Source organism: Rhodococcus sp. ACS1 (assembly GCF_002300155.1).
Lineage (GTDB): Bacteria > Actinomycetota > Actinomycetes > Mycobacteriales > Mycobacteriaceae > Rhodococcus_F > Rhodococcus_F koreensis.
The window spans coordinates 286,242-343,912 of record NZ_NSDZ01000004.1 but is presented as its reverse complement, the minus strand read 5'-3'; the positions used below and the strand labels follow the sequence as shown (position 1 = coordinate 343,912).

52 protein-coding genes (2 of these 52 cut by a window edge) are annotated in these 57,671 nt (G+C 64.4%); 22 read left to right on the top strand and 30 right to left on the bottom strand.

The window, feature by feature from the left end; genetic code table 11:
• The 3 genes in view from CJ179_RS13905 to CJ179_RS13895 are tightly spaced (each overlapping or abutting the next) and all read right to left on the bottom strand, a layout consistent with a single transcriptional unit that may run on beyond the window.
• A protein-coding gene (locus tag CJ179_RS13905; RefSeq protein WP_095861935.1) for an AMP-binding protein crosses the window boundary here: on the bottom strand, positions 1-1,436 show its 5' portion. The gene continues 181 nt to the left of window position 1, outside the view; the window shows 1,436 of its 1,617 coding nt (coding positions 1-1,436); the start codon lies at positions 1,434-1,436; its stop codon lies off the left edge, out of view.
• Positions 1,433-2,158, bottom strand: coding sequence for a tyrosine-protein phosphatase (locus CJ179_RS13900; RefSeq protein WP_095861934.1), 726 nt, complete (start codon positions 2,156-2,158; stop codon positions 1,433-1,435). Before CJ179_RS13900 ends, CJ179_RS13905 begins: the two co-directional genes overlap by 4 nt.
• Positions 2,155-2,676 (bottom strand): DoxX family protein, encoded by a 522-nt coding sequence (locus tag CJ179_RS13895; protein WP_095861933.1) that lies wholly within the window; start codon positions 2,674-2,676, stop codon positions 2,155-2,157. Before CJ179_RS13895 ends, CJ179_RS13900 begins: the two co-directional genes overlap by 4 nt.
• Positions 2,677-2,824: 148 nt before the next feature.
• Here CJ179_RS13895 and CJ179_RS13890 point away from each other — a divergent pair, with 148 nt between their 5' ends.
• Positions 2,825-3,589, top strand: coding sequence for an SDR family NAD(P)-dependent oxidoreductase (locus CJ179_RS13890; RefSeq protein ID WP_095861932.1), 765 nt, complete (start codon positions 2,825-2,827; stop codon positions 3,587-3,589).
• A gap of 119 nt (positions 3,590-3,708) precedes the next feature.
• Here CJ179_RS13890 and CJ179_RS13885 read toward each other — a convergent pair whose 3' ends face one another.
• Positions 3,709-4,515, bottom strand: coding sequence for an enoyl-CoA hydratase/isomerase family protein (locus CJ179_RS13885; RefSeq protein WP_095862669.1), 807 nt, complete (start codon positions 4,513-4,515; stop codon positions 3,709-3,711).
• 108 nt (positions 4,516-4,623) lie between these two features.
• Between CJ179_RS13885 and CJ179_RS13880 the strand changes: the two genes are divergently transcribed.
• Positions 4,624-5,679 (top strand): acyl-CoA dehydrogenase family protein, encoded by a 1,056-nt coding sequence (locus tag CJ179_RS13880; RefSeq protein WP_095861931.1) that lies wholly within the window; start codon positions 4,624-4,626, stop codon positions 5,677-5,679.
• Positions 5,680-5,855: 176 nt separating this feature from the next.
• Here CJ179_RS13880 and CJ179_RS13875 read toward each other — a convergent pair whose 3' ends face one another.
• From CJ179_RS13875 to CJ179_RS13840, 8 genes are all read right to left on the bottom strand, one after another.
• Positions 5,856-6,656, bottom strand: coding sequence for a crotonase/enoyl-CoA hydratase family protein (locus tag CJ179_RS13875; protein ID WP_095861930.1), 801 nt, complete (start codon positions 6,654-6,656; stop codon positions 5,856-5,858).
• 23 nt (positions 6,657-6,679) lie between these two features.
• Positions 6,680-7,834, bottom strand: coding sequence for a thiolase family protein (locus CJ179_RS13870; protein ID WP_095861929.1), 1,155 nt, complete (start codon positions 7,832-7,834; stop codon positions 6,680-6,682).
• Positions 7,835-7,920: 86 nt separating this feature from the next.
• Positions 7,921-9,435, bottom strand: coding sequence for a class I adenylate-forming enzyme family protein (locus tag CJ179_RS13865; protein WP_179377586.1), 1,515 nt, complete (start codon positions 9,433-9,435; stop codon positions 7,921-7,923).
• Positions 9,436-9,650: 215 nt separating this feature from the next.
• A complete protein-coding gene (locus CJ179_RS13860; RefSeq protein ID WP_095861928.1) occupies positions 9,651-10,841 on the bottom strand; it encodes an acyl-CoA dehydrogenase family protein in 1,191 nt (396 codons plus the stop codon).
• A gap of 54 nt (positions 10,842-10,895) precedes the next feature.
• The gene (locus CJ179_RS13855) at positions 10,896-11,678 is read right to left on the bottom strand and encodes an enoyl-CoA hydratase/isomerase family protein (protein WP_095861927.1); all 783 of its coding nucleotides are present in this window, start codon (positions 11,676-11,678) and stop codon (positions 10,896-10,898) included.
• Positions 11,679-11,855: 177 nt separating this feature from the next.
• Positions 11,856-13,130 (bottom strand): MaoC family dehydratase N-terminal domain-containing protein, encoded by a 1,275-nt coding sequence (locus tag CJ179_RS13850; RefSeq protein WP_095861926.1) that lies wholly within the window; start codon positions 13,128-13,130, stop codon positions 11,856-11,858.
• Positions 13,131-13,261: 131 nt separating this feature from the next.
• Positions 13,262-14,767 carry a class I adenylate-forming enzyme family protein gene (locus CJ179_RS13845; RefSeq protein WP_095861925.1) on the bottom strand — a complete coding sequence of 502 codons (1,506 nt, stop codon included), beginning with the start codon at positions 14,765-14,767 and terminating at the stop codon, positions 13,262-13,264.
• 34 nt (positions 14,768-14,801) lie between these two features.
• Complete coding sequence (locus CJ179_RS13840; RefSeq protein WP_373560142.1) at positions 14,802-15,110, bottom strand: hypothetical protein; 309 nt, start codon at positions 15,108-15,110, stop codon at positions 14,802-14,804.
• Positions 15,111-15,283: 173 nt separating this feature from the next.
• On the opposite strand from CJ179_RS13840, the gene CJ179_RS13835 reads away from it, so the two are divergent.
• Positions 15,284-16,042 (top strand): SDR family NAD(P)-dependent oxidoreductase, encoded by a 759-nt coding sequence (locus tag CJ179_RS13835; RefSeq protein ID WP_095861924.1) that lies wholly within the window; start codon positions 15,284-15,286, stop codon positions 16,040-16,042.
• Positions 16,043-16,220: 178 nt separating this feature from the next.
• Positions 16,221-17,063: an acyl-CoA thioesterase II gene (locus CJ179_RS13830; RefSeq protein ID WP_179377585.1), complete on the top strand. Its 843-nt coding sequence runs from the start codon at positions 16,221-16,223 to the stop codon at positions 17,061-17,063.
• 89 nt (positions 17,064-17,152) lie between these two features.
• Here the strand turns inward: CJ179_RS13830 and CJ179_RS13825 are convergent, their stop codons facing one another.
• Genes CJ179_RS13825 through CJ179_RS13815 form a run of 3 tightly spaced genes read right to left on the bottom strand, consistent with a single transcriptional unit; the run spans position 17,153 to position 21,299 of the window.
• Entirely contained in the window at positions 17,153-19,447 is a 2,295-nt protein-coding gene (locus CJ179_RS13825) for an acyl-CoA dehydrogenase family protein (protein ID WP_179377584.1), read from the bottom strand.
• 60 nt (positions 19,448-19,507) lie between these two features.
• The gene (locus CJ179_RS13820) at positions 19,508-20,293 is read right to left on the bottom strand and encodes an enoyl-CoA hydratase-related protein (RefSeq protein ID WP_095861922.1); all 786 of its coding nucleotides are present in this window, start codon (positions 20,291-20,293) and stop codon (positions 19,508-19,510) included.
• Between the two features lie 10 nt (positions 20,294-20,303).
• Positions 20,304-21,299, bottom strand: coding sequence for a nitronate monooxygenase family protein (locus CJ179_RS13815; protein WP_095861921.1), 996 nt, complete (start codon positions 21,297-21,299; stop codon positions 20,304-20,306).
• 283 nt (positions 21,300-21,582) lie between these two features.
• Here CJ179_RS13815 and CJ179_RS13810 point away from each other — a divergent pair, with 283 nt between their 5' ends.
• Entirely contained in the window at positions 21,583-22,383 is an 801-nt protein-coding gene (locus CJ179_RS13810) for a FadR/GntR family transcriptional regulator (RefSeq protein WP_095861920.1), read from the top strand.
• An 80-nt stretch (positions 22,384-22,463) separates the two neighbouring features.
• Here CJ179_RS13810 and CJ179_RS13805 read toward each other — a convergent pair whose 3' ends face one another.
• Entirely contained in the window at positions 22,464-23,009 is a 546-nt protein-coding gene (locus tag CJ179_RS13805; RefSeq protein WP_218834817.1) for a hypothetical protein, read from the bottom strand.
• A gap of 238 nt (positions 23,010-23,247) precedes the next feature.
• On the opposite strand from CJ179_RS13805, the gene CJ179_RS13800 reads away from it, so the two are divergent.
• Positions 23,248-23,823, top strand: a complete 576-nt coding sequence (locus CJ179_RS13800; protein WP_257015497.1) for a VOC family protein — start codon at positions 23,248-23,250, stop codon at positions 23,821-23,823.
• Between the two features lie 48 nt (positions 23,824-23,871).
• On the top strand, positions 23,872-25,461 hold the full coding sequence (locus tag CJ179_RS13795; RefSeq protein ID WP_257015496.1) for an FAD-dependent oxidoreductase: 1,590 nt from the start codon (positions 23,872-23,874) through the stop codon (positions 25,459-25,461).
• Positions 25,462-25,550: 89 nt separating this feature from the next.
• On the opposite strand, the gene CJ179_RS13790 is transcribed toward CJ179_RS13795, so the two are convergent.
• Together CJ179_RS13790 and CJ179_RS13785 are read right to left on the bottom strand one after the other, a co-directional pair.
• Positions 25,551-26,534 (bottom strand): NAD(P)/FAD-dependent oxidoreductase, encoded by a 984-nt coding sequence (locus CJ179_RS13790; RefSeq protein WP_095861918.1) that lies wholly within the window; start codon positions 26,532-26,534, stop codon positions 25,551-25,553.
• Positions 26,535-26,609: 75 nt separating this feature from the next.
• Positions 26,610-28,139 (bottom strand): MFS transporter, encoded by a 1,530-nt coding sequence (locus tag CJ179_RS13785; protein ID WP_095861917.1) that lies wholly within the window; start codon positions 28,137-28,139, stop codon positions 26,610-26,612.
• 422 nt (positions 28,140-28,561) lie between these two features.
• Between CJ179_RS13785 and CJ179_RS13780 the strand changes: the two genes are divergently transcribed.
• The 7 genes from CJ179_RS13780 (at position 28,562) to CJ179_RS13750 (ending at position 34,796) form a co-directional block, all read left to right on the top strand.
• Entirely contained in the window at positions 28,562-28,840 is a 279-nt protein-coding gene (locus tag CJ179_RS13780) for a ferredoxin (protein ID WP_095861916.1), read from the top strand.
• Between the two features lie 58 nt (positions 28,841-28,898).
• On the top strand, positions 28,899-30,332 hold the full coding sequence (locus CJ179_RS13775) for an aromatic ring-hydroxylating dioxygenase subunit alpha (RefSeq protein ID WP_257015495.1): 1,434 nt from the start codon (positions 28,899-28,901) through the stop codon (positions 30,330-30,332).
• 67 nt (positions 30,333-30,399) lie between these two features.
• Entirely contained in the window at positions 30,400-31,254 is an 855-nt protein-coding gene (locus CJ179_RS13770; protein ID WP_095861914.1) for a VOC family protein, read from the top strand.
• Positions 31,255-31,418: 164 nt separating this feature from the next.
• Complete coding sequence (locus tag CJ179_RS13765; RefSeq protein ID WP_095861913.1) at positions 31,419-32,840, top strand: FadR/GntR family transcriptional regulator; 1,422 nt, start codon at positions 31,419-31,421, stop codon at positions 32,838-32,840.
• Positions 32,841-32,974: 134 nt separating this feature from the next.
• A complete protein-coding gene (locus CJ179_RS13760; protein WP_218834816.1) occupies positions 32,975-33,460 on the top strand; it encodes a cupin domain-containing protein in 486 nt (161 codons plus the stop codon).
• On the top strand, positions 33,457-34,332 hold the full coding sequence (locus tag CJ179_RS13755) for an alpha/beta fold hydrolase (RefSeq protein WP_257015493.1): 876 nt from the start codon (positions 33,457-33,459) through the stop codon (positions 34,330-34,332). Before CJ179_RS13760 ends, CJ179_RS13755 begins: the two co-directional genes overlap by 4 nt.
• A gap of 170 nt (positions 34,333-34,502) precedes the next feature.
• The gene (locus CJ179_RS13750; RefSeq protein WP_095861912.1) at positions 34,503-34,796 is read left to right on the top strand and encodes a hypothetical protein; all 294 of its coding nucleotides are present in this window, start codon (positions 34,503-34,505) and stop codon (positions 34,794-34,796) included.
• A 33-nt stretch (positions 34,797-34,829) separates the two neighbouring features.
• Here the strand turns inward: CJ179_RS13750 and CJ179_RS13745 are convergent, their stop codons facing one another.
• The 4 genes from CJ179_RS13745 to CJ179_RS13730 form a co-directional block, all read right to left on the bottom strand.
• A complete protein-coding gene (locus tag CJ179_RS13745) occupies positions 34,830-35,549 on the bottom strand; it encodes a GntR family transcriptional regulator (RefSeq protein WP_095861911.1) in 720 nt (239 codons plus the stop codon).
• A 158-nt stretch (positions 35,550-35,707) separates the two neighbouring features.
• A complete protein-coding gene (locus CJ179_RS13740; protein ID WP_095861910.1) occupies positions 35,708-36,451 on the bottom strand; it encodes a GntR family transcriptional regulator in 744 nt (247 codons plus the stop codon).
• Between the two features lie 101 nt (positions 36,452-36,552).
• Positions 36,553-37,899, bottom strand: a complete 1,347-nt coding sequence (locus tag CJ179_RS13735) for an LLM class flavin-dependent oxidoreductase (protein ID WP_218834815.1) — start codon at positions 37,897-37,899, stop codon at positions 36,553-36,555.
• The gene (locus CJ179_RS13730; protein WP_257015492.1) at positions 37,896-38,819 is read right to left on the bottom strand and encodes a CoA ester lyase; all 924 of its coding nucleotides are present in this window, start codon (positions 38,817-38,819) and stop codon (positions 37,896-37,898) included. Before CJ179_RS13730 ends, CJ179_RS13735 begins: the two co-directional genes overlap by 4 nt.
• Positions 38,820-39,123: 304 nt before the next feature.
• Here CJ179_RS13730 and CJ179_RS13725 point away from each other — a divergent pair, with 304 nt between their 5' ends.
• From CJ179_RS13725 to CJ179_RS13710, 4 genes are all read left to right on the top strand, one after another.
• Positions 39,124-40,017, top strand: coding sequence for a CoA ester lyase (locus CJ179_RS13725; protein ID WP_095861908.1), 894 nt, complete (start codon positions 39,124-39,126; stop codon positions 40,015-40,017).
• Positions 40,018-40,080: 63 nt separating this feature from the next.
• Complete coding sequence (locus CJ179_RS13720; RefSeq protein WP_257015491.1) at positions 40,081-41,103, top strand: MaoC family dehydratase; 1,023 nt, start codon at positions 40,081-40,083, stop codon at positions 41,101-41,103.
• Positions 41,100-42,323: a CoA transferase gene (locus CJ179_RS13715; RefSeq protein WP_095861906.1), complete on the top strand. Its 1,224-nt coding sequence runs from the start codon at positions 41,100-41,102 to the stop codon at positions 42,321-42,323. The genes CJ179_RS13720 and CJ179_RS13715 overlap by 4 nt, the downstream gene beginning before the upstream one ends.
• A gap of 153 nt (positions 42,324-42,476) precedes the next feature.
• Positions 42,477-43,688: a CaiB/BaiF CoA-transferase family protein gene (locus tag CJ179_RS13710; protein ID WP_095861905.1), complete on the top strand. Its 1,212-nt coding sequence runs from the start codon at positions 42,477-42,479 to the stop codon at positions 43,686-43,688.
• 190 nt (positions 43,689-43,878) lie between these two features.
• Here CJ179_RS13710 and CJ179_RS13705 read toward each other — a convergent pair whose 3' ends face one another.
• A complete protein-coding gene (locus CJ179_RS13705) occupies positions 43,879-44,403 on the bottom strand; it encodes a flavin reductase family protein (protein ID WP_095861904.1) in 525 nt (174 codons plus the stop codon).
• 407 nt (positions 44,404-44,810) lie between these two features.
• On the opposite strand from CJ179_RS13705, the gene CJ179_RS13700 reads away from it, so the two are divergent.
• Entirely contained in the window at positions 44,811-46,256 is a 1,446-nt protein-coding gene (locus tag CJ179_RS13700; RefSeq protein ID WP_095861903.1) for an MFS transporter, read from the top strand.
• A gap of 106 nt (positions 46,257-46,362) precedes the next feature.
• On the opposite strand, the gene proC is transcribed toward CJ179_RS13700, so the two are convergent.
• The 3 genes from proC to CJ179_RS13685 form a co-directional block, all read right to left on the bottom strand.
• The gene (gene proC, locus CJ179_RS13695) at positions 46,363-47,229 is read right to left on the bottom strand and encodes a pyrroline-5-carboxylate reductase (protein WP_095861902.1); all 867 of its coding nucleotides are present in this window, start codon (positions 47,227-47,229) and stop codon (positions 46,363-46,365) included.
• A gap of 47 nt (positions 47,230-47,276) precedes the next feature.
• Positions 47,277-48,881 carry a class I adenylate-forming enzyme family protein gene (locus CJ179_RS13690; protein ID WP_095861901.1) on the bottom strand — a complete coding sequence of 535 codons (1,605 nt, stop codon included), beginning with the start codon at positions 48,879-48,881 and terminating at the stop codon, positions 47,277-47,279.
• A 108-nt stretch (positions 48,882-48,989) separates the two neighbouring features.
• Positions 48,990-49,790 (bottom strand): class II aldolase/adducin family protein, encoded by an 801-nt coding sequence (locus CJ179_RS13685; protein ID WP_095861900.1) that lies wholly within the window; start codon positions 49,788-49,790, stop codon positions 48,990-48,992.
• Positions 49,791-50,075: 285 nt separating this feature from the next.
• On the opposite strand from CJ179_RS13685, the gene CJ179_RS13680 reads away from it, so the two are divergent.
• Entirely contained in the window at positions 50,076-50,687 is a 612-nt protein-coding gene (locus CJ179_RS13680) for a TetR/AcrR family transcriptional regulator (RefSeq protein WP_095861899.1), read from the top strand.
• A gap of 368 nt (positions 50,688-51,055) precedes the next feature.
• Complete coding sequence (locus CJ179_RS13675; protein ID WP_257015490.1) at positions 51,056-51,904, top strand: SDR family NAD(P)-dependent oxidoreductase; 849 nt, start codon at positions 51,056-51,058, stop codon at positions 51,902-51,904.
• Positions 51,905-52,065: 161 nt separating this feature from the next.
• On the opposite strand, the gene speB is transcribed toward CJ179_RS13675, so the two are convergent.
• Positions 52,066-53,082: an agmatinase gene (speB, locus tag CJ179_RS13670; RefSeq protein WP_095861898.1), complete on the bottom strand. Its 1,017-nt coding sequence runs from the start codon at positions 53,080-53,082 to the stop codon at positions 52,066-52,068.
• Between the two features lie 37 nt (positions 53,083-53,119).
• Positions 53,120-54,502 carry an MFS transporter gene (locus CJ179_RS13665; RefSeq protein ID WP_095861897.1) on the bottom strand — a complete coding sequence of 461 codons (1,383 nt, stop codon included), beginning with the start codon at positions 54,500-54,502 and terminating at the stop codon, positions 53,120-53,122.
• Positions 54,503-54,665: 163 nt separating this feature from the next.
• Between CJ179_RS13665 and CJ179_RS13660 the strand changes: the two genes are divergently transcribed.
• Positions 54,666-56,240, top strand: coding sequence for a PucR family transcriptional regulator (locus CJ179_RS13660; protein ID WP_095861896.1), 1,575 nt, complete (start codon positions 54,666-54,668; stop codon positions 56,238-56,240).
• Here the strand turns inward: CJ179_RS13660 and CJ179_RS13655 are convergent.
• A complete protein-coding gene (locus CJ179_RS13655) occupies positions 56,203-57,042 on the bottom strand; it encodes a CoA ester lyase (RefSeq protein WP_095861895.1) in 840 nt (279 codons plus the stop codon). The genes CJ179_RS13660 and CJ179_RS13655 overlap by 38 nt on opposite strands.
• A 43-nt stretch (positions 57,043-57,085) precedes the next feature.
• Positions 57,086-57,671, bottom strand: partial view of an aspartate ammonia-lyase gene (locus CJ179_RS13650; RefSeq protein ID WP_095861894.1) — the end only. It continues 863 nt past the right edge of the window; the window shows 586 of its 1,449 coding nt (coding positions 864-1,449); the start codon falls outside the window, past its right edge; the stop codon is at positions 57,086-57,088.

Sequence of the window (57,671 nt, the reverse complement as noted above, 5' to 3'; positions counted from 1 at the left end):
ACCGCTGCGACCACCTCGCCGTAGCGCGGGTCCGGGGCTGCGACTACAGCCCCTTCGACAACTGCGGGATGGGTGACCAGCACATCCTCGACCTGACCGGAGGAGATCGTCTCACCCGCCCTGATCACCACGTCCTTGATCCGGTCGGTGATCGTCAGCCGACCGGCCGGGTCGAGATGTCCCAGGTCGCCGGTGCGCATCCAGCCGTCATCGGTGAACGCCTGCACGTCGAGCGCGCCGTCCCGGTAGCCGACGAACTGATCGGGCCCCTGAAGGACGACCTCACCGTCGACCCCGACCGGGACGTCGGCACCGCGGTCGTCGAGAATACGGACCCGAACACCCGCCATCGGAGCACCGTCGGTCCCCAGCCGCTCGGCCTCCGCCTCCCCGGCTCGACCGGACGTGGCGGTGGGATGTTCGGTCGAGCCGTAGCAGCGGAACGTCGATATTCCCGCGTGCGCTGCTCGCCGGACCAGACCTTCGGGAACCGTCGCCGCCCCGATCAGGAAGTCCGCCAGGGTGGCGAGCTTGGCCGCGACGTCGTCCACGTCCAAGAGGCCGGTGAGATGGAAAGGCGTGCCCGAGGTCGCGGTGACCCGATACTGCGAGATCAATTCTGCGGCGAGGGCGGGATCCCAACTCTCCATGTACACGGCACTGCGGCCGTGCACAAGGGGGCGCAACACACTGCTGACGCCCGCGATGTGTCCGGGCGGGAACGACACGAGCTGCACGGAATCAGCGCGGCCGCCGGATGCACCGGGGGCCGACCGCACTTCGGCGAGCAGCGAATTGTGGCTGTGCTGGACACCCTTCGGAGCAGCGGTGGTTCCCGACGTGTAGATGAGCAGAGCAATGTCGTCCGCATGCACAGCCGGCCGTACGTACTCCTCCGACATCGGCAGGCCGTCCCAGGAGAGCGTGCCTGCGGGAGCGTCGCCGACAATCACCACGTGCCGGAGCGACGGCAGCCCCGAATAGCTGTCGATCCGATCGCGGTAGTCGGTCCTCCGCCGGCGATCCGGCTGGATCAGCACCGTGGCTTCCGACTGCTCGAGGATGAACCGAACCTCGTTCGGCCCGTAGACGTGCACGATCGGGACGAGGATCGCGCCCGCCAGCAGCACGGCCGCGTAGGCCACCGACGCCTCGATACGATTGGGTAGCTGCACCGCCACGGCGTCCCCGGGGCCCACACCGAGCGCGAGCAGCGCCGCCGCCACCCGTTTCGCGGCCTGTCGAATCTCACCGATCGATGTCACCGTTCGGGCCCCGTCTGCCGCCGCGTACACGATCGGCGCGTCAGAGCCGACGGAGTCCTCGGACAGGACATCCACCCAGGTGCGGCGGCTGTAGTAACCCTCGCGATACCACCGCTCGACGAGTTCGCACGCCACAGCAGACCTGCCAGATCGAGTCGGTGGGCGAGTCATTTCTCCCCGCCTCCTCGCAGCCGGGCACGCCAGTTGTCGAGGTCGGCCGGATCCGCTCCGTTGTCGAGCATCCATTGGGCCGGCCCCCCGGGAGTTGCACTCAGTTGCTCGATGACCGGCTCGATCGCCTCAACCGGCGCATGCATGTACTTCTCCGGCAGCGGCGGCGAATCGCGCTTCCTCACACCGGCATCGATCCACCTCCGATGCAGGCTGTCCAATGCGTCCTCGCTACGAACGAAGTCCGCGACGACCGCCGTCGGTTCGACCCCCGCAGCGAGCAGCAGAACCGCGACAGCAACACCGGTTCGGTCCTTGCCTGCCGTGCAATGCACGAGCGTCGCGCCGCGCGAGCGGGAAACGGCCCGAAGTAGGTCACCCGCCCAGATCTCGCCGCAGTTCAGCATGCGTACGAACACCGCTGCCAGGTCGGTGGGCGCTGCGTCGGGCGCTGCAGCGTCGAACATCGGCACGTGGTGCACGACGGAATCCGGAGCCCACTGGTAGGCGAAGCGGGCGCGTTCTCGCACACCCCGAAGATCGACAATGCTTGCAGGCGGCCATGATTCGAGGTCTGGCACCGCGGAGTCACCCGGATACGGGGCATCCCCTCGATACAGGACGCCGGTCGCGGTCACCCCACCGCCGACGAGGGTCAATCCACCGATGTCACGCAGATTGACCAACCCCGGAGCATTGAATTCCGCCGCGTGCGCGCTCACGCAACGTCCGCCGGAAGATTTTCAAGCGCAGGCCGGTACGCAAGAGCGAGGAGCGCACCCGCGGCAGCCAGCCCGCCGACGACCGCGATCAGACCACCCACCCAGCCGGCGAAAAGATCGTGCCCGAACAGCAGATGATCGAGACTCGCAGCGCCGGGTCCGGCGATCGCGACGACCACCGCACCCACCGCTAGGACGAGGTTGTACTCCCACCCGTCCGAGACGATGAAGAAGCCCTTCCCGCGATGCACCGTCCACGCGGCAACGAACATCAGGGAGACGAACGCAGCGGCGGCGAAGGGAGTGAACAGGCCCAGCGCGAGCGCAATTCCTGCGGCGACCTCCGTGACTGCGGCGAGCCACGCATTGACCGGGCCGGGGCGCATTCCGATGCTCTCGAACCATCCAGCGGTTCCCGGAATCCGCCCTCCACGAAACAGTTTCCCGTATCCGTGTGCGGCCATCGTCAGCCCAAGACAGACCCGCAGGATCAACAAACCCGAGTCCACTGCATCCATTTCCACTCCGTCCGTCACGCGGGGTGAAGTCCGAGCGTCACCCACAGTAGACAAATATAACCTCTATAACTACGTTAGCAAACGGACTCTCGGGACGCTGGTTCGTTCGACCAGGTCCTCGCTCACACATCAGCGAAAGGCACAATCCATGGACCTCACCCACGCGTCGGCCGCGGTCACCGGCGGCGCCTCCGGCCTCGGCAGGGCGACCGCAGAGGCCTTCATCGCCCGCGGCGTACCGACGGTCATCGTCGACCTCCCGTCTTCGAACGGCGCGGCTGTCGCCAACGAGCTCGGCGACCTCGCAACGTTCATGCCCGCCGATGTCCGCGATCCCGAGGCCGTCGGGGCGGCACTCGCGGCGGCCGAACAGTCGGCGCCGTTGCGGGCCGTCGTTCACTGCGCCGGTCGCGGCGGCAAGGTGCGCCTGGTCAACAAGGACGGCACACCCGGCGACCTGGACCTGTACAAGCAGGTCATCGACACCAACCTCGTCGGCACCTTTACCGTGGCCAGCGTGGCCGCCGCCCGGATGGTCAGGAACGAACCGGTCGACGGCGAGCGCGGTGTCATCATCATGACCTCGTCCGTCGCCGCCTTCGAAGGCCAGATCGGCCAGGCCGCATACTCCTCCGCGAAGGCCGGCGTCGCGGGAATGACGATCGTCGCGGCACGCGACCTCGCACGCAAGCTCGTTCGCGTCGTCACGATCGCCCCCGGGACGTTCGAAACGCCCATCCTCGGCGGTCTGTCCGAGAAGGTGCGCGATTCACTCGCGTCCCAGGTTCCCCATCCCACCCGACTGGGCGATCCGGCCGAGTACGCGAAACTTGCGCTCGCCATCGTGGACAACGCGATGATCAACGGCGAGACGATCCGAATCGACGGCGCGATCCGGATGGCGCCGGTGTAAACACACGCCACGCCCCCGGCGTGCGCACGAATATGGGGACGGTGGGAGCGACTACGCTCCCACCGTCCCCATATTCCGTCTCCTTGTTCGTGCCCCACCTCGCGCGGGTCGCACGAGCGTCAGCCGGTAGCGCCCGACAGCGCCGCGCGCGCACCGAACACCGGGGTGCGCTTCTCGAGGAAGGCCGCCTTGGCCTCGGCGGCATCCTCGCCACCGATATTGTTGACCTGGGCCTGCGACTCGAGCCGCAGCGCCTGCTCCATGCTTCCGCCCTCGACAGCTGCGTTCAGCATTTGCTTCGTCAGCGACAACGCCCGAGCCGGGCCCGCGGCGAGGCGCTCGGCCATCGAATCGACCGTGATGTCGATCTCGGACGGTGCAACGATCCGCGTCACCAGGCCGAGATCCGCCGCCTCCTGCGCGGAGTACATGTCGCCGAAGTAGGCGATCTCCTTCGCCTTCTGTAGACCGACCAGCCGGGGGAGCAGCCAGGAGCCGCCCATGTCGACCGAAAGCGCACGACGAACGAAGATCTGCGAGAAGCGGGCCCGATCGGTTGCCACCACCAGGTCACACCCCAGGGCCAGGTTCCATCCCGCTCCGACGGCAACGCCGTCCACCTTCGCGATGGTGGGGATCGTCATGGCATGCAGCGTGCGAGCCGCTTCACTGGCGTCGGACATGAAGTCGAGCGTGTCCCCACCCGTCAGGCTCGCGAGATCGGCTCCGGAGCAGAAGTCGCCGCCGTCGCCGGTGAGCACCATGACACGGTCCGCGTGTGCCCGCTCGATAGACGTGAAGATCTCGGCCAGTTCGTGCCACATGGCCAGGTTCACGGCGTTCTTCTTCTCCGGGCGGGACATGACAACAGTCACGACACCGCCGCTACGCTCGACACGCAGAAACTCCACCGACGTTGCTCCCATCTTCCACACATCCACGATCGGCGCCGCCGACTCCGACACAGCGCACTAGCCGAAAAGCTAGTGCACATGGTTAACTACGTCAACAAGCACGATTCCTTGAGGAGTGTCATGGACTTCGCTCTGAGCGACGAGCAGGTTGCCCTTGCCGAGACCGAGCGCGCCTGGCTCGCCAAGAACGATCCCCTACTCGTCCGCCGACCGACGATCGACGACGGTCCCGCGCGGATCCCCCAGGGCGCGCTTCGCCACATCGCCGAATCCGGCACCATCGGCCTGCTCACGTCCGACCTGGGCGGCACCCACGTCGATCTACTCGTGCTGTGTGAAGAACACGGCCGCTCCGGAAGCTCGGTTCCTTTGGCGGAGTTGGCGATCGCCTGTCGCCTGCTCGAAGAGATCGGGCACCCCGCCCTCGAAGATGCCGCGTCGGGTGAATCCCTGACCGTACCCGCGGCCGGCTCGCTCGAGGCGCCGGCACTGCACGCCGACATCGAGGGAACCTCCCTCCGGCTGCACGGTACGACAGCCCCTGTCACCGGACTCGTCGACGCCCAGCGGGTTCTCGTCCTCGCATCGACCGCGGACGGCACGGAAGTGGCCGCTGTCGTCTCCGTCGACGCCGTCACCATCCGCACCCTCGAAACCCTCGACCTCACCCGATCGTGGGCGGTCGCCGATCTCGATCTCACGCTCGACACGGGCGAGTGGTCGGTCGTACCGGCAGGCACGCTGGCATTCACCCGGGACGAGCTCGCCACGTACCGCTCGACGGACGCCGTTGGAGCCGCGTCCCGGCTTCTCGACCTCACAGTGGAGTACGCCGGTCAGCGGACGCAGTTCGACCGGCCGATCGGCAGTTTTCAGGCAGTCAAGCATCACTGCGCCGACATGGCGCTCTCCGTCGAGGCATCCCGCGCGGCGTTGTGGGCCGCCGCTGTGGCGTTGGACGGCAACGACCTCGAGGTCCGCACGCGAGCGGTATCGGCGGCGGCGGCCTACGCGGGCGAGGGCACCAGCACGACCGCACAGACCGCGCTTCAGGTTCACGGCGGTATCGGGTTCACCTGGGAACACGACGTTCACCTCCTGATCCGCCGGATCAAGGTGGACGAACTCCTCGACGGATCGGTGAGGTACCACCGGCGCCGTGTGATCAGCGCCTGAGCGCAACGCATCCGCACGCAGAGAGGCGGGGTCCGGCAGAAGCCGGACCCCGCCTCTCTGCGTATTGCCCGACCCTGGAGTGCGAATTGTCGCCACCAGCGGAAACACGGCAGCGGCCCGGTCGGCAGTGGTCACACTGCCAACCGGGCCGACACCTCTGGCCTGTGGGCCTCGAATCAGCGGGCTTTCCAGACCGGCTCGCGCTTCTCCGCGAACGCGCGCGGGCCCTCCTTCGCGTCCTCACTGGTTGCGAGCTGGTTCCACTCGGCGTCCGACAGCGCCCACCGCGCGGTCTCCTCGACCTGCACGCCATCGATCACGCTGTAGGCGATGCGCTTGCTGGCCTGGACGGACAGCGGCGCGTTGACGGCAATCCGCTGCGCGAGATCGACCGCGGCCTCCACGACCTTGCCGGCCGACACGACCTGGTTGATCAGGCCGACCTCGAGGGCCCGCGCAGCGGTGATCGGATCGCCCGTGAAGATCATCTCCATCGCCAGACGCTGCGGAATCTGCACCGGAAGCCGGAAGACTCCACCCGCGCCCGCGAGGAGACCACGCTTGACCTCGGGAAGACCGAATGTCGCGTTCTCCGATGCGACGACGAGGTCCGCAGCCAAGGCCAACTCGGTACCACCACCGAGCGCGGTGCCGTTGACCGCGGCGATCGTCGGCTTGTCGGTGTACTTCTTCGCGAAGCCGGCAAAGCCCCACTCACGATGGCCCGGCGCATACACCGATTCGCCACGCGACAGAGCCTTGAGATCGGCACCCGCACAGAAGGACTTGTCGCCCGCGCCGGTGACAACGATTGCACGAACCTCGGCATTCGCGGCAGCCTCGTCCAAGGCGCCACCGACTCCGGCACTGACGGCCGAGTTCACGGCATTGCGCGCATCCGGCCGGTTGATCGTGATCACCATGACGTTGTCCACGCGCTCGACGAGCACCACGGATTCGTTGGATTCAGTCACCATATCTCCTTGTTCGATAGCAGATTTCAGTTGGCGTCGAGCAGTTCCAGGATGGTGGCGTTCGCCTGCCCGCCGCCCTCACACATCGTCTGGAGGCCGTAGCGCAGGTTGTTGACGCGCATGTGGTGAATCATGTCGGTGAGGATTCGACCACCTGATCCGCCGAGCGGATGCCCGAGAGCGATCGCTCCACCGTTCGGGTTGACCTTCGCCGGGTCCGCACCGATGTCCTTCAGCCACGCGAGCGGGACGCTCGCGAACGCCTCGTTGACCTCGAACACACCGATATCGTCGAGCGCAAGACCGGACTTGGCGAGAACCTTCTCGGTCGCCGGGATGGGAGCGGTCAGCATGATGACCGGGTCGTCACCGACGACGGCAACGGTGTGAATCCTCGCGATCGGAGTCAACCCGTACCGCGCTGCTGCCTCCTCGCTCATGATCAGCAACGCCGACGCGCCGTCAGAGATCTGAGAAGCGTTACCCGCGTGTATGACACCGTCTTCCTTGAACACGGCCTTGAGCTTGGCGAGCGACTCCTCGGTCGTACCGCGACGAATGCCTTCGTCCCGGGAGATCACAGTGCCGTCCGGAGTGGTGACGGGAATGATCTGGGCGTCGAACAACCCCGCGTCCTGCGCGGCGGCGGCGCGCCCGTGCGACTGGACCGCGAACTTGTCGAGGTCCGAACGGGTCAGTCCCCACTTCTCCGCAATCGCCTCGGCACCGACACCCTGGTTGGGCTTGATTCCGTTGTACCGCTCCATGAATGCGGGACTGTACGGCGATCCGTCGAAGGTACCGGCCGAACCCATCGGAACGCGGGACATGGACTCGACGCCGCCGGCGACGACGACATCGTAGTGTCCGGCCGCCACACTCGCGACGGCGAAATTGAGTGCCTGCTGCGACGAACCACACTGCCGGTCGACAGTCACACCTGGAACTGTCTCCGGCCAACCCGCCGCGAGCACCGCGTTGCGGGCGATGTCGTTGGCCTGGTCGCCGACCTGCTGCACACACCCCCAGATGACATCCTCCACAACGGAGGGATCGATCCCGACGCGCTCGACCAGTGCGTTGAGAACGACGGCGGACAGGTCGGCCGGGTGAACGGTGGACAAGCCGCCGTTGCGCTTGCCGACGGGGGTACGAACTGCTTCCACGATGACTGCGGTCATGCTGTGCTCCTTGATGTCCCTGGCATCGGCTCGGGACGAGTGAGTGTTTTCGGTGGTGCGGCGTAGCTGATCGCCCGCCGGGATGGTCAGACCCGTGCGGCTTCGATCTCCGCGACCATGTCGAGCAGGCGGCGGCGGTCGATCTTGAGCGACACCCCGCGTGGAAGTTCGTCGACCGCGTGGATGGCGACCGGGACCTCGTAGCCGGTCAACTTGCCACGGGCGAAGGTCTTGAGATCGTCCTCGGACACTTCCTGCGCCCCTTCGGCGAACTCGACCACGGCAATCGGAACCTGTCCGAGACGGTCGTCGGCCCGGCCGAACACACACGCGTCGAGAACGGACGAGTGCGCTCGCAACACATCCGAGACAACCTCCGGGTGAACCTTGAAGCCGCCCCGAATGATCGCGTCGTCCGCCCGGCCGTCGATGTAGAGGAATCCGTCCTCGTCCAGGTGCGCGAGGTCGCTCGTTCGCATCCAGCCATCGGCACCGGCACCGGTCTGGCCGGCCCGCACCTCCAATCGACCCGTCTGGCCGACCGGCAGAACTTCGCCGTTGTCGTCGACGGTCTGCAGGTCGACTCCCGGGAACGGGCGTCCGACGCTTCCGCGCTTCCGCGTCCACCATTCGATGTGCAGCGGCTTGGTCCAGCCGGCAACGGCGCCGGAGAACTCGGTGGCGCCGTACACGATCAGCACGGGAATCCCGTACTTTCCGATGAACTCGTCCGCCAGGTCCGGGCTGACGAACGCGGTGCCCGCGGTGACGGCACGCAAACTCGCCAGCTCCTCGGCCGGGGGGTCCGCACTGAGTAACGAGCGCATCGCCGCCGGGGGCAGACTGGCGATCCTCGGCTTGTGCTCGGACACGGCACCCACCCAGCCCTCCACCGTGAAGCGTGGCAGCAGCACGAAGGGGCGTGCCTCCGTGAGCGCCTGCAGCACGGCCCAGAGGCCGCCGATGTGCACGATCGCCAGGGTCACCAGGGACACCCGCCCGGTGAGCGGTTCCCGATCCGGACCAGCCGCTCCGGTGTGACTGTGCACCGCGGACATCGCTGCGTCGAGTTGGCGCCACGTCAGTGGCACCCGCTTCGGTGGGCCGGTCGTGCCGGAGGTGAACATTTCCACGGCGACCGGGTTCTGCTCCTTCCGAGGAGCCTCGATGGTCACGTCCGGGCCCCCGCAACGCTGCTCGACCACCGATCCGTCGACCGCGAAGCCGACGATTCCCGATTTACCTGCTGCCGAAAAGAATTCCGATTCCGACCACAGTGCCGCGGGCGCCAGAACCACCTGCGGCATCGAGTTGACCAAATCCGTCGTCACCCGAGAGGTGGGCTGCATCGGGTTGAGCGTGACAATCGTGCGCCCCTTCCCGAGGATTGCGACCAGCGCCGCGATCGACTCCACGCGGTTGCCGAGCACCACCCCGATACGCGACCCCTCACCGCAACCGACGCTGCTCAACGCTTCGTCGATGCGCTCGACGAGGACTCGCACCTCACCCCAGGTGAACCATCGACCCTCGTGTTGGATCATGTTCGCGGTATCCGGCGCCGACCACAGGGCACCCAATCCGTCTCTGATTCCCGCCACTGATCGCCTCCAGTTCCGCCGACGAGGAAGACCTGAGCTCCCCCGGCCCGCCCTTCATGGCGCCGCCCCGGCAATTCCGATCGCGCCGAATGGACGCGTACACCTCAAGATAGATCACATAGTTAACTAGGTCAATCTATAGCTTGTCTGACGAACGCAGAAATGGGGGACCCGTGTTCACGGGTCCCCCATGGCGATCGGGTGCAGCGAATACCTCAGCGTGGCATGCGAAGTCCGCGTTCGGCGATGATGTTCCGCATGATCTCGGAACTGCCCCCGGCGATGGTGTAGGCGCGGGCGTACAGGAACTCGTCCTGCCAACGCCCGTGATCGACGGCTCCGGCGTCGCTCTCCACGAGAATGCCTGCCTCACCGCAGAGTTCGATCCCCAGACGCGCGATTTCGACTCCCAGCTCACTGAAGAGCAGCTTCGCCATCGGACCGTCGGATACCCGCTCCGACTTTCGGGACCAGCGACTGATGTTTGCGTACACCAAAGCGGAAAGCGCCTCAACCGAGGCGGACAGGCCGCCGAGCCGTTCCTGGATTGCGCCGTCCTCGATTGCCGGCCGCCCGTTGATCGTCACCTTCGCGGCGAGGTCGACGAGGGCAGCGACGTTCTGACGTAGACGGACCGCATTGGTCGCAACCCCACTCCGCTCGTGCCCGAGGCTGGAGTTCGCGATCGACCAGCCTTGATTCAGCTCGCCGATCAGGGCATCCGAAGGGAGTTCGACGTTGTCCAGAAAGACCTCGTTGAAGTCCGACGTCCCCGTCATCTCCCGCAGCGGACGCACGTCCACACCGGGCAATCGCATATCGACGATGAAGGCGCTGATGCCGCGATGCTTGGGTGCGTCCGGATCCGTCCGTGCAAGCAGATAGCCGAAGTCGGACCATTGCCCGTTCGTGGTCCAGACCTTTTGTCCGCTGACGCGGAATCCGCCGTCCGGGGTCCGTGTCGCCTTCGTTCGCAGCGACGCCAGGTCGCTGCCCGAACTCGGCTCGCTGAAGAGCTGACAGAAGATCAACTCTCCTGAGCGGATGCCCGGCAGATACCTCGCCTGCTGCTCCTCGGTTCCGAAGTCGATCAGCGCATTCGCAACGAGGTTGGCCGCGCCCTGCACGGCGGCGGGCGTTCGTGCGCGCGCGAGTTCCTCGCCGACGACGACGTCCCGCTCAGCGGAGTGTGCGCCGCCCCGGCCGCCGAACCGCTCCGGCCAGGACCCGCCCACGTATCCGGCGGCGAAGAGTTTGCCTGTCCACTCCTTCAGGAGCGCGAGCTCCTCGGGGTTCTCGGCACTCCGCACTCCCGCCTTGGGCGGGATATCGGGAGCATTCGCGGCCACGAACGCCCTGACCTCACTGCGAAACTCTTCGAGTTCGGCGGTCATCCCGTAGTCCATCTCAGGTCTCCTTACCCCTCGCACCGCGGCGGATCGACGAGGTAGCGCACGTGGTCATCGGACCTCGTACTTCCGGGTGGGAACCTCGGATCGAACGATTTGTGCCTTGCCGACCGGATTGCCCAGCGACGTGTAGGACATCCCCGTCGCCAGCGCCTGCGAGCGCGTCGAATCCTTCGACTCCCAGATTGCACGGACGCTACCCTGGATCGCGGCCGCAGGCTTGGACGCGATGCGTGCGGCAAGGTCCTGCGCCCGGTCCCACAGCCGATCCCGGGTCACGATCTCGCTGACCAGTCCGATCTCGTAGGCACGTTGGGCGGACATCCGTTCGTCGAGGCCGAGCAGGACCATCCGCAACACTTCTCCGATCGGAATGCGGTGCGCGAGCCCGATCGGCTCGAGGGCGGCAACCATTCCGTAGGAGACATGCGGGTCGAAGAACTGAGCATCATCGCTCGCCACGATGATGTCCGCCTCGTTGATCCAGTACAGCGCACCGCCGGCCACCATCCCGTGTACGGCACAGACCAGGGGCTTCCAACAGCCGTTCTGCTTGGGCGACAGTTCCGCCCCGGGATCGCGGCGGCTGAACACGTTCTCCGAGACGTATGTACCCTCCTTGACGTCCATGCCGGTGCTGAAGGCGCGCTCGCCGCTGGCCCGCAGCACGATGACGTGCACGTCGTCGGTTTCGGCCGCGTAGTCCCACAGCGTCCGGAACTCACTCCGCATCTCGTTGGTGAACGAGTTCAACCGGTCCGGACGATTCAGTGTGATGGTCAGAACGTGGTCTTCAAGCTCTGCGATCACCGTGGTCAAGCTGCTCAGGTCCACAGTTCCTCCTGGAGAGTACGGGCACACCCATACCTACTATGTTATGGGCAATTCTTCGATCGATCGGACCGCGGATCGCCATCGCCGGATTGGCCGGCGCTGGAGCAGGTCTGCCTGGGACGGTTTGCACGCACGCCCCAGGCAGACCTGAGTTCGAGGGTCCGATCGATCGGCCGGTCACGCCCGATCGGAACGGCGCTTCTCCGCACGCAACTCGCCGTGCCGCTTGAGCATCTGCGCGGCGATCCGCTCCCACTCCGCGGGAGCCGTCGGAAGAATCGCGAGATCGGATGCGCGACTCGGCAACGACACCGTCGCGGTAGCCGGGCAGGTCACCTCGCCGCGCTGACTGGTACCGCGGAACTCGAGGTCGACCAGGTGCCGGTCACCCTCGGTTCGCTTGCCGACAACGTGACCGGTGAAGTAGTGAGTATCGCCGAGGTAGTTGAACTTTCGCATCTGGCTCGACATCGACTCGACCCAGCCGGCGTCGCCGATCCAGTCGGTGAGGTAGTGCGTCAACCAGCAATCGCGCATCATGCCGTAGTCGTACGCGGCAGGAAGGCCGATCGAACGCGCGTACTCACTGTCCCAGTGGATCCGCTGCGCGACATCCGGAATGCCCTGCTCGTTGGGAATGTAGAACGGACCGATGCGCTTGCGGTTCTTGTGAGCCAGGCGCCCGGCGGACGGCGTGTACGGAGCGAATCCGTAGCCGCCGGAATGGAACACCATCATGTCGGTCGCGGTCAACGGCCCCTTGACCATGTCGCCGAGAGAATCGCCGACCTGGACGTCCTCCCAGTAGCGGGTCTCCGCTCCGCGCGGCTTCTCTGCCGCGTAGAGCTCGTCGATCGCCGCGATGTCCTCGGGTGTGTACGTCGCCGCCTCGATCGCGTCGTACTTCTTCCGCTTCTTCGACTCGTGCCGCTCGGTGTGAATCGTGAGCACACGTTGCGCCTGCACGACCTCGGCGCGCTGGTTGAACTGGACGTGGATGCGAGTGACGAGCAACGAGCGGCCCGCGAACTCGGACTCCTTCAGTTCGACCTTCTCGAAACCGTGGAAGGAGTAGATCGTGTCACCGTCGTACACCGGGCGGTACCAGTCGGTGGTGCTGCCGGAGACGAACACGTGGATGCCGCGGAAGGCCGGCCTGCGCTGTTCGCGCGGGACCGAGTCTGCGAGCAGCTCCTGCCGGAGCGCGATGTTGATCATCGGCGGGGCGATCTGACCACCCCAGCGAGTGTCGCGGCCGTACTCCTCGTCGACGAACAGCGGGTTGTCGTCACCGTAAGAGCGCGCGAAGTTGCGAATGACGTCCGGGGTGACCCGGCTGAACTGCTCGCGCTGGGTGACCGCGTGATAAATGCCGACGAGATCCCTGGCCCGCTGGATGTCGGTGTCGAGAAACTCGTAGATCTCGGCTTCGGCCTTCTCCGCCGTGGTCATGGATACCTCCGTGATCGATGGGCGCGAACAGCGTCAGCGCCAGTGAACCGGCCGCGGGGCCGGTGAGACCGATACCCCGCTACCACAGTAAGTCAACTTAGTTATATATGTAAAGCCTAGAGTTGGACGGATCAGGCCGTCGCAGCCCGTTCGACGAGGCGGTCGACGACATGGCGCCGCACGAGCTTGCCGGTCTCCGTGCGCGGCAGATCATCCCAGTAGGCGATTCGTTCGGGAGTCTTACTGCTACGCAGCGCGTTCCGAACGAAGGACCGCAACTCCTCCCCGTCGACGCTCTCGCCGGGACGCAGCACGACCGCCGCCTCGATCCGCTGACCCCACTCCTCGTCGGGCAGTCCGACGACAGCAACGTCCAGCACCGCGGGGTGGCGGAGCATGACGTCCTCGATCTCCGCGGGCGCAATGTTCTCCGCACCACGAATGATCGTGTCGTCCACCCGCCCGCCGACGAAGAGGTAGCCCTCGTCATCGACGAAGCCCTTGTCACGTGTGTCGAAGAAGCCGCGCTCGTCGACCAGGCGCCCGACACCGGCATACTCGGCCGAGACCTGGTCGCCGGCGACACAGATTCGGCCCACCTCACCGGGGCCGAGAACCGCGTCGTTCTCGTCACGAATCTCGATCTGCACGCCCGGGACGGGAAGTCCGACCGAACCGAGACGCGCACGCACGGGCGCGTCGCCCGATCCGATCGCGGCCCGATGCTCGTCCGGACCGAGAACCGCAATGGTCGAACTGGTCTCGGTCAGACCGTAGGCGTTGACGAATCCGACCTCGGGCCACAGTTCCAGCGCCCGCTCGATGACTCGTGTGGGCATCGGCGCTCCCCCGTAGGCGAGGCCGCGCAACGCCGGAACCGACTTGTCCGCATCGGAGTCGACGATTCGCGCGAGCATCGTCGGTACGACCAGAGCGTTCGTGACGCCCTCCTGCCGGACCGTGTCCAACCACTGCTCGGGCGTGAACTGCTCGAGAACCATCGTGCGGCGGCCGGCGTAGAGATTGGTGATCACGTTCGCGACCGCTGCAATGTGATATGGCGGCACGCTCACCAGAGCGGCGTCCGCATCCTCGGCGTTCGCGAACTCGACGGAGCCGATCACATACGACGAGAGATTCTCGTGCCGCAGGAGAACTCCCTTGGGCGCCGAGGTCGTGCCCGACGTGTAGATGACCACCGCCGCACCCTCCGCGTCGAGAACCTCGTCCTCGCCGGCATCGGTCACGTCGGACGCGGACAGTTGCTGCAGCCATTGCGCAGGGGAGCGCACGTTCAGACCCGCGCGCTCGAGCGCCTCCGCCTGATTCGGGTCTGCAATCCCCAAAGCTCGCGGATGATTCGCCAAGAGCGTGTCGAGCTGCTCACGTCCCAGGCGATAGTTCACGGGGACCAACGGCACGCCGGCGCGTGCGGCCGCGAACATTGCCACCGGAAAAGCGGGACCGTTCACCGCCAAATAGACGATCGCATCGGCGCCGGAGTCGCGGATCGCGTCCGCACCCGCAATCGCAAGGTCCTTCAGTCGTGATGCGGTGATGCCCGCATCACGGGTGCCGATCACGACGCGGTCGCCGAAACCGTCCACCGCCATGTCCAGCAACATGGAAATATTCATACGTCACTCCACTCGTCGTTCGGGGCCCGGAACACTAGTCCGAGGAGGGCAGGGGTGTGGCACCCTTGAGCGCGAGTACTCCGCCGCCCAATGCGAGCTGACCCTGCCCGGCCTTGGTGCACAGAACCTCGAGGCCCGACGCCTCGTCGACGTAGCGCTTGCCCATCACCGCACCACCGATGTGCTCAGCATCGATCGACGTCCCGTCCCCGGTGGGGGTCTTTCCCTCCGACATAGGGACGCCACCACACGTCAGCGTCACGTCGCCCTCGACGGGACGGAGCACGACCAGGGTGGTGGTGTCGACTGCACTGGCCAACGACTGACCGACCTTGAGAATCACGATTCCTCCATTCACGGGGTGAGCTGTACGACCGTGGGAGCCGGTCGTGTCGATGCCCTGGGTGGCGCGCCGACTACTTCAGTAGGGTAGCGCGCGTCACATAGTTTAGATAGTACTATAAGTGCCCTTAGATCGATTTCGTGGAACCTCCTCACCGTAAGGACATCGTTGGAATGAACATCATCGGCAAGAAGGCCGTCGTCGTCGGTGGCGCGTCGGGCATGGGGCGGGCGACCGCCGAGGCGCTCGCAGCGGGAGGCGCCCAGGTCGCGATCCTCGACCGCGAAGGCAGCGCCGGAAAGGACGTCGCGACCGAGATCGGCGCGATCTTCCACCCGATCGACATCACCGATCACGAGGGTGCGGAACAGACACTGGCCGCCGCCGTCGCCGATCTCGGCGGCCTGCACATCGCGGTGAACACCGCCGGCGGCGGGACCGTGAAGAAGACCCTCGGACGGAACGGCCCCCACGACCTCGAGAGCTTCCAGAGGGTCATCGACCTCAACCTTGTCTCGACGTTCAATCTGAACCGGCTCCAGGCCTTCCACATGTCGCACAACGAGCCCGAGGACGACGAGCGCGGCGTGATCGTCAACACCTCCTCGATCGCGGCCTACGAGGGCCAGATCGGCCAGGTAGCGTACAGCGCCGCGAAGGCCGGCATTGCCGCGATGGCACTGGTCATGGCCCGCGACCTCGGCCCGCAGGGCATCCGCGTCCTTGCCATCGCCCCGAGCCTGTTCGCGACCGGCGCCACGGCCAAGTTCACCGCCGAGCAGGTCGCTCCGCTCGTCGAGGATGCGGCGTTCCCCAAGCGCATGGGCCGACCCGAGGAGTTCGCCAAGCTCGCACTCGCCATCGTCGACAACCCGATGCTCAACGGGCAGGCCCTGCGCCTGGACGCCGGTCAGCGATTCGCGCCCCGCTGATCGACCTGCCAAAGCTTCTTTCGCCGTGGCCGATTCGGCTCGCATCGACAATCGGCCACGGCGCCGCCCGGCCCGGGCACAGATTCGGCCACGGCGCCGAATCTGTGAAACAGTATGAGGAATTGCCATGCCGCTTCCACACGGGGCCGAGTCCCTGACATCACTCAGGCGCCCTCCCGTGGGCGAGATTCTCACGCTCGCGCAGCTCGACAGGGACCTGTTCCGCGGTGAATCGCATACCGTCGCCCGCCGCATCTACGGGGGCCAGACATTGGGCCAGGCACTCGTGGCGGCCGGCCGGACCGTCGACGGCGACCATCACCCCCATTCGCTGCACGGACACTTCATCCACCCGGGTCGCTCAGACCTCCCGGTCGACTACCGCGTCGAACGCGTCCGGGACGGCGGCAGCTTCACCACTCGTCTCGTACGAGCGGTTCAGAACGATCGAACCATCCTGTTGGCGACCGCGTCGTTCCATCGTGACGAGCAGGGCCTCACCCATCAGGACACGACCACGACACCTGGCCCGACCCCGGAGGATCTCCCCCGCTTCGAGCACAGCCTGAGCGCCTCCGATCTGGGCGATGCGGAGTGGCTGCGCCGACTGCTCGTCAACGTCGGCGTCGAGTTCCGATTCCCCGGCGAGTATCCCCGCGTGGCGAACCGGCGCGGCGAGCAGCTACCACCCCGGCAGCGCGCCTGGGTCCGGACCCCCGGAGTTCTCGACGACGAACCTCTGGTTCAGGCAGCGGGATTCGCGTACTGCTCGGACCTGTTCCTACTCTCGGCCGCCCTACCTCCGCATGCCCGGCACATCGACACCCCCGGGCTGAAACTGGCAAGCCTGGATCACACCGTCTGGCTGCACGCACCGTTTCGCGCGGACGAATGGCATCTGTACGAGCAGCACGGGTACTGGATGGGCGGCGGCCGCGGCATCAGCAGGGGACGTCTCTACAACCGGGACGGCATGCTGCTGGCGAGCACGATGCAGGAAGGACTGCTGCGGTTCCGCTGACGAAGCATCGGCCGCCCGGTCACACAGACCATGCCCTCAAAGCTCGGCGAGCGGCGCAGCCAGACCCCGTCGAGGGGCGTTCCCTCCGCTCATCTGACGCGGTCGAGCAACTTCGTGACCGCCCGGTCGCGCATCACCTCGGGCCGACTGAGCCAGGCTTCGTTCGCAATCGCCCTGCGCAACAACAGATGTGCGGTGTGCTCCCACGTGAATCCAATGCCGCCGTGAATCTGGACGCACTCTTCGCTCGACCGCACCGCAGTGCTCAGCGCCTCGGCCGATGCGAGTTCTGCGGACAGGACCGCATCCGGGTCCACGCCGTCCCGATCCGCTGCCGCGAGAACCTGCCCACGTGCGCCCTCCGCACCGACCAGTAGGTTGGCGCACCTGTGCGAGATCGCCTGAAACGACCCGATGGCCTGCCCGAACTGTTCACGCTGCCCGGCCCATTCGACGGCGAGGGCAAGCGCGCGGTTGGCAACGCCGACGGAGTCCGCCGCGACCAGCAACTGCGCCACCCGACGAGCCGCAGCGAGCGCGTCTGCGACGAGGGCTCCCACGGCCACCACCGTTGCCGGTGTCGCGTCCAGGGCGACGATACCCACCGTCGCGGTGATGTCGATCGAGTTCTGGACGGTGATCGAGGCCGCACCCGGTTCCACGGTCGCCAGCAGAAGTTCACCGGTAGCGGCATCGGTGGCGAGCACGACCAGGATGTCGGCGACCGGAGCGCCGGCCACTCGCTCGACGACACCGGTCAACCGGCCCGCGCCACACACCGGCAATTCTGTGTCGCAGACCCAGCCGCCGTCGTCGACGGGTGCGACGAACGCGGCGGTGGCTCCCTTGATCACGGCTTCGGCCGCCCTGTCTGCACCAGCCGCAAGGAGAACCTCCAACGCGATTGCGGTCGGCACCAGCGGCACCGGAGCAAGGCGGTATCCGGCCTCCTCGACAGCCGCGCAGAGCAGCCGCAGGGGTGCACCGCCGCCGCCGAGTCGCTCCGGAGCGGCCAAACCCGGCAGCCCGAACTTGACCAACTCGTCCCAGAGCCCGATGTCGTAGTCACCCGGCGAGGTCTCCCGGGCGAGGAGGTTTTCGGTCTCGACGTACGAGGAGATCGCCGAGCCGAGGACCTCCCGAAGCGCTGCTTCGTCGCCCTCCGGCGCCGCGAGTGGCCGACCCGGCGTGACGGCCGGGGCACGCCGGCCCTCTCCACGGTGCGACGGCAGCCCCAACACCCCCTCCGCGATCGTGTTCCGCTGGATCTCGGCGGTGCCCGCGCCGATGGTGGTGGCCCGCGACATCAGGTAGCCGTAGGTCCAGCGGCCGCTCTCGGCGGTGCCCTCGGACCGCGCACCCAGTACGGCGGCACTGCCCGTCAACCGGAGGGCGAGCCTGTGCAGATGCTGTTCGAATTCCGACTTGACCAGTCGGTTGACGGAAGCGACACCCCCCGGGTCCTCCCCCCGGAGGACGGCCTCGAGTGCTCGCGCGCTGTTCGCCGCGATGCTCCGTACGGATGTCTCGATCCGGGCAATCTCCTGGCGGATCACGGGATCTTCGGCGTATCCCCGATCGACGGCCAGTCGAACAACCTTGTCGACGGTGCCGCGGTAGCGGAACTCGTCGGCGAGGAACGCGGTGGCACGCTCGTGCCCGAGGGAGGTACGCATGATGGACCAGCCCTGCCCCTCGTCGCCGAGCCGATTGGCGACGGGGACCTCGACATCGTCGAAGAAGACCTCGGCAAAGTGATGGCCGCCGGCCGCATCGCGAAGCGGGCGAATCTCGATGCCCGGCGAGTCCATCGGGATCAGCAGGTACGTGATACCCGACGTTCCGCGACCGGCAGGACCGGTCCGCACCAGTGCAAAGATCCAGTCGGCCCTATCAGCCTTCGTCGTCCAGATCTTCTGGCCCGTCACACGGTAGACATCGCCGTCACGAACGGCCCGGGTCGACAGTGACGCCAGATCACTACCGGCCCCCGGCTCGGAGAACCCCTGGCACCAGAACTCGTCGGCGCGCAGCAGCGGCTCGAGGAACCGATCCTTCTGCTCCTGCGAGCCGTGGACGATGATCGTGGGGGCCACGATGAAGGACATCGCACACGGGTGTTTCGGTGCACCGGCAGCCGAGACCATGCGGTAGTAGTCGAGCTGATCGTCGAGCGAGAGTTCCATTCCACCGACCTCGACGGGCCAGCCCGGGGCCGCCAAGCCGGCGTCGACAAGCTCGGACTGCCACGCTGTCGACGCGTCGAAGCGATCGCGTGACGTGGCCGGTCGTGGGCGCTTGCGATACTCGTCGAGCAGTACGGACAGCCGGGACCGCCAGTCACCGGTGCGAGCGTCGAGCACCGCCGTGGATGTCTCTTCCACCGCGCCACCTCCCTTGTTCGTTCGGTACGGAACTGCATACCGGGAATGAAAGTTTTTGTGTCAGCTCTTCTGACCGCGCCGACTACCGAAGCGCTCACTCACGTCGCTTCCGTTCGATCGGAACGTCACCGCGGCCTCCGCCTCGAGACTCAGGGCGTGCGAGAGAGAAACGCCCGCGCCTTCCTTGAGCAGTCGCAGCATTCGCTGGATCGCCGCGGGGTGCCCGTCGGCGATGCGGTGCGCGATCTCGAGGGTGCGCGCCATGAGCGATTCGTGCGCGACCACTTCGTTTGCGAGGCCGATTCGGGCGGCGGCAGCACCGTCGATCGGCTCGCCGCTGAGGACGAACTGGATCGCGGCAGGCAGCCCGACCATCCGCGGCAGCATCGCACTTCCGCCCCAGCCGTTGAGCAGCCCGATCTGTGCGTGAGTGTCAGCGAATTCGGCGCGGTCCGAGGCGACGATGAACGAGCAGTTCACCGCGAACTCGTAGCCACCGGTGTAGCAGGGGCCGTTGACCGCGGCGATCACCGGCTTCGAGATGCCGCGCAGCACCTGGGTGGGCGTCGGCCCTTCGGTTCGTGGCGACGGACCCGAGAGCGCCTCGGGGAGGTCGACTCCCGCGGAGAAAGATGTTCCGGCACCGGTGATGACGACGACGCGGACCTCGTCATCGGTATCCGCCCGCCACAGTTCCTTCTTGATCGCCTTGCGCATCGCCCGATCGATGGCGTTGCGCCGATCGGGCCGGTTGAGGGTGAGAACCGTGACGAACCCGTCGCGTTCGACGAGCAGCGGCGGCTCGTGCGGATCTTCGGTAGTGGCTTCGACAACCGCTTCGCTCATCGTGTCCCCCTCAGATCGCGGCGGAGGCCGCGGGAACGAGAACCACGTCACGCGAGAGGTCGAGCAGACGCGCCTCGGCGTCGGCGGCGGTACGCCGAACCACCTCACCCGCGGCCGGGATGTCCCTGATCAGGCCCTGGACGACACCGACGGTCCAGATACCGAACTCCGGGTCACCCTCCTCGTAGACCTTGCGGCCTCGGGTACCCGCGACGAGATCCTTGACTTCCTTGAAGCGTCCACCCTTGTTCAGGATGTCGACAACCTCTTCGCTGACCGAGTTGCGGGAGGCACGCATCGTGTTGCGGAGCTGACGGAAGATCAGCTGGGTGTCGAGCTCGGAAGCCCCGACGATCTGATTCTTGATGTTCTCGTGAATGGGGCTCTCCTGCGTGCACATGAACCTGGTGCCCATGTTGATGCCGTCCGCACCGAGCGCGAGAGCAGCCGCAAGGCCGCGGCCGTCGGCGAACCCACCGGAGGCGATGAACGGGATGGTCAGCGCGTCCGCCGCCGCCGGAATGAGGACGAGACCTGGCACGTCGTCCTCGCCGGGATGTCCGGCGCACTCGAAACCGTCGATGCTCACGGCGTCCACACCGATCCGCTCCGCCTTGAGCGCGTGGCGCACGCTCGTGCACTTGTGAATGACTTTGATGCCGTGTTCCTTCAGGTGCTCGACATGCACGGTCGGATCCGAGCCTGCGGTCTCGACGATCTTGACGCCGGACTCGATGATCACCTGGCGGAACTCCGCGTACGGCGGCGGGTTGATGGACAGCGTCAGGGTCAGGTTCACCCCGAACGGCTTGTCCGTCATCGCCTTACAGCGTTCGATCTCCTGCGCGAGAGCATCCGGGGTCGGTTGAGTCAGTGCGGTAATGACACCGAGACCACCGGCGTTCGACACTGCTGCGGCGAGTTCCGCGCGGCCGACCCACATCATGCCGCCCTGCACGATCGGGTGCTCGACCCCGAATTCCTCGGTGAACCGTGTCTTCAACATTGCTGCTCCTAGGCGCGTGCCGGAGATCCGGCGGCAGGTATCACGGTGATCCACCACACCGTCGACGAATACAAAGCTAACATAGTTGACTATGTTGGCGGCTGCAAGATCGTGATCGGACGTCACCCGATGGCAGGCACCCGCCTGTCACGACGAAAGCGCGAACACTCCGGCCAGGTCCGAGGAAAAACCACAGGTCAGGACCGCATTCAGCACGACCGGTACGCTGGGGTGCTTTACTGAGTACTCATAGTCACCCTTGAAAGCGAAGGTGTACGCACCCATGACCGATGACGCCACCGTTGCGCCAGTCTTCGAGCAGCGCGCACTCTCGACGCGTGCCATTCGCACTCCGAAAACTGCCGAGTTGGTTGCTCTCAAGCTCCGCCGAATGATCGTCGACGGCGAACTGAAGGACGGCGATCACCTCCCGCACGAGGCCGAATTGATGGAGCATTTCGCGGTGAGCCGACCGACGCTGCGTGAGGCGGTTCGAGTGCTCGAGGCCGAACGCCTCGTCGAGGTCCGCCGTGGGTCACGCTCCGGCGCCCGTGTGTGTGTACCCGGTCCCGAAGTGGTCGCACGGCCCGCGTCGCTCCTGCTGGAGCTGTCCGGCGCCACCGTCGCCGACGTCTTCGTCGCCCGAGAGGCCATCGAACCGGCCGCGGCTCGCATCCTGGCAGAATCCGGCACCGAGGACGACTTCGACGAACTGGAGAGGCTGCTCGACGAGGAGGTCCCCGCCGCCTTTGCGGCGGGCGACTTCGGCCCCGCCGCTGCACGGTTTCACCTCCGGATGGTCCAACTGTCCGGCAACGCAACGCTTGCCCTGATCGCCGGCATGCTCCACGAAATCTTCGAGCGACACACCACCAACGTGGCCCGTGAACGCGCCGTCGCCGATGCCGAGGCCGCCCACGAGCGCTACAGGCTGTTCGTCCGTTCCCTGCGACGGCTGATCAAGCTGCTCCGCGACCGCGACGGGGACGGTGCCTTCGCCCACTGGAACAAGCACATGAAGGTGGCGCGGACCATGACGCTGCCCGGCAATGAAACGACGCAGGTCCGAGACATCCTCGACTGACACCCGAGCCGGGGCCCCGACCACACACCAGCCGCCGTCCCCCTCACGCTCAGCAGGTGCCCGACCTGGTCGAGGCGACGTCAGACGACGTCGCCTCGGCCGGCCCACTCGGTGGCTCGGCGCTCGAACTCCTGGAATGCGGACAGCGCCCTGGCGACGACCGCCTCGACCTGTTCGGGCTCGGTGTCGAGACACAGCTGCATCACGACGTGATGGGGCCCGTCGGCAGGCATGAGTTCGGACGCGAGCTCCCTGTCGATCAGCCCGGACCTGATGGCACCTTCGCACGACTCGGAGAAGGTCTCCGGCGTGCGCCCTGAGCTCGCCCGGGAAACGTGGCAGTTGATGTCGAATGCCATGTCCGTCAGGTTCGCGAGAACGCGTTCGATCACCAGGCCGGCAGTCGAGTTCCGCTCCAGGAGCTCCACGTCAACGGAGCCGATGGCTTCCACCTGCCGGAGGGCTCGCCGCATGGTGATCAAGATGTGATCGATGCGCTCGGAATCCGATCGAGAGTATGCGTCTCGCGACGACCGCTCGGCAGCGTCGGAGAGCGCAACGCCGGAGGGGGCAGTGGCCACTCCCGCATCCGGAGTCCTGCTCGATGCGACATTCAAGGTGTTCACCCCCCCATGGTGGAGCCATCCCGCGCACCAGTCAACATTCGGAGCTCGGATACCTCGCCACGCATGCCGATCTCCACCCGGAAATATCGGCGATTCGAATCCTGTTCCGCCAGATGGCATGAGCGGTGGACCGGGTGACCCGACAGGACGACAGTGGAGACGATGTGGACTTGGCGTTCCGAGCGCGCTGTCGGATGGGTCCACGCGCGAACATTAAAGCCGAGGGCGAGGATTCATTGTGAAGTCGTTGAGCGATCTGATGCGCAACTGCATGCAGCTGGGATACGTAACCGAGGATATCGATGCCGCGGCAGCGTTCTTGGAGACAAGCCTGGGGACCGTCCAGTGCGTGAAGAGCTATCGATCGTCATTGGGCCGGACACTCGACGGGGCTGCACACGGCGATCCTTCGGCCACGGATCCGGGCGCACTCGAGGGATCATTCGTCGTCGTCGATGGTGCGGTTGCCGAAGAATGGGTGATCGATGTTGCTCTGGTCAACGCCGGAGCGACCAACATCGAGATCATCCGGCCGGTGGGCGGTGCGGTGGACCTCTACCGAGGCAAGCTCCGCGCCGATACTCCGGCGACCTTCCACCATGCAGGGTTTCGTGTCGACGACTTCGACGAGGCCTCCGCACTGGTGGCGAGAAGTGGTCGAACGTGGGCGCAGTACGGAGTCAGTGGTGGTATCCGGTTCGGATACCTGGACCTGACTGCGGAACTCGGACACTTCATCGAGGTAATGGAACTCGACGAGGCGAGCGCGAACATGTTCGCGAAACTGGAAATGGCTTCCAACTCTGTCAACTGATCGTCAGGTCGGTCTCGGGGCTTCCCGCGACGCAGGAAAGGAATGAAATTGCAGAAGAATGAGGCTGACGACGTCTACGACGTCATCGTCGTCGGTTCGGGTGCTGGATTGGTTGGTGCGCTTGCCGCAGCGTCACGTGGGCTCCGAACACTCGTCATCGAGAAGACCGAGTTCATCGGCGGCACCACCGCCTACTCGGGATCGGGATTATGGCTGCCGGGCAACGCTGCCGAGCGTCGCGCCGGGTTGGATTCGGGACCGGACCAGGCCCGTCCCTACCTCGACGCCATCGTCGGTGAGGACGCACCGTCGGCTCTGCGGGAAGCTTTCCTGCGGGCCGGTGCACCCATGATCGACGAACTCGAGAGCCATTCGTGGCTGGGACAGTTCTTCTGGCTGGGCGTACCCGACTATTTCGAGAAGGCGCCGGGCAGCTTGGCCGGTGGCCGCACGATCTTCCCGGAACCCCTTGACCGTTCGGCCCTGGGAGATCTCGAGCCGTTGGTGCGCCGTCCGCAGTGGGCCGAACGCTCCGGCGCCCACCCCGGCGACGTGATGACCGGTGGGCAGGCACTGATCGCTCGCCTGCTGCTCGCGTTCACGGAAACCGGAAACGGGTCGATCCGGACGAACACGCCGTTGAAGCGGCTCGTCGTCGAAGACGGTCGGGTCGTCGGCGTCGAGGCAACCTCCGACGGAGATTCGATCACGTTGCGCGCCCGGCGCGGTGTCATCCTCGCGGCCGGTGGCTACGAGCGCAACGGAGAGTTCCGTCAGAAGTACCAACCGGAGGTGACGGGCGAATGGTCCCAGGGAGCACCCGGTAACACCGGCGATGCCCTTGTCGCCGGAATGGAGATCGGTGCCGCAACGGATCTCCTCGAAGAAGCCTGGTTCGCTCCCGGTCTCGTGGTTCCCAACGAACGTCCGGTGTTCTACACCTCTGTGTGGAGCGGAATCTGGGTCAACGACGCCGGTGAGCGCTTCATGAACGAACGACTCCCGTACGACAGGGCCGGCCACGAAATTCTTCGTGCACAGCGGAATTCGGATGTCTCGCACATCCCGGTTCACTGGGTGTTCGATCAACGCCAGTTTGACAACGAGCGGGCATTCTCCTCACCGCCGGTGGCGCCGCAGTCCACGGACTGGTTCGACATCGACAAGTTCTTGGCGGCCGGCGTCCTCCAGAAGGCCGACACCCTCGAGGAACTGGCGGAACTGATCGGCGTCCCAGCCGGAACGTTGACGAAGAGCGTCGCACAGTTCAACGAGTACGCACTCAGCGGGAAGGACGAAGCGTTCGGTCGAGGCGACGCGCCGTGGGACCGAAACATCGTCAATACGTGCGGCAGCCATGAGGACGGACCGAATCCGTGCCTGGGTTTGATCGGCAAGTCGCCGTTCTACGCCGCGCAGATCGTGTTGTCGGACCTCGGGACGAAGGGCGGACTGAAGACCGACGAGAACTCCCGGGTTCTGCGCGAGGACGGCTCCGTCATCACCGGCCTCTACGCGTCGGGTAACACCATGGCGCCGATGACCGGGCGGATCTACCCGGGTGCGGGCGGCCCTGTCGGATCGTCCATGGTCTTCTCCTACCTGGCCGCACTGGACATGGCTGACTCGAACGGCTGATCGCCGACCCACCCAAAGAACTGAGGGCCCCCGAGGTTGTCATCCTCGGGGGCCCTCAGGTTTCCTGATTGTTTCAGTCCGAGTCGGGCTCAGGCAGCGTCTGTCGAGTGCCCAGGGAAGAGCGAGAGTGTGGGGTCCAAAGCAACGGCCGCATTGTTGACTGCGGTGGCCACCTCACCGAACCCGACCGACATGAGCCGGACCTTCCCGGTATAGGAGGTGATGTCGCCGGCGGCATAGACACCTGCCGCCGTCGTCTGCATACGGCTGTCGACGACGATCGTGCGACGATCCAGATCCATACCCCATTCCGTCAGCGGTCCGAGATTGCTGATGAAGCCGAGCGCGGCGACCACCGCATCGACGGGCAGAACCCGAGGGTCGTTCTGACCGTCGATGCGAACGTGGGCCCGCTGCACGGTGCCGTTCCCGTGGAGCGACTCCACCTGTGCGTCGGTGATGATCTCGACACCACTGTCGTTCAGTTCCCGGACGCTCGCCGCATGGGCCCGGAACGCGCTGCGGCGATGGACCAACGTCACCGAGCGGGCGATCTTCCGCAGTGCGAGGGCCCAGTCCACTGCACTGTCCCCGCCTCCCACGACGAGTACGTCACGGCCGGCATGTTCCTGCGGGTCCGGCACGAAGTAGCTCAAGCCACGCTCGAGAAACTCCTCGCCTGCCGGAAGCGTCCGCGGAGTGAAGGTCCCGATACCCGCGGTGACGATCACCGCTCCGGCATCGATGACGGTGCCGTCGGACAGCGTGACAACCGGTCGGCCGTCCGGGGAGTAGGCAAGAGTGACCGCTTCACGCCCCAGGAGATAGACCGGTTCGAACGCGTCTGCCTGCGCCTTGAGCGCAGCGACGACCTCCCGCCCGAGTGCCCCCGGGACAGCAGCGATGTCGCGGATCTCCTTCTCTGGGTACAGCGCGGTGATCTGTCCACCGCACTGGGGAAGGGCATCGACGAGCACGGTGGACAGTCCGCGGAAGCCCGCCGTGTATGCGCCGAACAGTCCGACAGGACCTGCGCCGACGATGAGGATGTCTGTGGTAACGGTCTCGGCCATGGGCCGTCCTCCTGAAGTATGGCAATGATGACCGGGTCTGCCGGCCTGACCGGCGGCAGACCCGGATATGGAAAGTCAGAGCTTGTTGCGCTCCAGATCGCCGGTACTCGGCGATACTCCGTCAGCTGTGTCCGAGGCGGGTTCCGCGGTGTCGACCGAGAACTCCTCGATGGCCTCGTCACGCCGCTCACGAAGTACCGTGAAACCGACGAGAAGTGCGACGACACAGATCGCGGCCGAGATCCACAGCCACGTGGTGATGCCCTGATCTTGGTAAAACACACCGCCTTCCGGTGCAGACACCATATACGGAGCCAGGACCGCGAACATGACGACCGGAAGAATCGACGATGCACCCGTGGTGCACAACTGCACTGTGCCGGCTGTCGACCCCTGGTCGCCGGCGGGCGTGGCACGCATCACCAAATTCGGAACCGCAGCGGTGGATACGCCACCGGCAAGGCCGAGGAGGAGGCTGCCGATCATCACGGTGGCGAAAGTATCGTGCGCCAGCGCGAACGACACCAATGATGCCGCGAAGACAGCGATTCCCAGGGTCAGGAATGCACGAGGGTTTCGTCCTCGCGCAAGGAGTACGCCGATCACAGCGCCACCGAGGACAGTCGCCAGTTGCTTGGGAGTGGCGATGCTGGAGAATTCCAGGGGGTTCAATCCGAGACCGTACGTGACGCCGTTGTCCCGCGAAGTCATCGCGAGCAGCGGGACCAACTGATAGGTCGCGGCCGACACCGAGTAGGCAACCGCGCCCGCGAACGCCACGAACACCAGGGGCTTACGTCGGAAGAGCGCGAGTTTGATGATGGGCTCGTCGACGTTCCGCGTGCGCCACACGAACACGCACCCGAGAACGATCCCGATGAGCAGCAGCGGCGAGGCTTCGAGCCAACCCCAGGTCCGGCCCATGCTGACGTAGAGCAGCACGGGAACAACGGCACCGGCCAGGATGAGGCCACCGAGGAAGTCCGGCTTTGCCTCACGACGATTCGTCGATTCGGGCAGGATCGCCCAGATCCCGATGCACAGGCCGAGGGTCCATACCGCATCGAACAGGAACATTCCGCGGAAGCCGTGGTGCTCCAACAGCCATCCGATGACCGTGGGTGCTGCGATCGTGAATGCTCCCATTCCGGTGACGGTGATACTCGCTGCGAACGCGGCCTGCTTGGGCGGGTAGATGTCGCGAATGAAGGACGGGATCAGCGAGAGCGTTGCGAGAATGGGGCCCTGGAGAATTCGCCCGATCAGCAGGACCGTGAAGCTCGGAGCCACGGCGCAGATCAGGGCTCCCACCCCGGCCACCGTCATGGTGATCAGCAGCACCCGCCGCTTGCCGTAGAGGTCGGCGGCCTTACCGAGGAGTGGCGCGCAGACTGCACCGACGAGGAAGTAGACGGTCATCAGCCAACCGCCCTGCGTTGTCGGAAACTCCTTCAGGATGCTGGGCAGACCGATCGAGACCATGCTGTTGCCCAGCGAGAGCGCTTCGAGCACTGCCGACATGAGAACGATTCCGACGATCATCGTGGCGGTCCAGCCCTGTGCAGAATCGGGATCTCTGCCAGTTGTCGGTGTGGGTAGTGACATCGGTGTTCCTCCGTGGGAGGTAGGGGGCGAACGTGCGTATCAGCCGGATCGCCGGTGGTTCGCTTTCTGACGGGGGACGTCGAGCGGTATCCCGGCACCGACATGAGAATCGCTCTGTGACCGACACAGCTTAGGACGCCGTCACGAAGTACCCGCAGCGCCTATTCCATTTGATGGAACGACAAATGGACAATACGAAACCACTGCTGGAGAGTGATTTTCAAGCCTGATACAGGCAGCGTTCGGCGGGTGGCAGCCGGGCGGCTCCGCCCGGTTGTGCAGACCAGATGTGGTTCAGGCGGCGGTCCGTGTATCGCCAACGGCGCCCAGACACCGCCGGCCGTACCGGCCTCGTTGTGCTGCCGAGGCATCGGTCGATCTCGAGGTCCCAGAGCAGTTAGTGGATGAGGAAGGCATATCGCATGAGTGACGAAGTCCGGGTGTGGATCGAACACAACCTGTGCACCGGAGACGGTCTGTGCGTCCAGTACGCCCCCGACGTCTTCGAGTTCGACGACGCCGGGGTCGCCCATGTCAAGAGCGAACCAGCGGGTCCACTACTGACCGAAGAGGGGGCATCCGCACACGTGCCGGACAGCCTTCGCCTCGACGTCATCGATGCCGCCGACGGATGCCCGGGAAACTGCATCCACGTCGCCCGGATCGCCGACGGTGTCGAGATCGCCGGCCCGAACGCCTAGCCAAGTTGCCCACGTGCAGACGCACGATTGAACGCCAGTTACAGGAAGTGTGGTTGCGATGACAGTCGTAGATGAGCTTCGGATGAATCGGCCCATCTGGTTCGAAGGTGACGTTCCGCCGGAGAAGGTGCCCGAGAAGTACCGCCTGGACCGGGCTTTCATTCCGAAGGGTCGCTACCTGGACGAGGAGTTCCTGAAGCTCGAACTCGACAAGATGTTCACCCACACATGGCAGATCGCCTGCCGCGTCGAAGAGCTACGGGACGTCGGGTGCTTCGTCGAGTACGAGATCGGCAAGTTCTCGGTCCTGCTCGTTCGTGAGTCGAAGACCGAGATCCGGGCGTACCACAACGCATGCCGCCACCGGGGAACCCGTCTGGCCCGGGGTCGCGGACGAGTCGGCTCGCTGATCTGTCCGTTCCACGGCTGGCGCTGGAACCTGGACGGCTCCATCCGACTGGTGCTCGACCGGGAGGAGTTCGTTCCCCGCTCCGACGACGACCTCGGCCTGGTCCGCGTTCGGGCCGAGCAGTGGGCGGGCTTCGTCTTCATCAACCTCGATCCCGAGGCCATGCCTCTGCTCGAGTACCTCGACCCCGTCGCGAGGATCTTCGCGCCGTTCCAGCTCGAGAACTTCCGGTACCGGTGGGGCAAGGGCATCATCGCACCGTGCAACTGGAAGACGGCGATGGACGCATTCCTCGAGGCCTACCACGTGGCGGGAACCCACCCCCAACTCTTCCGCCTCGACAAGTCCGATGACAAGCTCGCCTCGCTGAAGGAACTCGACAATCGGTCGTGGGCCCCGACGACCGTATACGAGCGGCACGCCCACTACTCGGCACTCGGGCCCAAGGCGTCGTCCTCGAGGAACGACGGTAAGGATCCGTCGAAGAAGACCGGCGACGGCAAATCCGACGAGCGCCTGAGCATCGCAGCCTCGATCCAGTACCTCCATGAGGATATGCGCGGTCTCGAGAACGAGCGCAGCTGGCGTGTCGCGGAAGCACTGAAGACGGCCGAACTGCCCGAAGGGATGACTGCGGGCAAATACTTCCTCCAGCTCTACCGGGAGCTGTCGATCGAGGAAGGCTACGACTGGCCGGTGATCACGCCCGAGCAGTGGTCCGAGGCAGGCAGCTCCTGGAACGTGTTCCCGAACAGCATCATCCTTCCGGGTCAGGGCTCGGCGTTCTGGTACCGGGCGCGGCCGATCGATGACGATCCCAACAAGTGCCTGTTCGAGATCTTCAGTCTCGACCAGATTCCGGTCGCCGACTATGACAAGAAGCGCGAGTTCGAACCGCAGTACTTCGACGACTACCGCGACGCCGACCTGGGGCAGGTCTTCTCCCAGGACTTCGCGAACATGAAGGACGTCACCGTCGGTATGCACTCCCCCAGCTTCGACGGCCACCGGCTGAGCGAAGAGCAGGAAATGACGATCTGGAACCACCACCGGGTCGCCGACAGGTTCATCTTCAACGACTGAAATGAATTCCGCATACGCAACTGCGTAACTGCGTACATCGTGTACCGCCACCGGATTGGAGTTGAGCATGGGGGTTCATTCCCTGGGCTACATCAGACTGAACACGTCTGATATCGACGCATGGAAACGGTTTGGAGAGGACTTCGTCGGCTTCATGCCCGTCGACGGCGCCGACCCGAGCTCCTTGTACTTCCGCATGGATCACTATCCCGCCCGAGTGGTGGTGACTCCCGCCGAGGAGTCGTCCTGCACGGCGATCGGGTTCGAGGTGATGAACCGGCGAGAGCTGGACGAGCTGGTCCGCGCGATCAGTGCGGAGGGTATCGAGGTGTCCTCCGGGTCGAAGGAGGAATGCGCGGAACGCCGAGTGAGCGGTTTCGCCCGATTCGCGGATCCCGGCGGCAACCAGATCGAGCTGTTCTACGGGCCGGTGCTCGATCATGTGCCGGTGAACACTCCGCTGGTGTCGAAGTTCGTCACCGGAAACATGGGGCTCGGTCACGTGATCGTGACGGCTGAGGACGTCGAGAAGACGTTCGACTTCTACAACCGAATCCTCGGATTCGTCGAGCGGAACACCGCTGGACCGGTCTACTTCATGGGATGCAACCCCAGGCACCACAGCTTCGGTATCACGCCGAGGCCGGGCCCGGCGGGCAAGGTCGTCCACATCATGGTCGAGGCGGAGACCCTCGACGACGTCGGCCTGGCCCTCGATCGCGCCTACGACATGGACCTGCCGATGATGAACACGCTCGGCAAGCACACCAACGACCAGATGGTGTCGTTCTACGTCTACTCGCCGGACAACTACGCCTTCGAGTTCGGATGGGACGGATTGCAGGTCAGCGAAGAGACACCGACCTATGCAATCACCGAGGGCGCATTGTGGGGCCATCGGTTCTCACCGCCCCCGCAGTGACCTCCATCGGCCCCCCCACAACTGTGCTTGTCGGGGGGCCGATGACGTTCTGAGCGCCAGACACGCACTTCCAGCGATGACGTAGGCTACGTGCCTGGGCATGGGCTTGTGCATCACATCGCGAGCGTCCATGCTCGGATCGAGGGGATAGGAGTTCCTGGTAGATGCGACTTCCGGAGGGAAAAGAGCCGGCAGCAGTTGCACCCGAAAAGCTCGCCGTCCAAGTTGCTCGACGGATCGTCGACGAGATCATCGAACGACAGTGGCCGATCGGCGAAGTTCTCGGCTCCGAAACTGCGCTGCGTGAGCATTTCGGGGTGTCCCGGTCGATCCTGCGTGAAGCGATCCGGGTGCTCGAGCATTCTCGGGTGGTGCAGATGCGACAAGGGCCGGGCGGTGGGCTCGTCGTCGGTACCCCCGATCCGACTCCGGCCATTCGCGGAGTTGTCATCTACCTGGAGTACGCCGGGGCGACTGTGGAGCAGGTTGTGCATGCCCGCTTCGTCTTCGAACGAATGGCCATCGCGGCCGTTTCGGAATCGTTGACCGAGAGCGGAGTGCAAGAGCTCAGATCGAGCGCATCCGGTGAGGACGGTCGTCTCCCCGAGAACTTCCACATAGCGTTGGGTCGTCTCTCCGGGAACCCGGTACTCGAGCTGTACATCGACATCCTGGTCAGATTGACGGCGGCATACACCCATCGTGCACGAGGGATCGCCGGAAACACCGAGGAGGAGGGTTGCGCGGCCGCCAGGCAACATCTGGCGATTGCCGAATCGATAGTGGCCGGCGCCAGCAGTCGAGCACAAAGTGACCTGGTGACCCACCTCGACAGAGCTGCCACATGGTTGAGTGGCCTCGTCCACCCCCAGCCCGGAGAGAGTACGGCGATCGGGCCGATGGACCTGGATCCCGACGAATGGCCACGGGAGAGGAAGTTGGCCGGGTCCGTTGCAGGGCGCATTCGTGACGACATCGTCAGCGAGGGCCGGTACGTCGGCGAAGTCCTGGGGTCGGAAGCCGATTTCGTTTCACGGTACGGGGTGAGTCGCTCGGTGTTCCGCGAATCGATTCGGATTCTCGAGCACTACAGCGTGGCTCGTATGCGCCGAGGACCAGGGGGAGGGCTGGTCGTTCTCGAGCCCGATCCGACCTCCAGCATCCGGACGATTGCCCTGTACCTGGACTTCCGCGGAGTGACGGTCGAGCACCTGCGCGCAGTGCGCGAGGAAGTCGAATTGGGCTGCCTCACAGCCGCGATGAGGTCCGGGATGCTTGACAAAGCAGAACTCTGGGGAGATCGACAGAGGCGCGATTCGAAGGCCGGCCGGTGCAGTACCTGCCTCCGGGATCGAGTCGCAACACTGAGCGGAGATCCGGTGCTGATGCTGTTCCGCTCCGTTCTGGCCACTCTCTGGGACGAGTACGGCACAGGCCGTCGACCAAGCGATCCCTGCCGCTCGACAGATCAGACACCGGACGACCGAGCCGAGCTCGATGCGATCGTCGACGCCATGGTTGCCGGCGACGAAGGGCTCGCCCAGTTCCGAATGAGACGACATCTCCGGGAACACCCAGGCTGGTGAGTCAGGCGTTCAAGCCCGAATTCATTCCCAGCACCGCATAGAACCGAACGTCACCCATCGGCGCCCCACTCGGCCATTCCATCGAGCGGAATCGACGCAAGACGTGTCGATCGACCCGCAACTACGATGAAGCAATGACACTCGTATTCGGCAACCTTGTCGACGGTTTCGATTGGGTACCAATGGGTCTCGATCAACAGGCCAGCCCCAGCTACTTCTGGAACGAAGGTGGACTCCTCGCGGACGCACCGGTCGACTTCGGCGCGACCTTCGAGGGGAACATGTTCGTCACCAGCAAGCCGATCGACAGGCCTCGTTTCAATCGCAATCCGCTGCGGGTGACTCCGGGATTCACTGTTCCTCGCCATCATCACAACATGGACGAGATGCTGTTCATGCTTGCGGGTGAGTACAACATCGAGCACTACGACAACGAGGAACCCGAAACGGTCACAGTGCGTGCCGGCGACATCTTCGTGAGCCGTGCCGGGACGGCGTACACGATGACCGCGGGAAGCGAAGGCGCAACCTACATCGAGACGTGGCCGACGCCGGTGACGGAACTCGAGACCTACTGGCACAACTATGGCTGGGTCGCAGCCAAGGGGGAGAATCGGTGACCGCGACATTGCAGGAAATCACCCACGACAACACCAGCCGCACCCTCGAGACGAAGAAGGGCGTGCTCCACTATCACGAGGCGGGAGACGGCCCCCCTCTGCTTCTTCTGCACGGCTCCGGTCCCGGTGTCAGTGGGTGGAGCAACTACCAGGGCAACCTGCCGATCTTCGCGAAACATTTCCGCACTCTGATTCTCGACTTTCCGGGATTCGGCAAGAGCTACTCGTGTGACGACAACCCTATGCTGGCGGCCCTTCCGGCGGTACTCGACTTCCTCGAAGGCATGGAGCTCGACGCGGTTCCGGTCGTCGGCAACTCCATGGGCGGCAGCATTGCCGCCCGACTCGCTGCCGGCCATCCCGAACGTGTGAAGCGACTGGTCACGATCGGCGGCGTCGGAACCCCAGTGTACAGCCCGGCGCCGTCCGAGGGAATCAAGCTCCTGGTCCAGTTCGTCGAAGACCCCACACGCGAACGCCTCGTGGCATGGATGGAATCCATGGTGTACGACACCGCTATCCTGACCGACGAGTTCGTCGAAAGTCGCTGGAAGGCAGCATCGGATCCCACGGCGCTGAGCGACGTCAGAAAGCTGTTCAATTCGGCAGCTCTCGCCGGAATGCGCGGACGGAACGGAGCAGCCGCTGTCAACCAGGTCGAGACCCTCACGAAGATCGAGGCGCCCACTCTGATCACCTTCGGACGTGACGACCGAGTCACCCCACTCGACAGTTCCCTCATGCCGATGCGCCTGATCCCGAACTGCGAACTGCACGTCTTCCACAACTGCGGCCATTGGGCGATGATCGAGCGCAAAGCCGAGTTCGAAAACATTGTGCTCGCATATCTTCTCCGCGACATCGAGTGCTGACTGTGCAGTTCGGTCGATGATGCACCCGGCGGTCTCACGGAGCTGGTGCGGCGTGGCATGAGCAGTGTGTCGGTCGAGAGCGACTGGCACTCTGCGCATTTCCCTCGTGCGGCGAGGGTCCCCAAACTTCCAAGGCTTCGGCTGTCCCGACTATTTGGATGTGAATTCCCATGAACTCTCGTGAGTACCGCAAGTGGCGCCAAATGCGTCGCGCCGCTTCGATCGAAGCCAACCGTAAACGCAATCATCCCGACACCGAGGCGGAGCGCCTCATCGAATTTGCCAGCAAATGGGCACCATTCGGGGGCGCCACCGAGGAGGAAGTCCTCGTGCACTTCGGAATGACAATGCACCGGTTCATCGAGCGATTGTGGCAGGTCATCCCTGAATCGAACTGTTCCCAAGAGGAGGTACTCGTTCTAGTGAGCGCATACCCCCACCGAGTCGGCGGCCCAGTCGGCTGACAGTCCGACAGGTCCCAGTAGGCCGCTGGGACATTACCCGGACTTCTCGACGGCCGATGACTCCCTCTCGCCGAACATACGTAAAACGAAGGCTCGTCCCGCTCGAACGAGATGTTCTTCTGACAAGCGGCGTGCCTTCTCTGGATCGCCGGCGATAACCGCCGCGACGATATCGTCGTGCTCGCGCAGCGCGCAGCTCGCCTGTTCAGGGATCATATCGAAGTAGGACGTGGGGATAAGTCGTCCAGTCTGCCGAAGCAGTATCAGCAATCTCGCTGAATTACTCGCCCTATTGATTGCTCGATGAAACAAGAAATTCGCTGTCCGTATATCACCGCCCGCATCTGCTGCAGCACGAACCTCATCCGACAGGAGACGGATTTCCTTGTGCTGTTCGGGTGTTCCACGTTCAGAAGCCCATGCTGCAGCGGTACCGGACAGGACCGCCATGAGAGCGAAGTTGTCTTCGACATCGCGTGGGGTCAGGCCGACTACTGATACCCCAGTCCTCGGTGCTACCTCCACCAGACCTTCGTGTACGAGCACCAAGCAGGCCTCGCGAACCGGAGTGCGGCTGGTTCCCAGTTCAGCAGCGGTCTCATCCAGATCGATCCGCATTCCCTTGGATAGTTTTCCGCTGATGATCTCGTCACGCAGGACTTCCGCGATACGGTCCCGTACCGTCGCCCCGAGCTTCGGATTTCGTCTACTGTCGCCGCGGCCGCGAGAACTTTTGCCGGACGTTTGCATCATCGAATCCACAGCGTCCCGAGCAGGGCGAACGCAGGATCGCCCGCCGCCTTCGTCGAGATGGTGAAGGATCGGACATTCGCACAACTCATGCCGTCATGATATATCAGAAACTTGCGGGTGTGCCCTCATGCCCTCTGCTCCTCCGCGTCAAGGGAGGGTCAGAACAGATCGAAGTCGTAGCGCTTCGCGAGTTCATGGAGAGTGGGAGAGAACGACGACGCGCGATGCTCGTCCAGTTCGTACACGAGGGATCGCACCGCGCCCAAAATATGCCGCGCCAGCTCGCGCTCTGCCCGATCGGCGTCGCGCGCTGACCACGCGTCGAGAATTCGCTGATGACCTTCATTCGAATGCATGAGATGGTCGTCGACGTTCCAGTACACGCGTCGGTACCTCGAGTAACGCTCCCAGTATCCACGAAGCCCGCTCTGGATTGGGTCGAGTACTACTTCATCGTCGAATCCGTAAAGGGCGTAGTGGAATTTGCGATTCGCTTCGGCGATGGCGTCGAATCTGGCCACTCCATCGGAGGGCTGTTCCGCGATCAGACCTCGAGCAATATCCCGAATTGATCGCTCATCCGCGTCCGTATGGCTGACCGTCGCCACGCGGATGGCGAGCGGTTCGAGCAGGAGACGCATGGCGGAGATCTCCTGGACTTCGGCCGACGAGAACCTGCTTACCTCCACCCCGGATCGCGGGCGCATGTCGATCCATCCTTCGGACTCGAGCAGTCGGAAGGCTTCTCGCAGTGGAGTTCGGCTTACCCCGAAGGCTTCGGCATATTCGTCCTGACGAATCCGCATGCCGGGTTCCAACTTGCCCGTGATGATCTGCTCACGCAGAGAATCCGCAATCCGTGAGACGAGTGATCGTGCATCGAGGTGCATTGATGCCGCCATCGTCCCTCCATTCTGAATCCAATCGATTGGATGTGATGCTGCCAATATACCGTGGCGGGAAGGACCGGCGGTACGGAGCGTCGCCGGTCCTTGCCGAGGGGTCAGGATCCGGTGGACGGATGAGGAGGCGCCGAGATTCCAAGATGATCGCGAAGCGTCGGGCCCTCATAGTCGCGGCGGAAGATGCCACGTTCCTGCAGGATCGGGACGACCATCCGCACGAACTCCTCGAATGCGCCCGGCAGGTGGGTGGCGGCGAGGACGAACCCGTCGCAACCACCGCTCTCGAACCACTCCTGCATCTGGTCCGCGACACTTTCGGGGGTACCGACGAATCGGGGGCCCTGCAGCAACGTCGCACGGTGCGCCGCCAGGTCGCGGACGGTGACGTCACGGTCGAGGTGGCGCCGGACGCCCTGAGCCAGCCCGCGGATTCCTCCGCTGGCCGCCATCATCTCGTCGGTCACCACATCGTCGAGTTCGTGCTGGGAGAAGTCGTAGTTCAGCGCCTCGGAGAGCAGGGCGAGCGAGGCGATCGGGTGCACGTACGCGTCGAGGAACAGCCGTTCCTTCTCCTCCGCGATCATCTGTGTTTCGCCGACCACGGCGTAGGCCATGGGCAGCAACTTGACGTCATCGGGATTGCGGCCTGATGCGGCAATCTGCTCCTTCTGCTCCCGGTAGTGCTGCTGTGCTACGGGCAGACCGGGGTCAGCGGTGAAGATCATGTCGGCCCATTCGGAGGCGAACTCCCGGCCACGACCGGACGAGCCGGCCTGTAGCAGCGCGGGGCGGCCTTGTGGGGTGCGCGGCACGGTAAGCGGCCCGCGCACCTTGAACCACTTGCCCTCGTGGTTGATCTCGTGAACCTTGTCCGGATCGGCGAATTCGCCGCTCTCCCGATCCAGCACCATCGCGTCGGGCTCCCAGGAGTTCCACAGTGCGACGACCGCCTCGAGAAACTCCTGAGCTCTGTCGTACCGTGCGTCGTGATCGAGGTGGTTCTCCAAGCTGAAGTTCTGCGCCTCCGAGTCGTTCACCGACGTGACGATGTTCCACGCCGCACGGCCGCCCGACAGGTGGTCCAGCGTGGCGAACGTGCGGGCGACGTGAAACGGTTCGTAATAGGTCGTGGAGTACGTCGCACCCACGCCGATCCGGCTGGTGGCGCCGATGATCCCGCCAAGGACCGCTGTGAGGTCGAGCTTGATCGGACGCGCGCCGTGGCGGACGGCGCCGGCAACCGAATCGCCGTACACACCGGGCATGGCGAGGCGATCGTCGAAGAAGACCAAGTCGAACTTGCCCTCTTCCAAAGTGCGTGCGACGTGCTGGTAGTACTCCATCGTCAGGAAGGAGTGTTGGGCCGAGGGGTAGCGCCACGAGCCCGAGTACACGGTCACGTTGCCGGCCTGCATGAAGCCGACGAGGGTCATCTGGCGGGTCATAGGTTTCTCCTGTTCTGCCCGGCGAGACCGAGCAGTTCGGCCCTGTGGGCAATGGTGGCGGCGTGGCGCAGGTGGGCGGCATCGACGAGCATCCCGTCGAGCGCAGAAGCCCCCTTGCCCAGATTTTCGGCGTCGCGGTAGGCCGCAACCACCCGCTCGGCGTGCGCGATCTCCTCCGGAGTGGGAGCGAAGGCGTCGTTGGCGATCTCTACCTGGCTCGGGTGGATGGCCCACTTTCCCGAGTAGCCCATAGCTCCCGCCCGGTCGCACGCCGTGCGGTAGGCGTCGGGATTCTTGTAGTTCGGGAACGGCGCATCAATGGCATCGATCCCGGCGCTGCGTGCAGCGACGATCACCCGGGACCGGGCGTAGTGCCACATGTCGCCGGGGAAGTCGACCACCGGGTCGAAGTTCGTATCGACGCGCGCGCCCTGCGATGCAGAGAAGTCGCCCGCGCCAAAGATGATCGCTTCCAGCCGGTCGCTGGCATGAGCGATCTCGTCGACATTCTGCAGGCCCTCGGTCTCTTCGATCAGTACCTCGAGCGCGATTTTCTTCTCCAGGCCGATGGTCTCCTCGAGTTGGGTGAGCAGGGTGTCGACCCACCACACGTCCCGCGCACGGCGGACCTTGGGCACGATGATCACGTCGAGCGACTCACGAGCAATGGTGACGACCTCGATTACGTCGTCGTACGCCCACCTCGTGTCGATGCCGTTCATTCTGATCGCGCGGGCTGTATGTCCCCAATCGAGGTCGCGTAACGCGACAGCGGCTTTGCCCCGTGCCTTTTCCCGTTCGGCGGGTGCACAAGCGTCCTCCAGGTCGAGGAACACGAGGTCGGCGCCCGAGGCCGCCGATTTCGCGAACATCCAATCGTTGCTGGCAGGCGTGGCCAGTTCGGAGCGGCGCGGTCGCATTGCCCGTGGTTCTGTCATATCAGATGGCGCCCTTCTCGTTTGCTTTCGGCGGTGCTCTTCATCTAGACCAGCCGCTTCCGTGGGGAGGCTGCGAAGAGTGGATCCGGTGCCCTCCGGTGGGGTTGGCGCTCACAGCTTCTGCTCGATGAGGGCAACCACTCGCGCATCCGTGGATGCTTGCTTCACCGGACGTTTTGGATACAATCGAATATATTCGAGTCTGCCGCGTCACGTCAACCATGAAGCGTGGGCCACGGCATGACACGGCATCCCTACTCTCGATTCCGTACGACAGGAGCAACCTGTGACCACCCGCTCACGTCCCCGACGCTCAGCCCTCTACGTACCCGGGGACAATCCACGGGTCCTCGACAAAGCCAAGAAACTGCCGGCTGACGTGCTCATATTCGATCTCGAAGACGCAGTAGGCCCCGAGGCCAAAGCATCGGCACGGAAACGTGTATGCGAGCTGATCGACTCCGGCGCCTACGACCCCAGAGAGCTCGTCGTCCGTATCAACGGCCTGGGCACCGACTGGCATGGTGACGACCTCCGCGCGGTTGCGTCATCACGTGCCCACGGCATTCTCATCCCGAAAGTGAATTCAGCTGCGGAAGTTCGTCTACTCGCGGATGCACTCGGCGCCGCCGGAGCGCCAGAACACCTGCAACTCTGGGTGATGGTCGAGACACCGGCCGCATTCCTGCACGCCGAGGAGATCGCAGCTGCCAGCAAGCGACTAGACGTGCTCGTGATCGGCACCAATGATCTGATCAACGACATCCACGCGCTGCACGTGCCAGGGCGATCCCCCATCATGGCCGCTCTGTCTCTGGCGGTGCTGGCGGCGAAGTCTGCGGGTAAAACCATCCTCGACGGGGTCTTCAACAGCATCGAAGACGACGCGGGATTCGCGAACGAGGCACGCCAAGGCCGAGCGATGGGCTTCGACGGAAAGACGGTGATTCATCCGTCTCAGCTCGCACCGGCTAACGCAGCTTTTGCACCGAGCCGGCCGGAAGTCGACCGCGCACGAGCGATCATCACCGCCTACGACAAGGCCCGTGAGGCAGGTGAGAGTGTCCTAGTCGTTGACGGTCGCATGGTCGAGGGTCTGCACGTTCGAGATGCCCATCGCATTCTCCGGCTACACGAACTCGCCACCGAGATCGACTGCGCCACCCCATCGAGCGTCTGACCGACCCGCTCCGTACCAGGAACCTGGCCATCATCGACCGATCACACGCCGTGAGGGAGAACTGTGTCATCAACTGAATCAATCGTGCACGCCACACCCGAGAGTCACCGGCGGCGGGAAGGCCCATACTTCGACGACCTCGCGATCGGGCAACGTGCCAAGTCGCCCGGACTGACGTTGACTACGGGACTTGCGGCCACCCACCAAGCGATACTCGGTGACCGGGTGCCGCTCGCCCTCGACGCGCACCTCGCCGGCAGAGTGACCGGAGCACGAGGACAGATAGCCAACCCCGCCCTCGTGTGGGACGTCGCAATCGGACAGTCGACGCACTTCAGTCAACGTGCCAAGGCAAATTTGTTCTATCGCGGGTTGGCCCTGCGACGACTGCCCGAAATTGGCGACACCCTCTATACAGAGACCGAGGTCATTGCACTTCGTGAAAACAAGCGCCGTGAAGACCGTCATCCCACCGGGATGATGGCGCTACGCATCAAGACCGTCGATCAGGAAAACCGTGTTGTTCTCGACTTTTCACGCTGCGCGATGATCCCGATGAGTGCCGCACACATCACGACCAACCACCAGGATGATTTGTCAGCCATCAGTTCGGGCCTTGATCGCCAGGTGCTGCGAGACCTGACCGCAGACTGGCGCCTGTCGCTCCTGCCGACGACTACACCGGTGTCGGTCCGTGATCGATGGACAGTGAAATACGGAGACGTGGTCACCTCCGCCCCGGAGTTGGCGCGCTTGACTCTCAATCTCGCATCTGTCCACCACGACTACCGTGCGGCGGGGTCTCAGCGACTGGTCTACGGTGGCCACACGATCGGTCTTGCCTCGGCTCAGTTGTCGAAGACACTGCCTGGTTTGGCCGCCATCGTTGGATGGCAAAGCTGCGACCACCTTGCCCCGGTCTACGAGAACGACACAGTTTTCAGCACAATCGAGGTCGAAGACGTCGAACCACTCGGCGAGGTCGGCCGCTTGGTCGACCTGCGTTCGGTCGTACACAAGGTGCAGCCTGATGGGAACGCGCCGGTGGACGTTCTCGACTGGCGCATCGTGGGAGTAATGACATGACCGCAGGCGTACTCGCCGGGATGCGGATTATCGAAGGTTCGGCCTTCGTAGCCGCGCCTCTCGGTGGTATGACACTGGCGCAGATGGGTGCGGACGTCATCCGATTCGACCAAATCGGCGGCGGCTTGGACTACCACCGCTGGCCGGTCACAGAGGGCGGCCACAGCCTGTTCTGGGCCGGTCTCAACAAAGGTAAGCGGTCAATCCAGATCGATCTACGCTCAGACGCGGGCCGCGAGCTCGTCCGGGCACTCGTCACGGCGCCCGGTGATAGCGGCGGAATCTTCCTGACAAATTTCCCAGCCCGAGGCTGGCTCGACTACGACCGACTACGCGCAGAGCGCGCCGACTTGATCATGGTGGTATTGACCGGCAACGGCGATGGCAGCAGCGAAGTGGACTACACCGTCAATCCCGCCACAGGATTCCCGTCCGTCACAGGCGCCAAAGACTACGACGCCCCCGTCAACAGCGTCCTACCCGCTTGGGACATCGCGCTCGGCACTCTCGCGGCGGTAGGCCTGCTCGCCGGGGAACGACACCGCACACGCACCGGCGAAGGCCAACTCATCAATGCTTCACTGTCCGATGTTGCCTTCGCCATGGTCGGCAATCTCGGCCGGCTCGGGCAAGCCGCACTAGGCGGAAACAGCGGGACAGACAAGGACGGCAATTACCTGTACGGCGCGTTCGGAGCGCCGTTCCGCACGGCCGACGGTCGCCATGTGATGGTTGTCGGGCTTACCGGCCGACAGTGGTCAGCCTTGCGCGATGCCACCGGCCTCACGGATCGCTGCGACGACATCGAGCGCGAAAGCGGTGTCGACCTTGAAACGGAGACGGGTCGCTATGTCGCTCGCGAACGAATCGCCGAATGCCTCCGGCCGTGGTTCGCGCAGCGAACACTGCCCGAGGTCGCCAGAATCCTGAACGAGCGGCAAGTGGCCTGGGGGCCCTATCAAACCTTCACCGAACTCCTCGACGATCGTCGTCTGTCGTCGGCGAATACGATGTTTTCTCCGGTGGAGCACCCCGGCGTCGGAACGTACCCGATGCCGGCCTCTCCCCTCAACTTCGCCGAATCGGGACGACTCCCCGCACGTCGCGCCCCCCAACTGGGCGAGCACACGGACGAAATCCTCACCGACGTACTCGGTTTGGCCGACCATGAGATCGGAAAACTCCACGATTGCGGCGTCGTCGCAGGGCTGCTGAAGTAATTTCCGAGAGCACGGGGTGTGCCCATCTCTGATTTCCGATCGACTTCAATAGCGTCAACAACGTTGACTGACCACGTCACAGACGGTGCGCGTCAGGTCGGTCCAGACCAACCGACCGACACTCGGGGCACCGTTCGCATGTAGAGGAGAATCATGGTTGAGAACTCGAACAACACGAAGGCGCTCGAGGGCCTTCGCGTGATCGACGCAGCGTCGCTCGCCGCAGCGCCATTGGTCGCGACTTACCTCGCGGAGTTCGGCGCGGAAGTGGTCAAAATCGAAGAACCCCAAGGTGGGGACGCACTTCGCGCATGGGGAGTCCGCAAGGACGGTATCGGCCTCATGTGGAAGAGCGTCGCACGCAACAAGAAGACTGCCACCGCCAACCTGCGTACCGCCGAAGGGCAACAGCTGATACGAGACCTGGCCGCCGAGGCGGACGTAATTATCTTCAACACAAGGCCGAGCACACTCGAGAAGTGGGGACTCGACTACGAGTCGATGCGCCACACTCACCCGCATCTAATTTATCTACACATCACGGCGTTCGGCGAGGGTGGCCCCGACAGCGACCGTCCTGGCTTCGGAACCCTCGGCGAAGCAATGAGCGGTTTCGCGTACACCACCGGTGAAGCCGGAGGCCCGCCGACTCTCCCCTCCTTCATGCTCGCAGACGGTGTCGCCTCTCTCAACGCTGTCTACGCCACCATGATTGCGCTCTATCACCGCGACCTTCGAGGTGGAGGTGGACAGAAGATAGACGTAAACCTCGTCGAGCCCCTCGCGCGACTGCTCGAGCAGTCCGTTCTCACCTACGATCAACTCGGAATCAATACCACACGCCAAGGCAATCGGTGGTCGATCACCGTTCCGCGCAACACCTATCGAACCAAAGATGACCGATGGATTGTCATGTCGGGCAGTGCACCCTCGATCGCGCTGCGCGTCTACAAGGCGATCGGGCGACCCGAACTGGTCGACGTACCGGAGTTCGCGGACCCGCAGATGCGGCTCGAACACGCCGATGAGATCGATGAAATGGTCGCGAACTGGGTAGAGGCCCGCACATTTGACGAGGTCATGGAGACCTTCAGTCGCGAGCAGGTTGCCGTGGCACCGGTGTATAACGCACAGCAACTGCTCGATGATGAGCATCACATGGCCCGCGGAACGTTTGTCCGCGTATCAGATTCCGACCTGGGCAGCATGCAGGTGCAAGGACCAGTACCTCGCTTGTCGGCGACGCCGGGCAGGGTGGAGCACCTAGGGCGCGACCTGGGAGCCGACACGGAGACAATCTACACATCATGGCTTGGCCTTGAAGCCGATGAGATCGCAAAACTCAAGGCGGCGGGAACAATATAGTGTTCGCCGACCCAGCATGAGTTCGGGTCGCTGCCGGCCGGCCACCAACACCGTGTATCCGTCTTCGACGACACGAAGTCACGAACTGGATGCCCTTGGGCCGAGGTCGTCCAGAAGCGTTTGACGATCGACCGGATGCGGTGACGTCGCCCCGGTCGGCGGCCGGCCGGGGCGGGTCTTCCCGACTACCTCACGCGAAGGTGTCGGAAAATCCGTGGAACGCCCGGCGGAAGTAGACTGTCGGAACCCGGGGGCTGAGTTGAGTATCCTCCACTCTTCCAATCAAAATCGTGTGGTCTCCGCCGTCGGACTTTGCATGAGCCACGCACCTGAGGAGAACGCTCGCGTCAGGGAGGGCCGGTATTCCGTGTCGGTCGGCCTGAAATGTGCCGCCTGCAAATTTGTCCGCACCTCGAGTTGCAAACCGACCCGCAATATCCTGCTGTTGATCATGGATGATGTGAACGTTCCAGCGAGATGCTTTCTCGAATGCGGTATGACATTGCGCTGTCTTGGCGAGACAGGAGAGGACGAGGGGCGGATCCATTGATACGGAGCAAAACGACGACGCCGTAAATCCCCACCATTCTCCTCGGTCGTCCACAGTCGTCACGATTGTCACGCCACTCGGAAAAGAAGCCATTGCATCCTTGAATAGTTTGGCTTCGGTAATACTCGGATCTGAGCCCAGATCAGACAATGCTCGCGAGTTCATGAGGGTCCTTCCAGCTTTGGGGCTTCGATGTACGCGTTCGTCCGCAGGTGCATGGCAGAAGTGCCGAAGAGTCTCCAATATATCAGAATGACCTGATATATTGGAGACTCGTTCGGGCGTGCGTCGGGAGTCGGGTGACGCAGCAGAAACGGTCGAATCAACTCGGTCACCACCGCACACCCACCGAACGCAACGAGCCACTCGACCGACGCCCGCGCAAGGGTCAAAGATCCCGGCATTTTCCGAGGTCAGGCGCCTCATTGCATATTTCGACCGATTGGTCTAATGTTGCCTCCGTCACACACGTTCAATTGCCTTTGCTTGTTACTCGACCCACTTCGTCCCCGCATGGTCGTCGACCGGTCCATCCAAGAGAGTGACCGGCATGTCCGAGAGAGTCAGTATCGATGTCTTCAGAAGTCAGCGACAGCGTTCGGCCGCTACGACCACTTTCGGTCATCATCGGAATCCTTCTCTTCGCAGACATAGTCAGCGGATTCGAATCGACGATGATGTTCACCGCACTTCCGCGGTTGATGACGGCGTTCGACGCCTCTCCTGCTGATGTCAGCTGGGTGTTGACCGCGTTCCTGCTCACCGCCGCCGCCTCCGCAGCCGTATGCGGAAGACTCGGTGACATCTACGGACGCCGCCGAATGCTGATCCTCCTGCTGCTGATCTCGGCAATTGGGTCGATCATCAGCGTGTCAACAGGAACGCTCATCGGGGTTATCGTCGGTCGAGCGGTTCAAGGCGTGGCTGGAGGGATCCTGCCGTTGTGCTTTGGGCTCGCACGCGAGTACCTCCCGAAGGAACGCGTCCCAGTAGCAGTGGCGGTAATCGCGGGGAGCGCAATGCTCGCCGGCGCATCCGGAAACATCATCGCCGGCGCGCTGATCGACACATTGGATTGGCACTACATCTTCATCGCCGCCACGGGGGTCGCCCTGCTCGCGGCAGCGGCTTGCACAGCACTCCCCCGATCGACGGTCGTCGCACAGGTCGCGCGCATCGATTGGATCGGCGCCGTACTGTTCGCGCCGGCAATTGCATTGGTGCTTTTCGGTATTACCAACTCCAAGTCGTGGACGTGGATGGACAGCCGGACGATCGGTACCATCCTCGCCGGAATCGCATTGTTCGGGCTGTGGGCTTGGTGGGAGCTTCGTATCGACTCTCCGATGATCAATTTACGTCTGTTCTTCCATCGGAATCTCATGCTGACGATGTTTGCGACCGCCTTTCTTGCGATCGGCACGATGGGTTCGACGGGTTTCCTTCTCCCGCTCATCATGCAGAATCCGACAACCGCGCCCGTCGGTCTGGGTCTCAGCCCAACCGCAGCGGGTGCGCTGGCATTCTGCACGGCAATCGTGGGGTTCCTGTTCTCACCGGTCAGCGGTTGGGTGTCTGCACGTGCTGGGTCCCGGCGAGCGTTGATTATCGGCACCGTTTTCGCCATGCTCGGGGCGGTCGCCCTCTCGGTGCTTCATACGACCGTCGCGGGCATGATCGTCGCTGCGTTGTTCCTGACGATGGCCACGTCATTCATACTCTCGTCGCTGCCGAACCTCGTCGTCGAAGCCGTTCCGGCGGAGAACACCAGCGAAGCCACCGGCGTCAACGCGGTTGCCCGCCAAGCCTTCGCCGGGATCGGAACCTCGATCTCCACGATGATTCTGAGCATGTCCGTCGTTCCGGGAACAAACTTCAGCACGGAAAGCGCCTATCTGCAGGTCTTCGCTCTCATCGGCGTATGCAGCCTTGCCGCTCTACTTCTCGCGCTGCTCATTCGTACGCCCGCCCGCAAAGTTGTCGGGGAGAGCAAGACTTCCTTGGCCCGCGCGAACTGAACGGGACGAGTGACGTGCCGCATCAGTAACAAATGCGCACCGGATCAGGAGAATCGTATGCGGGGCTCATAGGGCGGCGCCCGCGATGGTGCGCCGCTCCCGTCACTCAGTTCTGGTCGACAGAGATCCGAATCAGGGGCGGTCGCACCATGTCGGACAATGCGATGGAACGGTCACGTGCAGCTGTCAGTGCTTCCTGAAAAGTCCGTCGAATCTCGGATCCTTCGAAGACCTCCAACGCCGCGGCAGTTGTCCCCGCAGGCGATGTCACGGCTGCCCGTAATTCGACCAGGTCGACATCACCGATACCTAGCATCGCGGCTGAACCGGCCAACGTTCCGGTCACCAACCGGCCTGCCGTATCCCGGTCCAGTCCCAGTGCCATTGCGGCGTCGATCATCATCTCCGCGACGAGGAACACGTACGCAGGACCCGATCCGGAGACTGCGGTGACGGCATCGAGCTGGTCCTCGGAAACGCGCAGTACCTCACCGACCGATTCCAGCACGGACTCGACAAGCCTCAAATCGTGTTCGGTTGCCGCGACGCCACGCGCGATCGCGGTGACCGCGGCGCCCAGCATCATCGGCGTGTTCGGCATCGCACGTACCACCGGCACCACGGAGGGAAGAAATTGCTCGATCCGCTCGGTGGTCACCCCGGCCACCACCGACAACACGACCGGGCGAAGGGCCGATTCGCGCAACGCCGAACCGAGGTCGGTCAACACCTCCTCGATCTGCTGCGGCTTCACCGCCACGACCAGAACGTCACATTTGTCGGGAAGAGCGTGCAGATCGGCCACTCGGACCCCGTGCCGATGCGCGACATCGAATGTTCGTTCCACGCTGCGGCCGATGACGGTGATCGATTCGGCGGGCATCCCCGCTCGACACAGTCCTGCTACGAGTGCCTCGCCTATCCGGCCGACACCAATGACGGTAACTCTCACCCAAGAATGTTCCCACGACATGGGTTGTGCCACAAACTGTCTCGGGCACCCACTGTCCAGAAGCTTCCTCAACGGTCAGGTGTCCGCCCCACGAGGTCGACAACCGGATGAACACTCGCAGTGCCCACGGCAATTCGGAACCGCCGAACCTTGCCGACACTGGTGCGTGGGAGTTCATCGATGACGTGCCACGATCGCGGCCTCGCTGCAGGCGCCAAGTTGCCGATCGCCCATTGTTCCAGGGCATCGACATCTGGTGGTTGCGTGCTGTCCCGCGGCACCACGTACGCCACAGGAACATGATCGCGGATGGGGTCTGGTTGCGCGATCACGGCGGCCTCCAATACTCCCGGCGCCTGCGCGACTATTGACTCCACCTCGGTAAGACTGACGTTTTCGCCAGATACCTTGATGACGTCGTCGGCACGACCCACGAATCGGTACATACCGCTGTCCGGATCGGCTACCACGAGGTCGCCGGTGTCGAACCAGCTCGTGCCGTCCGGGAGATCGGTGAAGGCGCGGTTCGTCGTCTCCTGGTCGTCCAAATAGCACTGAAAGAGGTCAGAACCCCGCACTCCCCGTACGCGGAGCTTTCCCGGCGTGCCGGGTGGAGTCGGTTGGCCATCTTCGGCATCGACAACGTCCACCACACGACTGCCTAACGGTTCCCCGATGACGTCATGACGCAAGGGGACACTGGTGTCGCCGGTCACCGCGGCAACCGTCTCCGTCATGCCGTAGAGCTGGCGAGGACGGCAACCCACGAGCTCGGCGAAATGCTCATAGTGCTCACGGCCGAGGCTCTGGGCGAACCACACGTGTTCGAGATGCAGTGGCGGACGATCGATGCCGCATCGAGCGAGAATCATACGAATGGGTGCGGCGAACAGGCTGGCGTGGGTGGCCCCCAATTCGTGTGCTTGATGAACCCAGCGTGAGGCCGAGAAGGTTCGGGTCAGTGCGACACTCGCTCCGGTCACGATGGCAGGGGCAAAACAGTAGTACTGAGCGTTGGCGTGGAAGAGCGGCAGTGCCACCAGCCAGCGGTGCTCTGGACGGAGACCGACGGCAGCAGCCATGACTTCTCCGACCGTGCTGTAGTTCTCCTGGGTGAGGCTTACGCCCTTCGGCTCGGAGGTTGTGCCTGACGTGAACATCACCGCGAGTCGATCGAATAGTGCGATGTCACAGGTTGCCACGGTGACCGGTTGGTCAGCGACAAGTGGCCCATCAGGCGATACGTCGGAGGTCGTTTCGTCCATCTCGAGAATTGTGGGGACCATTCCCTGTGCCCCAGCCCGGTACGTCTCCGCCCGGGATCGGGCACATACCCCCACCGTGGGTTGGGTCCGTCGAATCTGGCTGGCGATATCGCGTACTGCAGAGGCTGGGTCAACCGGCACCAGGAAGGCACCGAGTCGCGCGGTTGCGAGCCAGAGCGCCACGAACGCGGGACTGTTTCGCAGGGCGACGTGTACTGCAGAGCCTCGCCGGACCCCGTGCCGGCAGAGGGTGCCCCCGGTCTCTGCAACGATCTGATCGAAGTCGAGGTATGAATACGTCGTTGTGTCCGTGTCGTCGTGAAACACCAGGAACGGTTGGTCGCCGTGGTCGGCGACGGCAGTTTCCCAGTGCTCGTTGAACGTTCGGCGGAGACTCTGACCTCTCACGAGTCGGCTCCGGTCAGCCGGTTACTCGCAAGCGCCACGGAAAGCCCGACGCCTGCGGTGCCCGCCATCGGGTTCAGCACTCTGTCCTCGAGATTCACAACACCCGCCTCAATCCCGGTAGGACGGGTCGGTGCGGTCGAGCTTGCGCAGCAGAGACGGCCATTCCCGGTCGTTGGAGGTGCCGAGATCATTGAGCCACTGCCGGACGGTCAGTTCGATTACCTCCGTTGGAGGAATGATCAGGGGCCTGCCTGTGGACAGTGCGAGTAGCTGGGTCCGAGCGGACTTGTCCAGATAGTAGGTTTCGGTGAACGCATGTCCCACACTGCGTCCAACCGTGAGGGTGCCGTGGTTGCGCAGGATCAGACCAATATTGTCGCCGAGGTCGGTGATGAATCGCTGCTGCTCGTCCGAGCTGAGCGCAATGCCTTCGTAGTCGTGATATCCGAGACGACCGTGGAAGCGCATCGCGTGCTGGGTTAGCGGCAGCAGTCCGTTCTCGAAGGTGGACAAGGCCATGCCCGCTTCAGTGTGTAGGTGCATCACACACTGAGCGTCTTCCCGCGCGCCGTGGATCGCACCGTGGATGACGAAGCCGGCAGCGTTTGGCCGGTGCGGACTGTCACCGATGACGTTGCCGTCGAGGTCGATCTTGACCAGGTTCGAGGCGGTGACCTCGTCGAAGCCGAGGCCGAGAGGGTTGACAAGGAAATGATGCTCCGGCCCTGGTACGCGAGCTGAGATGTGGGTGTAGATCAGGTCGTCCCAGCCGAATAGTGCACAGAGTCGGTAAGCGGCGGCCAGGTCGCAGCGGACGGCGAGCTCTGCATCCGAGATCGGGCCGTTGTCTTCCCTTCGAGTGACTGGCAATTCGAAGGAGGAGTACTCCGGATCGGGGGCAGTAGACATTGGCGCTCTTCTTTCGGGAGGTCTGTCCGAACTTACAATAGAACTGAACGTTCAGTTCATAACAGTGGCCTTCATTGTTGGAGGCGGATGGCTCTATGTCAACACCCGACAGGCGGAGAACAGCGATAGAGGCGCACAGAAGCATCCGGACAGACGGACGGCCATTCATGCAATGAGCCGGTCAGGGCCGCGCGAGCAAATAGACGATCTACGACCGGCCGTCTACGGTGGCGGGCGGACAATTGAACTGAACTGTGCGTTCAGACGATGCAGTGAGGTGCCCCTATGCCAACTCCGACAGAAGCCGAGTCGACCAAACCTGGGACCACGCGCCCACGGCGAACCCAGAACGGTCCGCGTGCCGAAGCAGCGATCCTCGACGCGGCCTATCAGCTGCTACTGGAGCAGGGCCTGGAGGCCGCGACAGTCGAGGCCATCGCCGCGAAAGCCGGCGTCAGTAAGGTAACCATCTACAAGTGGTGGCCGAACCGAGCCGCGGTCATAATGTCGGCCTTTCTTCGCGAATCGGGGGACGTGTTGCCGTACCCGGACAACTTCCAACTCGATCAGGTCGAGGACCGACTGCTGCAGATGGCCGAGTCCTTCCGCGGCGCCACAGGCACCGCGATGGCCGCCCTTATCGCCGCGGGACAGTTCGATCCCGAGATTGCGCATGCCTTCCGCGACGGCTACATCAACGAACGGCGACGCCACGGGCTGGATATTGTGCGCGCAGCTATCGACGCCGGACAGATCCGACCTGCCGACCCTGATGTCGTACTCGACTTGCTCTATGCACCCCTCTACTTCCGCCTTGTCGTCGGCCACAGGCCGCTCGATGACGATGCCGTCCGTGAACACGTCCGCCTCGTGTTGGCTGGCCTCGAGCCCGAGTGAAGAGACGAGCAGCACGTCCGCATCCGCCCGCGAATGCCCCATGCGATACGGGTTCTGCCGGCAGACCCAGGCACCTACCGGCAAATCCCCACTGCCGGAGCGGTACCCCAGGCTGGAGTGAAGCGAGATGTCCTCCGCCCACTGACACTTCGGACCCTTTCACATTCACCACGGCCGCAATCTAGCGGAATTTTCGACCGGACGATACATTAAACCTGCCGAGCGACGCACGTGCCGGAGACGCTGTTCTGAGGCCATGAACACGGAAGAGATGACGAGCAAGCCCGATTGAGGGTGGTTCGCCGACTCTCAGGTCGAGAAAAGCCTCCGTCGAACAATGAGCGACGAGATGCGGACGTCGCTGTGGAATGACCGATGAAGTCAACATGCGCACCGGCGAAGTCCGCAGCGCAGGAGGGAAAATGCGAATGCGTTTAGAGGACAGGGTCGCAGTCATCACCGGCGCGGGTTCGGGCATCGGAAAGGCCATGGCACATCGATTCGCCAGCGAAGGAGCGAAGGTCGTCTGCGTAAGCATCAGCCGGAATGGCATCGACGTCGCCGACGAGATCGGTACCGCGGCCGTCGGGGTTCAAGCAGATGTCAGTGAGGAAGCGGATGTTCGACGATTCATCGCGACGGCCGAGGAAGAATACGGCCGGATCGACATCCTTGTGAACAACGCGGGATTCGGCGGCGGACTGATGCCACTGCACGAGCAGACCACAGAGAATTGGGACCGTGTTCATGGAGTCAACCTCAGAGGGGTCTTCTTCTGCATGAAGTACGGCATCCTTTCCATGCGGGAGTCCGGCGGCGGATCGATTGTCAATATCTCATCGGCAACGGCGGTCGTCGGCTGGAAGCATCATGGCGTGTACAGCGCGGCGAAGGCGGGCGTCAACCAGCTCACGAAGGCCGCCGCACTCGACTACGCCGACGACAACATCCGCGTGAATGCAGTGTGCCCCGGCACGATCTGGACGGGCCTTGTGCCGCACGCCCGACTGTTCCCAACTCCGCCGCCAGGCACATCCCGAGTCGCCGGAATCCCTATGGATCGTTGGGGTCTATCTGATGAGATCGCCTCTGCAGCACTGTTCTTGGCAAGCGATGAATCCTCCTATATGACTGGAGTTGTGATGCCCGTGGACGGCGGTTACTCAGTGGGGTTCTCAGGCATGGGTGCAGAGAAGACCGGCCAGCCCAGTGCGTGAGACATGCCAAACGGCGTGATCGTGGTTCCAGAACTGGCCCGCAGAAACACCTTCGATCCTCCACCCGTCGCAGAAGGGCACGATCACCGGGGTCGTCCGTGCACCCCGCACCAACGCCACGAAGCGGCGCCCCGTCTCCGGGGCGCCGCTCTTCGGGACGCTCAGTAACTCGGCACCGATGCGCCGATGGCTTCGGCCGCCGCGGACACGGTGTCGCGCTGTGAACCCGCGACCATGAGCGACACGAGGTCGAATACCACGGTAGCGGCTGCGACACAGGTGATTTCGGCGTGATCATAGGCCGGGGCCACCTCGACGACGTCGGCGCCGACGACGTTGAGCCCGGTCAGCTGGCGCAGCATCCGGAGCAGTTCGCGGGATGTCAGGCCACCTGCTTCCGGCGTGCCGGTTCCGGGGGCGAATGCGGGGTCGAGGACGTCGATGTCGATCGACACGTACACCGGGACGTCCCCGACGCGCCGGCGGACCACGTCGACGGCCGCCTCGATGCCCATCACGTCCAGATCGCCCGCGCGGATGATCCGGAATCCCATCCGCGCGTCGTCGTTCAGGTCGGCCTGGTCGTAGATCGGACCGCGGATTCCGACGTGGATGGAGTGGTCCTCGACCAGAAGACCCTCTTCGAACGCGCGCCGGAAGATCGTCCCGTGCGTCACCGGTGCGCTGAAGTAGGTGTCCCAGGTGTCGAGGTGAGCGTCGAAGTGCACCAGGGCAATCGGTCCGTGCTTGGCGTGCAGCGCCCGTAGGTTCGGCAGGGCGATCGTGTGGTCGCCGCCGATCGAGACGATCTTGCGGTCGCCGCCGCCGAGAATCTCGGAGGCGTGTGCCTCGATCTGCCGGCAGGCCTCGCCGATGTCGTACGGCGTCACTGTCACGTCACCGGCGTCGACGACCTGCACTTCTTCGAGCGGTGCGACGCCGAGTTCGACGTGATAGCCGGGGCGCAGCGCACGCGCCGCCTGCCGGACGGCCATCGGGCCGAACCGGGCGCCGGGCCGGTACGACGTGCCGCCGTCGAAGGGGACACCGAGGATCGCGATGTCGTAGTCGTCGACCTCGTGGATGTCGGCGATCCGGGCGAACGTGCCCTTGCCGGCGTAGCGGGGAACCTGGGTTGCGGGCAGTGCACCGACGAGGGATTCTCTGGGCTGGGGCATGGCTGTCTCTCCTGTACTCGGGAAGGTTCTTGTCAGGTCAGGCGCGGGTCACGGGCGCCGGGTCAGGTTCGGCGGACTTCTCTACTTCTTCCGACTCGGTTTTCGACGCGGTGTCCGACAGCGACGCGCCGCGGGTCTCCGGTGCGAGGAAAATGGAGGCGACGAGACCGACCAGGGTGACCACCGCGCCGATCATCAACGCCCCGCTGGCTCCGAACGTCACCAGCGCCATCGGCATCAGATAGGTCCCTGCGGCAGAGCCGATGCGGCTGATTGCCGTGCCCATACCGACCGCGGTGGCCCGAACCTCGGTGGGGAACAACTCGTTCGGGTAGACCACCTCGAGGAAGCTCGAGGCACCCGAGCTGATGGCGAACACCGCGAGTGCGAGGAAGAAGATCTTCGCCGAGACGTCGGGAATCAGCGCGGGCACGGCGAGTGCGACGACGATGATCGCGAACGACCCGATCAGCAACTTCCGGCGGCCGATCTTCTCGACCAGCCACAGTCCGGGGATGCCGCCGACCACGAACAGGATCGCGATGAGGAGCGAGCCGCCGTACAGGTTGGCGTCGCCGTACAGCCCGAAGGACTCGAGAAGGTCGGGGGCGAACGTGTACACCGCGAACAGCGGGATCACCTGGGCCGTCCAGAAGATCGCCACGAAGATGGTGCGTCGCAGGTAGGGCTTCTGGAAGACCCGGAAGAAGGACGTGCTGACGACGGGTTCCTCGGGAAGGTCGGCGACGCCGTACTGCTCGCCGAAGACGCGTTTGATGGACGCGTCGGCCTCCGCCATCCGCCCCTTGCTCATCAGCCAGCGGGGAGACTCCGGGGTGCCCATCCGGGCGAGCAGCGTGATGATCGCGAAGATCGCCGGGCTCGCCAGCAGGAAGCGCCACGCGTCGGGTCCGAGGCCTCTCGCGAAGAAACCGACCACGTACGCGGCCGCGGCGCCGACGGCCCACACCACGAACATGGCACCCAGCAGTCGGCCACGCTGCCGTTTCGGCAGGAACTCGGCGAGCAGCGACGTGGCGATCGGATAGTCGGCGCCGATGGCGACACCCAGCAGGAACCGCAGCAGGATGACCTGCCAGGCCTCACCGCAGAACGCGGAGAGGACGGAGAACACGGCGAGCGCGACGAGGTCGGCGATGTACATGACGTGCCGGCCGATCTTGTCCGTCACGTACCCGAACACACCGCCGCCGACGAAGATACCGACCAGACTGGCCGCTCCGATGAGACCGATCTCGGTGGCACTGAGATCCATGGCCGGTTCGAGGGTGATCAGCGCGACGCCGATGATCGACAACGCGAAGCCGTCGATGAACGGCCCGCCGGAGGAGAACGCTGTCAGCTTCTTGTGGAAGGAGGTCAACGGTGCATCGTCTATGAGATGACCGGTACTAGTCATTGGGGCTCCTGGACTGGATCAAGTGCGGGTGCTGCCGGTTGTGACGTCCAACACAGACTGCCTGGCCGTTCCGGCGCAGCACGAGTAGCCAATGCGCAAAACCAGTGGTTACGCTTTATTCGATCGCACAAACGCGATTGGGCATTGACGCAGAGGAGGCTCCGTGACTGTCACCGTCGGTGAGCTGGTGGAGATCCCGCACCTGCGCCTGGAGGTGTATTCCGGGGCGTCCGGTCTCGGTCGCGAGGTCACCTGGACCCACACCTCCGACCTGCCCGAACCGTGGCGATGGGTCACCGGCGGCGAGTTCCTGATGACCAACGGCATGTCGTTCCCGAAGTCGGCGAAGGAGCAGGCCGACCTGGTCCGGCACCTCGCGGACGCCGGAGTAGCCGGGCTGGGCATCGGCGAGAACATGTACTGCCCGCGCCTGACGGCGGCATTCACCCGCACCAGCGACGAGCTGGGGTTTCCGGTCCTGTGGATCCGGTACCCACTCCCCTTCGTCGCCATCTCCCGGTCGGTGGCGGAGGCCACGCTCGTCGATCAGTCGCATCGCCTCGCTCGCACCGTCCGGATCTACGACCTGATCCGCAGGCACACCGCCCGCGGCGCCGCGCCCGCCGACCTTCTGTCTGCACTCGCGCGCGAACTGGGTTGCGAGATTCAGGTGTGCGACCGCGCCACCGGGGAGCCCTGGTTTCCGGGCACGACCCCGCTGGACCCGACGATCAGCGACGCCGTGGTGGCGTTGTCCGAGGCGTCGAAGAACGTGGCGGGCGGCGCGTACGGACTTCCGTCGATCGGCGACCGGGCGGCGATGCTCACCGACATCCCCCGCCACGCGGGCGCCGCACTCGTCACGCTGAGCGATCCACGGGTCGGCGTCGACCCGATCCAACTCCAGCACGCTGCCACCGTGGTCGCCATCGAACTGTCGCAGACACAGTTGATGCTCGAACACGAACGCCGTTACGGTTCAGGGCTTCTCACCCAGATGCTCGAAGGACGCATGGACATCGCCGGGGTCACCGCCCAGCTCGCCGATCTCGGCTTGAAACCCGAGTCCGCCGTGTTGGTGGCGGCGCGCAGCGAAGAGCCGGAACGGATGCTCGAACTGCACAATTCGCTGTGGCGGCACACCCTTCCGTATCTGTGCCTGGTGCGCATGGGTACCGCGCACGTCCTGGTGCCGGACGGCCCGGACACCGACTCCGTGCTGTCCCGCGCGCTGGGCCCAACCGCCCGCATCGGCATCAGCCGAACCCTCGGGTCCCTCGCACGTTTTCAGGATGCGGCCCGGGAGGCCCTGTGGGCACTGTCGATCGCCGAACGACGCGAGACGATCGTTTCCCGATACGGCAGCGCCGTCCCGTGGGTCGGGCTGTCGAGCGTGGCCGACGCACAAACCCTGGTGGACAGGATCCTGCGGCCGGTTCTGGACTACGACGAACAGCACAACTCGAGACTCGTCGAAACACTCGACGCGTTCCTGCAGAACCAGCGGTCGTGGCAGCAGACCGCGCAGGCGATGCACATTCACCGGCAGACCGTCATGTACCGCATCCGCAAGGTCGAGGCGCTGACGTCCCGCGACCTGGCGGACACCAATTCACTGTCCGAGCTCTGGCTCGCCGTGCGCGCTGCGGAACTGCTCTACACCCGCGACCGGGACTGGTCGGAGTCGACGGACGACAATCTCAGGCCGACACCGAGAAGACGTCGGCCAGGTGGGTGATTCGCAAGGCGCGAGCGAGTTTGGGGAGGTCGCTACCGTCGGCGACGTTCTCGCCCTGTGCGCCGAGTTGTGCGATGACCTCGGTGGCCCATGCCACGTCGGTGTGTTGCGGGGACAGTTCACGATTGACGGTCGCCGTGTCACCGGCACGCATGCAGAGCTTGCCGGTCATGCCCATCGTCCTGGTGACGGCCAGGGCGTCGGTGAGATCGGGTTCGCCTGTCAGGCACGGGCCGTCGATGGGACCGGAGATCCCGGCGGCGCGGCTGGCGACGACGAGTCGCCCCCGCGCGTACGCCAATGCGTCGGGCGCATCGCCGGCGCCGGTGTCCCGGCGGAAGTCGCCGGTGCCGAACGCTATTCGGGTCGTCGAGTCCGCCGAGGCGATGTCGAAGGCGAACTCGACGCCCCGCGCCGATTCGACCAGGGCGAGGATCGGCGTCTGCGGCAGCTCGGCGGCCGTGCGGTCGACGTGGTCCGCGGATTCGGTCTTGGCGAGCATCACGCCGTGGAGGCCGGGGAGCCCGCGAATCGCGTCCAGATCAGCGGCCCAGTCCGCGGTGGTGACATTGTTGATGCGCACCCACCCGGCACCCCCACCGGCGAGGAAGCCGGCCACATGGTCGCGGGCCAGCGTTTTCGAGGCCGGAACGACGCCGTCCTCGAGGTCGAAGATGACTGCGTCGGCCGCCGAGTTCGTGGCTTCGGCGAACTCTTCCGGGCGCGAGCCCGCGACCAGAAGCCAAGAGCGCGCATGTGTCGCGGGGACTACGACGGCCTGTGCCGGAGATGTGAGGGTCATCCGATTCTCGTTTCTCTCGATAGTGCGGGGTGTGATGGGTCGATCAGTGCGCGGCGACACCGGTCACGGGGTCGAGTGCGGCGAATTCGCGGTCCACGGTGGGCGCGGTGAGCAGGCCGGCGAGCCGACGGGGCGACAGGATGTCGTCGACCTGCGCCTGGGTGAGCAGACCGTCGGCGACGGCGAGGTCGCCGACGTAGGCGCCGGTCGCCAGGGCCCGCTTGGCGATGTCCGCGCTGGCGGTGTACCCGATGAACGGCGAGAGCGCGGTGACGATGCCGATCGAGCGCCGCACCCCCCGCTCGAGGTGGTCGCGGTTGGCGGTGATCCCGTCGACGCACTTCACAGCCAGGGTGTCCGCTGCCGCGGCCAGGTGCGTCGTCGAGCGCAGCAAGCTGTAGACGATCACGGGTTCGAACGCGTTGAGCTGAAGTTGCCCACCCTCGGCGGCCATCGTGACCGTCAGATCGTTCCCGATCACCTCGAACGCGACCTGGTTGACCATTTCGGGGATGACCGGGTTGACCTTGCCGGGCATGATCGACGAACCGGCCTGGGCCGGAGGCAGATTGATCTCGCCGAGCCCCGCCGTCGGCCCTGAGGACGTGAGCCGCAGATCGTTGCACGTC

Coding starts and splice junctions, on each gene's coding strand:
- CJ179_RS13760 (WP_218834816.1), top strand. CDS start 32,975: ATGACACTCGTATTCGGCAACCTTGTCGACGGTTTCGATTGGGTACCA.
- CJ179_RS13875 (WP_095861930.1), bottom strand. CDS start 6,656: ATGGTGACTGAATCCAACGAATCCGTGGTGCTCGTCGAGCGCGTGGAC.
- CJ179_RS13750 (WP_095861912.1), top strand. CDS start 34,503: ATGAACTCTCGTGAGTACCGCAAGTGGCGCCAAATGCGTCGCGCCGCT.
- CJ179_RS13850 (WP_095861926.1), bottom strand. CDS start 13,130: ATGACCACGGCGGAGAAGGCCGAAGCCGAGATCTACGAGTTTCTCGAC.
- CJ179_RS13740 (WP_095861910.1), bottom strand. CDS start 36,451: ATGGCGGCATCAATGCACCTCGATGCACGATCACTCGTCTCACGGATT.
- CJ179_RS13715 (WP_095861906.1), top strand. CDS start 41,100: ATGACCGCAGGCGTACTCGCCGGGATGCGGATTATCGAAGGTTCGGCC.
- CJ179_RS13765 (WP_095861913.1), top strand. CDS start 31,419: ATGCGACTTCCGGAGGGAAAAGAGCCGGCAGCAGTTGCACCCGAAAAG.
- CJ179_RS13705 (WP_095861904.1), bottom strand. CDS start 44,403: ATGAACTCGCGAGCATTGTCTGATCTGGGCTCAGATCCGAGTATTACC.
- CJ179_RS13820 (WP_095861922.1), bottom strand. CDS start 20,293: ATGAGCGAAGCGGTTGTCGAAGCCACTACCGAAGATCCGCACGAGCCG.
- CJ179_RS13700 (WP_095861903.1), top strand. CDS start 44,811: ATGTCTTCAGAAGTCAGCGACAGCGTTCGGCCGCTACGACCACTTTCG.
- CJ179_RS13890 (WP_095861932.1), top strand. CDS start 2,825: ATGGACCTCACCCACGCGTCGGCCGCGGTCACCGGCGGCGCCTCCGGC.
- CJ179_RS13785 (WP_095861917.1), bottom strand. CDS start 28,139: ATGTCACTACCCACACCGACAACTGGCAGAGATCCCGATTCTGCACAG.
- CJ179_RS13780 (WP_095861916.1), top strand. CDS start 28,562: ATGAGTGACGAAGTCCGGGTGTGGATCGAACACAACCTGTGCACCGGA.
- CJ179_RS13730 (WP_257015492.1), bottom strand. CDS start 38,819: ATGCGACCGCGCCGCTCCGAACTGGCCACGCCTGCCAGCAACGATTGG.
- speB (WP_095861898.1), bottom strand. CDS start 53,082: ATGCCCCAGCCCAGAGAATCCCTCGTCGGTGCACTGCCCGCAACCCAG.
- CJ179_RS13745 (WP_095861911.1), bottom strand. CDS start 35,549: ATGATGCAAACGTCCGGCAAAAGTTCTCGCGGCCGCGGCGACAGTAGA.
- CJ179_RS13885 (WP_095862669.1), bottom strand. CDS start 4,515: ATGGGAGCAACGTCGGTGGAGTTTCTGCGTGTCGAGCGTAGCGGCGGT.
- CJ179_RS13685 (WP_095861900.1), bottom strand. CDS start 49,790: ATGTCTACTGCCCCCGATCCGGAGTACTCCTCCTTCGAATTGCCAGTC.
- CJ179_RS13835 (WP_095861924.1), top strand. CDS start 15,284: ATGAACATCATCGGCAAGAAGGCCGTCGTCGTCGGTGGCGCGTCGGGC.
- CJ179_RS13735 (WP_218834815.1), bottom strand. CDS start 37,899: ATGACCCGCCAGATGACCCTCGTCGGCTTCATGCAGGCCGGCAACGTG.
- CJ179_RS13675 (WP_257015490.1), top strand. CDS start 51,056: ATGACCGATGAAGTCAACATGCGCACCGGCGAAGTCCGCAGCGCAGGA.
- CJ179_RS13845 (WP_095861925.1), bottom strand. CDS start 14,767: ATGAATATTTCCATGTTGCTGGACATGGCGGTGGACGGTTTCGGCGAC.
- CJ179_RS13770 (WP_095861914.1), top strand. CDS start 30,400: ATGGGGGTTCATTCCCTGGGCTACATCAGACTGAACACGTCTGATATC.
- CJ179_RS13655 (WP_095861895.1), bottom strand. CDS start 57,042: ATGACCCTCACATCTCCGGCACAGGCCGTCGTAGTCCCCGCGACACAT.
- CJ179_RS13665 (WP_095861897.1), bottom strand. CDS start 54,502: ATGACTAGTACCGGTCATCTCATAGACGATGCACCGTTGACCTCCTTC.
- CJ179_RS13870 (WP_095861929.1), bottom strand. CDS start 7,834: ATGACCGCAGTCATCGTGGAAGCAGTTCGTACCCCCGTCGGCAAGCGC.
- CJ179_RS13710 (WP_095861905.1), top strand. CDS start 42,477: ATGGTTGAGAACTCGAACAACACGAAGGCGCTCGAGGGCCTTCGCGTG.
- CJ179_RS13880 (WP_095861931.1), top strand. CDS start 4,624: ATGGACTTCGCTCTGAGCGACGAGCAGGTTGCCCTTGCCGAGACCGAG.
- CJ179_RS13810 (WP_095861920.1), top strand. CDS start 21,583: ATGACCGATGACGCCACCGTTGCGCCAGTCTTCGAGCAGCGCGCACTC.
- CJ179_RS13790 (WP_095861918.1), bottom strand. CDS start 26,534: ATGGCCGAGACCGTTACCACAGACATCCTCATCGTCGGCGCAGGTCCT.
- CJ179_RS13895 (WP_095861933.1), bottom strand. CDS start 2,676: ATGGATGCAGTGGACTCGGGTTTGTTGATCCTGCGGGTCTGTCTTGGG.
- CJ179_RS13775 (WP_257015495.1), top strand. CDS start 28,899: ATGACAGTCGTAGATGAGCTTCGGATGAATCGGCCCATCTGGTTCGAA.
- CJ179_RS13860 (WP_095861928.1), bottom strand. CDS start 10,841: ATGGACTACGGGATGACCGCCGAACTCGAAGAGTTTCGCAGTGAGGTC.
- CJ179_RS13815 (WP_095861921.1), bottom strand. CDS start 21,299: ATGTTGAAGACACGGTTCACCGAGGAATTCGGGGTCGAGCACCCGATC.
- CJ179_RS13680 (WP_095861899.1), top strand. CDS start 50,076: ATGCCAACTCCGACAGAAGCCGAGTCGACCAAACCTGGGACCACGCGC.
- proC (WP_095861902.1), bottom strand. CDS start 47,229: ATGTCGTGGGAACATTCTTGGGTGAGAGTTACCGTCATTGGTGTCGGC.